This window comes from Clostridium sp. (assembly GCF_050717545.1).
In the GTDB taxonomy this organism is placed as follows: domain Bacteria; phylum Bacillota; class Clostridia; order Clostridiales; family Clostridiaceae; genus Clostridium_AD.
In genome coordinates this window covers 57,672-99,131 of sequence record NZ_JBOITN010000039.1, presented here as the reverse complement: position 1 = coordinate 99,131, position 41,460 = coordinate 57,672, and the positions used below count along the sequence as shown (strand labels likewise).

The following is a 41,460-nucleotide window of genomic DNA, read 5'->3' as shown; positions in this document are numbered from 1 at the left end:
CGGAATATGTTCTTATTTTATCAGGGGATCATATTTATAAAATGGATTATTCTAAAATGCTGGATTTTCATAAAGAAAAAGGTGCAGATGCCTCTATTGCAGTAATAGAAGTTCCTGATGATGAATGTAGTAGATTTGGAATAATGAATACTAATGAGGATGATAGCATATATGAATTTGAAGAAAAACCAAAGAATGCTAAAAGTAATTTAGCGTCAATGGGAGTTTATATTTTTAATTGGGCTACTCTTAAGCAACTTTTAAAAGAGGATAATCAGGATGAAATATCTAGTAATGATTTTGGGAAAAATATAATACCTAAGATGTTAAATAATAATCAGAAGTTGCAAGCTTACCGTTTTAGTGGATATTGGAGAGATGTTGGTACAATTGAAAGCTTTTGGGAAGCAAATATGGATTTATTGTCAGATGATAATGAACTTGATATACATGATGATAAATGGAAAATATATACGGTTAATTCTATGTTGCCACCACAATATATAGGACCTGAAGCAAGTATAAACAATGCAATGCTGAATGAAGGTTGTACGATTCTTGGTGAAATAAGTAATTGTGTTCTTTTCCAAGGAGTACATGTAGGAAAAGGATCGAAAATAACTAATTCAGTTATTCTGCCAAATACTAAAATAGGAACTAACGTAGTTATAGACAAAGCCATTATAGGAAGCGATGTTGTTATAAGACGTAACTCATATATTGGTAATGGTCGCGATATTATTGTTATTGAAAGAGGACGTGAAATTAAAGCTGATTTAATGGTAGTCAATAAATCATAAAATTAAGGAGGTGCTTAAAATGCTTAAAAATTATATAGGAATATTAATGCTAAATGAACAAGAAGATAATATTAAAAGTCTTACAAAATCAAGACCTATAGCGTCGATTCCTATAGGTGGAAGGTACAGGATTATTGATTTTGTACTTTCAAATATGGTTAATTCAGGTATTCATAATATAGGTATATTTACTAATACAAAAACTAGGTCTTTGGTAGATCATTTGGGTTCAGGGCAACCTTGGGATTTAGATAGGAAAATAAATGGACTATTTTTATTTAATCTTACTTCTGAAAGATCACAACTAAGGGATATAGATGTATTAAGTCAAAATATGGAATATATTTATAGAACTAAACAGGAATATGTGATAATTTCTTCATCATACATGTTATGCAATATAGATTACAATGAGGCGGCTAAGTATTATGAGGAGTCAGGTAGTGATATAACAATATTGTACAAAAAAACAAATACAGGAAAAAAACATTATGTAAATTGCAGTACTCTATATATTAATGAAGAAAATAAGATTTTAAGCATTGGGAAAAATATTGGAGCAGAGGACCAATTAAATATATCTATGGAAATGTTTATAATGAAAAAAACTACTCTTATAGATATTATAAACAAATGTGTTCAAACAGGAAGTCATAACTCAATTAAAGAAGCTATCTATGATAATGTTGCAGAGCTTAACGTAAATGCATATGAGTTTAAAGGATACCTTCAATGTGTAAATTCTATAAAAAATTATTATAAAACTAGTATGGATATGTTAAATGGTAAAGTAACTAAGGAATTATTCTTTAATGGCGGGTTAATTTATACAAAGAGTAAAGATGAAGCTCCAACTAAATACTTCAATGGAGCAAATGTTAATAATTCGCTGATTGCAAATGGATGTATATTAAAAGGCACAATAGATAAGAGCGTAATTTCACGAAGGGTAACTGTAGAGGAAAACGCAGAAGTTAAGAATTGTATTATATTTCAAAATTGTGTAATTAAAAAAGGTTGCAAATTAACTAATGTTATAATTGATAAAAATACAATTATAAAAGAGAATACAGTACTTGAGGGTGACGAAGAGTTCCCAGTTGTTATAGAAAAGAAACTTAGAACATAAAAATTTTAAATTTAAGTCGCATTAAATAAATAACATTACAAGATTGTTATTTGCTTAAATATGACTATAGGGGGGTTAGTATGAAAGTATTATTTGTGGCATCAGAAGCATATCCTTTTATAAAAACAGGAGGTCTCGGCGACGTTGCATACGCGTTACCGAAGGCTTTAAGAAAACTGGGAATAGACGCAAGAGTAATTATACCTAAATATAGTAGTATTCCATTGAATTTTAAAAATTGCATGGGGAGTATCGCTAGTTTTAATGTACCGGTTGGGTGGAAAAGTCAATATTGCGGTCTGGAACAACTAATTTATGATGGTGTGCCTTATTATTTTGTAGATAATGAATATTATTTTAAAAGGCCTCATACATATGGAGATTATGATGATGGAGAGAGGTTTTCATTTTTCTCAAAGGCAGTTCTTGAATCTGTAAAATATATGGGCGATTTTAAACCAGATATAATTCACTGTAATGATTGGCAAAGTGCCGTTGTACCGCTTTTACTTAAAGAAAACTATAGTGAAGATGTTTTGTATAATAAAATTAAAACTGTATTCACTATACATAATTTACAATATCAAGGGGTGTTTCCAAAAGAAGTATTAGGCGATCTGTTAAATTTGGATTGGAAGTATTTTAATGAAGATGAAATGAAATTTTATGATGCTGTCTCTTTTATGAAGGGTGGAATAGTTTTCGCAGATGAGGTTACTACTGTAAGTGATACTTATTCAAAAGAGATTCAAACTCCTTTTTATGGAGAAAGACTAGATGGATTATTAACAGAAAAAGCAGATAAGATAGTTGGAATAGTGAATGGTATAGACTATGAATTATATGATCCTAAGATAGATAAAAAAATATTTTATAATTATGATATGGAAAGTATAAATCAAAAGGTTAAAAACAAGTTGAAACTCCAAGAAAAATTAGGGTTTGCCGTAGATGAAGATATGCCAATGATAGGAATTGTTACAAGACTTGTAAAGCAAAAGGGTTTAGACTTAATTGCAGAAAAACTCCAAGAACTTCTTAGTCTTCCTGTTCAAATAGTATTACTTGGAAATGGTGATGGATATTATGAGGACATATTTCAGTATTATGCGTCTATATATCCAAGTAGAATATGTGCAAAAATTATGTATGATGATACTCTAGCACAACAAATATATGCTGCTTCAGATATGTTCTTGATGCCATCTTTATTTGAACCTTGTGGCATTGGCCAACTTATAGCATTAAAATATGGAAGTATTCCAATTATAAGGGAAACTGGTGGACTTAAAGATACAATAATACCTTATGATAAATATACTGGTAAGGGTAATGGTTTTTCTTTTAATAATTATAGTGGTAAAGAGTTATTAGAGGCTATAAATCGTGCTCTTGAATTATACAAAGACAAAACTTCATGGGATAATTTGGTTCAGAATGCTATGAGTTCAAATAATAGTTGGGAAAACTCAGCTAAAAATTATATGAAATTATATAGTAATTTAAAAGAATAATTTATAGTAAAAAAATAAATAACACTTAGGATGTTATTTATTTTTTATATGATAAAGATAAAAGTGAATTCTAAAATTTCTAGGCGGTGAATGTTGTGGTAATTGATAAAGAAATGTTTAAAATAGATTATGTGGAAAAACTACAAACGATGTTTGCAGAAGATGTTATTGATGCGTCACATTTACATCAATATTATGCTTTGGGTGCACTCATAAAGGATTATTGCACTAAACCTTGGATAGAAAGTAATAAAGAGTATGGGAAAAACAGAGGTAAACAAATATATTATTTTTCAATGGAATTTCTGCTTGGTAGGTTACTCAATAGTAATCTAGTTAATTTAGGTATAAAGGATATCTGTAATGATGCCCTTAGCGATTTAGGGATTAGTTTAATTGAGGTAGAGGATATAGAAGCAGATGCGGGACTTGGGAATGGTGGACTTGGAAGACTAGCAGCATGTTTTCTAGACTCTATGGCGTCGACACAGGTACCAGGACATGGGTGTGGTATAAGATATAAATATGGATTATTTAAGCAGAAAATAGAAAATGGCTATCAAGTGGAGGTCCCTGATAACTGGCTAAAAAACGGTAATTCATGGGAAATAAGAAAAGAAAGTAAATCTGTAGAAGTAAGATTTGCAGGAAATGTGTATTTAGAAGAGGTGGATGGGGCTACAAAAGTTGTTCATGAAAACTATGAAGTAGTAAGGGCAGTGCCATATGATACTCCAATAAAAGGATATGAGAATAATACTGTAAATACTTTAAGGCTTTGGAGCGCTGAGACTATGGAGGAAGATTTTGACTTTTCTTCATTTAGTCAAGGCAATTATGCAAAAGCGGGTGAAAATAAATATTCAGCTGAGGCTATTTCACAAATTTTATATCCAGATGATAGCTATGAAAAAGGTAAACTACTAAGGCTTAAGCAAGAGTATTTTTTTGTAAGTGCAGGACTTCAAAGTATTTTAAGAAATTATAAAAAGAAAACACTCCCGCTTATGGAATTTCATAAACACGTTGCAGTGCAAATAAATGATACTCATCCAGCTGTTGCTGTTGCAGAACTTATGAGACTTTTAATTGATGAGGAAAATTTGTCTTGGGATGATGCATGGTATATTACAACTAAGACCATGGCTTATACTAACCATACAATTATGGCAGAAGCGCTAGAAAAATGGCCTGTAGAATTATTTAAGAGATTACTTCCGCGTATTTATATGATCGTAGCAGAAATAAATAGACGTTTTTGCAATGAGGTGTATCACAGGTATAATGGCGATTGGAACAAAGTTAATAAAATGTCAATTATATATGATGGGTATGTTCGAATGGCATATCTTGCCATAGTAGGAGGTCATTCTGTTAATGGAGTTGCAAAACTTCATACTGAATTATTAAAACATCAAGAGCTTTCGGACTTTTATGAATTTTTTCCGGAAAAGTTTAATAATCAAACTAATGGCATAACTCATAGAAGATGGCTACTAAATTCTAATGAAAAACTTGCAAACTTGATAACGGAAACTATAGGTAATCAGTGGATAAAGTCTCCCAATGAGCTTGATAGATTAATGAAGTTTTCAAAGGATGCCGCATTTCAAGAGAGATCGCGAAATATAAAAACAAATAATAAAATAGATTTTTCCAATTATGTATCCCAAAATTATGGGACTTCAATTGATCCGAGTTCTATATTTGATGTACATGCAAAAAGAATGCATTCATATAAAAGGCAAACTTTAAATGTACTTCATATAATGCACTTATACAATCAACTTCTTGAAAATCCAAATTTTGATATGGTTCCAAGAACATTTATATTTGGAGCTAAAGCTTCTCCAAGCTATCATATAGCAAAACAAACTATTAAACTTATTAATACTTTGGCAAGTAAAATAAATAATGACCCAATAGTTAGAGGGAAAATAAAAATATTGTTCCTCGAAAATTATGGAGTGTCCCTAGCTGAAAAAATTATCCCTTGTGCTGATGTTAGTGAGCAGATATCTACTGCATCTAAGGAGGCTTCCGGAACAGGCAACATGAAGTTTATGATGAATGGTGCAATAACAATAGCCACTTTGGATGGGGCAAACGTAGAAATATTTGATGCTGTTGGAAAGAAAAATATTATATTATTCGGTCTAACCGCCCAAGAGGTAATAGAGTATTATAGAAATAAGAGTTACAATTCTTATGATATATATAATAATGATGTTAGAGTAAATAAAGTATTAAATCAAATGGTTAATGGATTTTTTGAAACTCATAAAAATGAATTTATGAGTTTGTATGATAGTTTGCTTTCTCACAATGATGAATATTTTGTACTTAAAGATTTTGATGCTTATGTAACTGCTCATAGTAAAATTGACAAGTTATATAGACAAAAATCTGTGTGGCAGGAAATGGCCATTGTAAATATTGCAAAATCCGGTATATTTTCAAGTGATAATACTATTAGGAAATATGCAAAAGAAATTTGGGGAACGCCACCCGTTAGTATTAAGTTATAAAATATTAAGTTATAATAATATAAAAATGTCGTACTAGATAATTATTTAGTATGACATTTTTTTAAATACATGTTGATTTAACAAAAAAAATGATGTAATATTATAGAATACAAACACGAATGATTAATTGAAAATAAAATCTAATATTCGCAAACTCATATAAGCTTAGGAATATGGACTAAGCGTTTCTACCAAGTAACCGTAAACTACTTGACTATGGGTGTTTTAATAAATACAATAAAATAATTGTAGTTTCAATTAATTTTATTAAAAGTTTTTATTATAAACTCCTTAGCTAACGTATTAACTCGTTATCAAGGGAGTTTTTATTTTAAAAATCTTGGTATGCTGAAAACTTTATTTACAAAGGAGAAGATGTATGGAAATACTAAAGAAAAAGATACTTTCACAAGGCACAGTAATAGATAATGAAATTTTAAAGGTTGATAGTTTTCTCAATCATCAAATTGACGTAAAACTTTTAAATGAAATTGGGTTAGAGTTTAAAAAAAGATTTGAAAATCAAGACATAACAAAAATATTAACAATTGAAGCATCTGGTATAGGAATAGCATGTATTGTGGCACAATACTTTAATAGCGTGCCTGTAGTTTTTGCAAAAAAACATGAAGCTACCACTTTGGATACTAGCGTATATGAAGCAGAAGTATTTTCCTTTACGAAAAACAAAAATTATAGAATCAAAACCAGTAAGAAATATATTAATAAAGAAGATAAAATTTTAATAATTGATGATTTTTTAGCAAATGGAAATGCAGCATTAGGACTTATAAGCATATCACGTAAGGCAGGTGCTGATGTTGTTGGAGTAGGAATTGTTATCGAGAAGGCATTTCAAAAAGGAAGAATATGTATAGAAAAGGAGGGTGTTAAAGTAGAATCATTAGCAATAGTAAAATCGTTAAAAGATAATAAGGTAGTATTTGAATAATAATTATTTGTTATAAAGTAAATTTATGTATTAAAGAACTATTTACAGAAGTAAAATTGGAGGGGGATTAATAATGAAGAAGAAATTAGGAAGTTTAGTACTAGCAGTTACATTAATTATGTCTTTGGCACTTGTAGGGTGTAGTGATAAAAAATCAGTAACAGATACTGAGATTAAAACTGAGGACAAGAAAGTAAAAGTAGGGTTTATATATGTAGGACCTGTAGGGGATGAAGGTTGGACTTATTCTCATGATATGGGAAGAAAAGGACTTGAAAAAGAGCTAGGTGTAGAGACATTATATAAAGAGTCAGTGAAAGAGGATTTAGCGGAAGTAGAAAAAACATGCGAAGATATGATTAATCAAGGAGCTAATGTAATTGTAGGAACAAGTTACGGATTTATGGACGGAATGGCAGCGTCCGCAGCTAAACATCCAGAAATTAAATATCTTCATGCATCTGGGAGTAAAACTTCAGAAAATATGTCCAGTTATTTTGGCCGTATATATCAAGCAAGATATCTTTCAGGTATAGTTGCTGGAATGAAAACTAAAACAAATAAAATTGGCTATGTAGCAGCATTTGCAATGCCAGAAGTAACAAGAGGAATAAATGCATTTACCTTAGGAGTACAATCTGTTAAGCCAGATGCTATAGTAAAGGTGAAATGGACTAATACTTGGTATGACCCAGCTACAGAAAAAGAAGCAGGAAAAGCACTAATTGCAGAGGATGTAGACGTAATTACTCAACATCAAGACACTGCAGGACCATTACAGGCAGCAGAAGAGGCAGGAATATCAGCTATTGGATATAACACAGATATGAAAGCTAAAGCACCAAAAGCGTATATGACTTCACCAGTTTGGAATTGGACACCATATTATGTTGAGCAAGTTAAAGCAATTCAAGCTGGTACATGGAAATCAGGAAGTTATTGGGGAGGCCTTGAGTCTGGAATAGTTGCACTTGCACCTCTTACAGAAGTTTCGCCAACTGGGGCTAAAGAGGCTGTAGAAAAAGCAAAAGCTGCTATACTCTCGGGGGAAAACAAAATATTTGTAGGACCAATAATGGATCAAAGTGGAGCAGTTAAAGTTGAAAAAGATAAAGTGATGACAGATAAAGAATTACTAGAATTTAATTGGTTTGTTAAAGGCGTAGAAGGAAAATTAGAGTAATGATATAGTATAAAAATGTAAGGTTAATAATGGAACTCAAATATAGTAAGTATGAATTTCATACTTACTATATTTATTGGATTTTAAGTTTATATTATATGCTTTAGAAATAAGTCCTAAAAATATTAAAGAGAGGAGAAATTAAATATGGATAAAATACCTTATGTGTCTATAGAAAATATTAGCAAGACTTTTGGAAAAGTAATAGCTAATAATAATATGAATTTAACTATATTTGGTGGAGAAATCCATGCACTTTTAGGTGAAAATGGGGCAGGTAAAAGTACTCTCATGAATATGTTATCAGGAGTATATACTCCAGACGGCGGGGCTCATAATGGTCACATTAAAATTCATGGGGAAAATATGAATTTTAATTCTCCTAAAGATGCTATTAAGGCTGGTATTGGGATGATATATCAACATTTCAAATTAGTCGAGGAAATGACTGCTAAGCAGAATATACTCCTAGGACAAAATAGGGGGATATTTTTTAATAATAAGTTAGAAATAAAAAAGATTAATGATATATGTGAAAAATTTCAGTTAGAGGTGGATATAAATAAATATGTTTCTGATATGGCAGTAGGTGAAAGGCAAAATCTTGAAATACTTAAGGTGCTTTATAGAGGCGCTGATATTTTAGTGTTAGATGAACCTACTACAGTATTTTCGCTTAGTGAAACAGAAAAGTTATTTAAGATAATGAGAAAAATGAAAGAGCAAGGAAAAGCAATTATATTTATAAGCCATAAAATGGATGAAGTAATGGAGATTTGTGATAAAATTACTGTTTTAAGAAAAGGTGAAGCTGTAAAAACAGTAGAAAAAGTAAATACTAATCCAAAGCAATTAACAGAATTAATGATGGGACGCAAAGCGAACTTAAGTATAAAAAGGGTAGATAAAGATCGAGGAGAGATACTTCTTGAGGTATCTAATTTAAGAGTTTTAAATAATGAAAAAGCAGAAATAATTAAAGAAATGAGTTTCACATTAAGACGTGGCGAAGTTTTGGGTGTTGCAGGTATTGCTGGTAGTGGTCAAAAAGAATTATGTGAAGCTATTGCAGGTATTCAAAAAGTATCTGGTGGTAAAATAATATTTGAGGGGGAAGATTTAGTAGGTAAATCTCCTAGGGATATTATTAATAAAGGCATAAGTATGAGTTTTATACCAGAAGACAGATTAGGAATGGGATTAGTTGCATCATTTGGCATGGTGGATAATCTTTTGCTAAAGGATTACCATAAACAAAAAGGGATGTTTATAGATAGAAAACCTGTAATTGTAAAAGCTAAAAAAATGGTAGACAAGTTTGAAATCAAAACGCCAGACATAAATCATCCTATAAAATATTTATCCGGTGGAAATATTCAAAAGATTTTAGTTGCAAGAGAATTAAGTATGTATCCTAAAATACTCATTATGGCATATGCCGTAAGAGGGCTGGACATTAATACATGTTATACAATATATGATTTGATAAGCCAGGAAAAAGAAAAAGGAACTGGGGTATTATTTATTGGAGAAGATTTGGATGTGTTGATTAAGTTATGTGATAGGATTATGGTGTTTTGTGACGGAGCGGTTACTGGTATTATTGATGCTAAGGATGCTTCAAGAGAAAAAATAGGTATGATGATGGTGGGAAAAACAGTAGAGGGGGAGGGTAAATAGATGATGCAGATTATTAAAAGAGCAGAAACTTCAAAAACTGATAATTTTAAAATTAGAAGCATTGCAATACTCCTATCTTTATTAATGTTAGGTATTTTTTTGATAATAATTAAACTTAATCCTATAGAGGTATATGCAGCACTTATTAAGGGAAGTTTTGGGACAATTTATAGTTTAAGGCAAACGCTTATTAGGGCAATACCACTAATTATAACTTCGCTTGGAATAGCTGTAGCCTTCAAAATGCAGTTTTGGAATATTGGTGGAGAAGGACAAATAGTAATGGGAGCTTTTGCTGCAAGTTTTTTTGCGCTTAGATTTCCGGATATGGACAAATTGCCTTTGCTTTTAATAATGTTTTGTGCAGGTGTTATAGGTGGGGGGTTATGGGCACTAATTGCAGCTGTGCTTAAAGGCAGATGGAAAACCAATGAAACAATTGTAACCTTAATGCTGAACTACATAGCATTAAAATTTATAACATATTTGAAATATGGACCTTGGAAAGATAAGAATTCAATGGGTTTCCCAAAAATACCTAGCTTTTCTCCAAATGCTACACTTCCAGATGTTTTAGGTATAAATATAGGATGGATAATCTCAATTATACTTGTTATAATAGTGTATATTTTCATGAAATATACTAAAAAGGGATATGAAATTTCAGTGCTTGGAGAAAGTGAAAAAACAGCTACATATGCAGGTATTAATATTCGAAAAACAATGTACATAGCTATATTTATAAGTGGAGCATTATGTGGAATTGCAGGTGTAATTCAAGCATCAGCAGTTAGCAGAACACTATCTGTAGAAGTTGCAGGTGGAGCTGGATTTACAGCTATAATTATAGCATGGTTATCTGCACTGTCTGCACCAATCATAGTAATAGTATCTATACTTTTTGCTGCACTTTTGGAAGGTGCGTCATATATTCAAACAGCCCTAGGAATACCTCAAGCAGCAGCTCAGTTAATACAAGCAATTGTTTTGTTTTTCGTATTGGGCAGTGAATTCTTTACTAAATATAAAATAAAATTTAAGTCCCTAGACATGCGAAAGGAGGCAAAATAAATGGATAGTATTACATCATTTTTAGCAGCTGCTGTGGTAGCTGGAACTCCTCTGCTTTTTGCTACATTAGGTGAAATATTAACTGAGAAAGTAGGAAACCTTAATTTAGGCGTAGAAGGTATGATGCTTATGGGTTCTGTAATTGGGTTTATGGCAGGATTAAATACGGGAAGCCCTGTTATAGCAATGCTTGCTGCAGCAATTGCAGGAGGGCTTGGAGCTTTAATTTATGCATTTTTAACTATATCGCTTAGGGCGAATCAAGTAGTATGTGGCCTTACACTTACTATATTTGGGACAGGGTTTTCAAGTATGGTAGGTAAAAAATTGATTGGCCAAGTTACTCCAGATAAGATAAAAGTATTTTTTGTACCTAAAAGAATTCCAATAATCGGTGATATACCTTTTATAGGAGACATATTTTTTAATCATGATGTGTTTGTATATCTTGGATATATTGTAACGGTGCTTTTATTTATATATTTATACAAAACTGCTAAAGGCTTAAACACAATGGCGGTTGGTGAAAACCCAGCAGCAGCAGATGCGGCAAGTATTAATGTTAGTTTATATAAATATGTTAATACTCTAATCGGTGGAGCTCTTTGCGGTCTTGGAGGAGCATATCTATCTCTTGTTTATGTACCAGCTTGGCAGGAGAATGTAACAGCAGGAAGGGGCTGGATAGCAGTAGCCTTAGTAATTTTCGCAACTTGGAGACCTCAAAGGGCACTTATTGGAGCATATCTATTTGGAGGTCTTGACATAATAGGATTTAGACTACAAGGATTACCTGGGTTTGAAGTATCTCAATATTTAATTGATCTTTTGCCTTATGTAGTTACAATAGTTATCCTAGTAATAGTTTCAATGAAAAAATCCAGCAAGAACTCACCGCCGGCAGGGCTTTCTAATCCTTATTTTAGAGAAGAAAGATAAGCTAATGGTTGGATTGTTTTTAGGGGCGGTTAACAATTTTATAAATAAATGTTGGATTAATATTGTTGTTAACTGTCCCTATTATTTATTATTTATGAAAAAGGAATAATTCAAACACTTACTGGATATATTAGAAATTTAAAGAATAATTTGGGAGTACTATATATTTTTAATAATAAAATGCTTTTAGAATATAATATAGATATTAGAGTTCGTGCTGTTTGTGAACCTTACATAGAACTTAGTGGGGCAAAAATTATAAAAAATAAAATGAAATTGAATGGTATGACCTTATGAATGGGTGAAGTATGATATAATAGAGAAGATGGGTTAAAGAAAAGATCTAAAAAAGGCGAAATTTAAAAATAAGAAGGATTTCAATGAATATTTATAGAATATATAATAGTAGACTGTAAATAATCTAAAAATAGATTTAGCAAAAGTATTTAATAAGAGGAGTGTATATATATGACAACAGATAATAAAGAAGAAGTTACAATGAATGATATAATGGATAATAACGAGGAAACTATTGTAAGTATTAACAGTGGAGACGTTGTACGTGGAACTGTACTTTCTGTAAATGAAGAGGAAGTTCTTGTGAACATAGGATATATGACTGATGGAGTTATACCAAAAGAAGAAGTATCAAATGAAAAAGAAGTAATCCTATCAGAGGTTATTAAGATTGGCGATGAAATTTCTGTATATATAATGAAAGTAAACAATGGAGAAGGTAATGTGCTTTTATCTAAAAAAAGAGCAGATGGCCTTAAAATATGGGATGAATTCCAAGAAATTTTAGATGGAGATAAAACTTTAGAAGTAACAGTTAGTGATATTGTTAAAGGTGGAGTTACTGCTTATATTGAAGGAGTTAGAGCGTTTATACCAGCATCACAAATATCAGACGCATACGTTGAGAAATTAGAAGACTATAAGGGTAAAACATTAGTAGTTAAAATAATAGAACTTGATAAAGAAAACAAAAACATAGTTTTATCTAGAAGAGTAATAGAAAAAGCAGAAAATCAAGTTAAAAGAGATTTAATTTGGGATGAACTTAAAAAAGGTGAAAAGAGAAAAGGTGTTGTAACTAGACTAGCTAAATTTGGTGCTTTTGTAGATTTAGGTGGCATTGATGGTCTTATTCACATTTCACAATTATCATGGAAAAGGGTTCAAGAACCATCAGAGGTAGTGTCAGTTGGAGATGAAGTTGAAGTTGATATTTTAGATTTCGATAAAGAAAAAGGAAGAATATCTCTAGGACTTAAAGGAGCAGAAGGTAACCCATGGAATAATATAACAAGCACTTATAAAGCTGGTCAAATAGTTGAAGGAACTATTGTAAAATTAATGGATTTCGGTGCTTTTGTACAACTTGAATCAGGAGTAGAAGGATTAGTTCATTTATCAGAAATATCAGAAGAACATATTGCAAAGGTTTCTGACGTATTAAAAGTTGGAGAAGTTGTAAAAGTTAAAATTGGTGAAATAAATGAAAAAGATAGAAGAGTAAGCCTAAGCATTAAAGAAGCAGCAAGAGGAAATGAAGATTTCTCACAATATAAGCAAGAAGAACAAGGTGGAGTAACACTAGGAGATATATTAGGAGACAAATTCAAAAATTTTAAATTCTAGTAAAAATTATGAGGCAAAACAATTAATAGTTGTTTTGCCTCATTTTGAGTAAAGGGGGCAGAATATTGTTTATGTGTGAAGTCTGTGGAAAGCCAGCGGATAAACATCATATAGTTTATAAAAGCTATAGGAGACAGAAAAGATGTCCCCTATAGCTTTTATTTTAGTGATTATTAATACTGCAGCTCCGCAGGTGATGATTTAACCTAAATTAATAATTCCTGTAGAGTATAATAATATTATACCTATAGAAACAGGGGCAACAAATTTAATTATGAAGCTATAAAGTTTTTCAACTTTAAATGAATATAATCCATTGCTTGTAATTTCTTTAACTGCATTTTTACTACCCCAAACCCAACCAACAAAAATACATATCAATATTCCAGCCGTGGGTAAGAAGATATTAGAGGCAACAAAGTCAAAGAGATCGAAAAAGTTTTTACCAAATATTTTGATATCACTCCAAACTCCAAAAGATAAAGTACTTGGTATTGATACAGCAAAAACTGATAAGGCGGTTAAAATAGTGACTTTCTTTCTTGAAGCATTATATTTTTCTGTAAAGAAAGATACAATAACCTCTAAAAGAGAAATTGTTGAAGTTATAGCGGCAATACCAACTAAAAGAAAAAATAAAGTTTCAAAAACTGCTCCGAAAGGCATAGCCTTAAATACTGCGGGAAGAGTTATGAATATTAAGGATGGACCTGAGGTTGGTTCTAGTCCATACGCGAATACTGCTGGGAAAATTACTAGGCCTGCCATTAAAGCAATTAGAGTATCGGCAATAGTTACTTGAATTGCCAAGGAAACAATGTTTACCTTTTTATCAATATAACTTCCGTATGTAAGTATTATGCCCATGCCAAGGCTTAGAGAATAGAAAGCATGACCTAAAGCTTCTAATACTCCTTTAGTAGTTAGTAATGAAAAATCTGGTTTAAACAGAAATTCAACACCTTTTGAAGCGCCATCTAATGTCAAAGATCTAAACATTAATATAACGATTATAAAAAACAATAGTGGCATTAATATTTTGCTGTATTTTTCAACTCCACTTTTAACTCCTAAAATTACAACTAAAGATGTTAGTGCTAAAACTAAAAAACTTCCGAGTAATGGCTCAATTGGATTACTTGCAATATTTCCAAAGTAATCAGTTAATTTATCAGGAGGTACAGTTATTAAAGTTCCCATAGCTGACCTGCCAATATATGAAAAAACCCATCCTGCAATTATAGAATAAAAAGATAATATTATAAATGCAGTGGAAACCGATAAAACACCTGTTAAGTACCAAGGCTTTTTAGGCTCAATTTGTTTAAATGCAGCGATGGCATTAACTTGCGTTTTCCTACCTAAAACAAATTCGGAAATCATTACAGGAAGACCTATTAATAGTATACATGCTAGGTATACTAAAATGAAAGCGGCACCTCCGTTTTTGCCGGTTATATAAGGAAATTTCCATATGTTGCCTAAACCTACAGCTGAACCAGCGGCGGCTGCTAAAACACCAAATCTTGAACCAAAATTATCTCTTTTCATTATTAGTCTACCTACCTTTTTTTAACATATTTTTGTAAATTTTAAGTTTTGAAATCATCGTAAAGTCTTTAAAAACATTATAATAAAAAAATCTTTCGTCCCTATGAATATATTTATATATTCATAGGGACGAAAGATTATATTTTACGTGATACCACCCTAATTTGTAATTTATTAAATTACCTCATTATTCAAGTCAAAGTAAATTTTGTATAGTACACTAATAGTTTACTTAACTTTAGTCATATAACGGTGACAACCGGCCTCATCTACAGAATAAATCTTTGAAATTGGCGCTCAAGAGGGATCATTATACCTAACTAACACTAACTTTCACCAAATGTTAGTTCTCTGTGGATAGAAACTCGGTATTTTTATTTCTTTCATCACTTTTAGAAATATTATAATTTTTTAAAACTTATTAATATTATATATTTATCACTACGTAATGTCAATATATTATACATTAAACTTTAGATAATAATTTTTTGATTCCAATTACAAAAACTAAGACAAATACGGAAGTTAGAGCTATAGTTCCTCCAGGGGCACAGTTTATGTAGTAAGATAGAATAAGTCCTAAAATTATGTCGATAAATCCAAACATTATTGAGCAAATTAGAGTATGTTTAAAGCCCTTATTTAGCTGCAGTGATGTAGCCACAGGTAAAGCTATCATTGAGGACATAACAAGTATTCCAAGTATTCTTAGTGAGACTGAAATAGTAGCCCCTACAAGTAGAGCAAAAACATAATTTATTACCTTAACTTTTACACCAGAAACCTTAGCACCCTCTTCATCAAAAGTAATATATAACAATTGGTTATATAAAGAAAATAAAGTTATTATAGAAATAATACTAAGAACAAGCATTATGTATAAATCTGTTTTTGTAACAGTCAGAATGCTTCCAAATAGATAAGAATTAACGTTAGCACCTGCTTTACCTGTACTTACTAGAGTTATTCCAATACCCACACTAAAGGTAAGTATAATAGCCAAAATCAATTCTGCGTATTTTTTATAATAATCTCTTAAAAATTCAATGGATAAGCCACATAGAGCTGTAAAAATAAAAGCACAAATTATAGGATTATATCCAAGAATTAAGCCGATAGCAACTCCTGCGAAGGAGGCATGTGACATAGTATCACCCATCATGGAATATCTTTTTAGTACAAGAAAAACACCTACGATTGGGAATAAAATAGAAATTAAAACTGATGCAATTAAAGCATTTTGCATAAAACCATATTCAAACATAAAATGATTTTACCCCCTTTCTTTAGCTGATTTATTTAAATAATCATTTATAGTGTAAAGTATTCCATTACCGTTAGTCATTTCAAAAATATCAGTTGAATTCTCAAGGGCCGCTTTTATGTTATGTTCAACAGAAATAACTGTAATACCTAGGTTAACATTTAATCCTTTAATAATACCATATATATCTTCCATGCTTTGTACGTCTATACCGGTGGAGGGTTCATCTAGAATAAGTAGCTCGGGGTCACCTATTAAACTTCTAGCAATGAATATTTTTTGCTGCTGACCTCCAGAAAGATTCCCAATAAGAGTATGGCAATATGCCTCCATGCCTACAGCTTGTAAACTTTTTATAATAAGATTTTTATCTTTAAGTTTTAGTACCCGTCTATGGCAATTTAGCATCTCATAAACCGTTATAGGAAATTGTGCATTAAAATTTTCAACTTTTTGTGCTACATATGCTATTCTCGATGTAAGTATGACAATTTCGCCACTATTAGGTTTTAATAAATTCAATATTAGTTTAACTAAAGTACTTTTAGCACTACCATTTTCACCTAAAATTGATACATAGCTACCTTTTTTGATTTTAAGGTTAACATTATCTAGTATGTAGGCCTTTGAATTTGTATATGTAAAACATAAGTTCTTTATGTCAATCATTTAAATCCTCCTTATAATTTCCTGATTAAGAACTACTGTTTATTTTAGAATTAATTATGAAATATCGTATAATCATTATTCTAACTAATAATAGTAGCAACAAATAGTATACACCTAAATGCGAATAACTTGCAATAACTCTCTCCATATTATTGACAAATATTCATATAATATATCTCATAAAATTTATAAAATTGGTAAAACTAAATATGATGATACTTTATTTTATAGCATACTTAATAATGCTTAAGTATATTTCAATAAAAATGCTTAGTCTATGCATTTAAATAAGAAAGGTAGTGTTATTATGAATAAAAACCAAAATTCAACACATGTTATTAGTAGAGTGGCTAAGGATAGTCAAGGAGAAATCACGGCATATGAACTTGAAAACGGAGAGATAGTTTCTAAAGAACAAGCTGTGTTGCTTTCGAAACAGGGGAATATAAGTGGAGTTTCTGTCTCAACATCAAAAAAAGGTGAAGAATTCTTAAGAAGTCTACCAGATCAAAATAAGGCTAATAACTTAGATAGTTTGCCAGTTATTGACGATAATGATATAAATTAATAAAAAACATTAATAACTGCACAATACTTAAAGGCAAGGACATTTAATTGTTCTTGTTTTTTTGTTTTAACTATTTATCTTTTAAGTTTAAGGGGAAGGGTTAATAATTAATGCTTTGTTTTAGATTAACTACTTAAAATAAATTTTTGCAATCCTTGAAAAAAAATTCTCTTTAGAATAGAATATTATGAAGGCGTGTTTAATTAAAATATTCTTATTATAGGAAAATAAAGAATAATAATATAGTTATAATCTTTCCTTTGCGCTACGTTAAAATTTTATGATGAGATTAGATAGATTGTTAGGAGGCTAAACAAATGGAACTTCTAGAAAGTACTTTACAGGCAATAGAGCCACTAAATAAGGAGGCTATAAAAAAGGCGTGGAATAGAATTGATAGTTTAACAAAGCCAATAGGAAGTCTTGGTGAAATAGAGAATATTATAGCCAAGATGGCTGGAATTACGGGATTGGTACATAATAAGATAAATAAAAAAAATGTAGTGATATTGTGCGCGGATAATGGGGTTGTGGAGGAGGGAGTATCTAATTGTCCTAAAAGTGTAACGGCTACAGTTACTAATAATTTCACAAAAGAAATTACGGGTGTTTATGTTTTATCAAAATTTGCTAGAAGTGATATTACCGTTGTAGATGTAGGTGTGGACGCTGATTTTAATAATCCTAAAATTATAAATAAAAAAATTGCATACGGTACCATGAATATGATGAAGGGGCCTGCTATGACAAGGGCGCAGACCATAAAAGCTATAGAAGTTGGTATTGAAACAATTGATGATTTAGTATGTAAGGGTTATGATTTATTTGGTACAGGAGAAATGGGTGTAGGAAATACCGCCACTAGTGCTGCTATATTAAGTGTTTTTTCTGGACTCGAAGTAGAAATGTCAGTGGGTAAGGGTTCTGGAATTACGCAGGAGCAATTCATTAATAAAAAATTAGTTATTAAAAAATCAATCCAATTGAACAAGCCAGATAAAAACGATGTTATTGACGTATTGTCAAAAGTTGGAGGATTTGATATTGCAGGACTATGTGGTTGCTTTCTAGCAGCAGCTAAGAACAGAGTTCCTATTGTTATTGATGGCTTTATAGCTTCTGCAGCGGCGCTGTGTGCTTACAAATTAAACCCTCTAGTAATAGGGTATATATTTGCATCTCACCTGTCAGCAGAGCCAGGAGCGACTTTTATAATGAATGAAATAGGATTAAAGCCAATGCTTAATTTGAATATGAGACTCGGGGAGGGGTCAGGGTGTCCTCTTGCGTTTAATATAATTGAGGCGGCGCTGTTTACAATGGATAATATGGGAACTTTTGAGGATGCAACACTTGATAGTAAAAAGTACATAGATATAAGGGAGAATCCCGTAGAAATACCGTAGGGTAGAATTTAGGTGGTAGAATTATGAATATTTATTTATTAAGGCATGGTCAGACTCAGGAAAATAAAAAAGGTTCTTATTATGGCAATTTAGATGTAGGCCTAAATGAAATTGGGGTAAGGCAAGGAAATAAAGCTAAAATATTCTTTAATGATGTAAAATTGGATGGTGTATATGTTAGTGATAAAGTAAGAACTTTGGAAATGGCTAGATTAGCGATAGGGAAAAAGGAAATAGGAATTATTCGAGACAATAGATTAAATGAAACTAACTTTGGAGATTTTGAAGGAAAAACTTATGAGGAGATTAAGTCCGCCTACCCTAAGGAATGTTTGTGCTGGAGAAACAATTGGAAAGAATTTGTGCCACCTAACGGCGAAAGTTACATAAAGTTATGTGAAAGGGTTAAGAGTTTTATGGACCATATTAAAAAGTTAGATGAAGAAAATATTTTAATATGTGCACACGCGGGGGTCATAAGGGCAATATATTGTTATGTCATGGATGAAAACATAGATTTGTTTTGGAAATTTGGATGTAAAAATGGAGATATAAGTATTATAAAATATGAATATGGTAATTTATATATTGATTCAATTATACATATTTAATTTATTGTGAATTATTTTAAAATTAATTTGAACATTTTTATTAGAAAAGAGGTGAGCTTTGCAGGGGAGACCTTCGCAAGCGAATATGATAAGAGAATATATAAATGATTTTTTATTATTTTTTCAGTTTTTTACACGGATACCTATAAATAAAAGTTTAAATTGTGATAAGGAAAACTTTAGGCGTGGATCTATATTTTTTCCTGTAGTTGGGTTATTTGTAGGTGTTGTACAGTGGCTAATCTATTATTTGTTGATAAAAGTGCTGCCTATAAATATTACAGCAGTATTTGTAGTTATTATACCAATAGTTATTACTGGAGGGTTGCATGTAGATGGGCTTGGAGATACCTGTGATGGTTTCTTTTCGTTTAAAGGTGATAAACATAAAATAATAGAAATCATGAAGGACAGCACAGTAGGAACGTATGCTACTATAGCCGTAGTTTTTGATATGTTGATGAGATATGTTGCAGTGAGCACTGTCATAGGAATAAATTTACCACTTATATTAATTGCTACACCAATAATTGCAAGATTTTCTGTTGTTTTTATATGTTTTATAGGAAAAAATGCTAAGGAAACAGGATCAGGGAACATATTTATTGGTAATATTGATGTGAAAAGACTAGTGATTGCAGCAATTATAACTATTGTATTTGGGACTTTATTAATAGGGTTAAATCAAAGTATTATACTGATAGTATCAGCACTAATTTTTAGTTTCCTTTTTAATAAGTTTTGTGAGAGCAAAATTACGGGACTTACTGGCGATACTTTAGGAGCTAATAATGAATTGGTTGAAATTTTAGTTATAGTTCTATTTATAGGAATGAACTGAGGTTTAAAACGGGAGAAATAATACCTAATTGAGGACGGTTAATAATTGCAAGCGATCTATAAAATCATAAAAATATTTATTAAGGCGGAAGAAAAAATGAAGAAGGCAATTTTAGTTGTAAGCTTTGGAACTACATATTGTGATACAAGAAAAGTAACTATTGATAAAATAGAAGAAAAAATAAAAAATACATTTGTGGGTTATGAGATAAGAAGAGCATTTACATCGCATGTTATTCTTAAAGTGCTTAAAAAGAGAGACAACATTTATATAGATACACCAGAAGAGGCTTTAGAAAAATTAAAAAATGAAGGGTATAACGATGTTATTGTTCAACCTTTGCATGTTATTCCTGGGTCTGAATTCGATTACATAAATGATGTAGTTAATACGTATAAAGAATCTGAATCATTCCAAAATATTGTGATAGGAAGACCACTTATAAATTTTAAAGGAGAAGAACCTGGTGTACCAGATGATTATGCTATAATGCTTACTGCTCTTTCAAAGCAATTACCACCAAGTGATACAGTGATTTTGATGGGACACGGCACAAGCCATATTGCGAATGCAGCATATTGCTACTTTGAAAGAGTTTTAAGGGATAAAGGCTTTGAAAATGTTCATTTAGCAACGGTAGAGGGGTATCCAACTTTGGATAGAATAATGCCGAATATTATAGCACAATCAAGCAGAGAGGTTATTTTAATGCCCCTGCTACTAGTAGCAGGGGAGCATGTAAGAAATGACATGGCGGGAGAGTCTAAAAATTCCTGGAAGAGTATTTTAGTAAAAGAAGGTTTCAAAGTTAAAATATATTTACATGGACTGGGAGAAAATAGCGATATTCAAGACATTTATATACAACATATTAATGATGTAATTAATAAAAGGTTTATGAATGCATGCAAAACTCATAAGGGTATTTAAATTTTCGCTATGATACTCGAAAGTAAAATTATAAAAGAAGTGGAAATTGTACAGGAGAAGGGAGCAATTCAATGATACATGGTGGAGATGTTTATACTAATGGACTACTTAAGGGCAAAAAATTAATAGATTATAGCTCTAATATAAACCCATTAGGGGTGCCTAAAAGTTTTACTGATAATGTTAATGAAGCAGTAAGTGCATTAACAAGGTACCCAGATATTCAATATAGGGACGTGTTAAAATCCCTAAATGAATATACCGGTTGCTCAGAGGAATATTTTGTTTTAGGGAATGGAGCCGCAGAAATAATTGACTTAGTTATATCTTGTCATAAAAGCTTATTAATTGTGGTGCCTTCATTTGTAGAGTATGAAATCGATGCTAAAAGGTGGAACTGTAGAATAGAATTTTCTTACTTAAAACAGAATAAGGATGAAAACGTATTATTAAAGCATGAATATGATCAGCTTTCTTATGATTATGAAGATATTCTAAATAAACTACAAAATGTAGAAGGTTTAATTTTAGGTAATCCTAATAATCCTAATGGGAACATTATTGATAAAAATGAGTTTCATAAAATTCTTAAATATTGTGATAGTAATAACAAAGTGATAATAATAGATGAGGCTTTTATTGAATTTACGGGGGATGCTGGGCATAGTTTTTTAAATGAAGTTAAAGATTACAAATGTTTATTTATAATAAGAGCTTTAACTAAGTTTTTTGCTATGCCGGGTATAAGATTTGGATATGGAATAAGTAGTAACAATGATTTAATAAAAAGAATGAAAGATAAACAAAATCCTTGGAATATAAATTGTTTTGCACAGGTTGCTGCATGCCATGTGTTAAAGGATGAATTATATATTGAAAAAAGCAAAGAATGGATAAGGGAGGAAAGGCCTAGATTCATGAAATTATTAAAGAATATTTCCTTTATTAATAAAGTGTTTTCAACCTTTGGAAATTATGTGTTATGTAAATTAGATGGACATACCTTTGAAAGGGGACTAAATTCAGAGGAGCTTTATAAACTATGTCTAGTACGAGGGTTTGTAATAAGAGAAGTAGACAATTTTAGAGGACTTAATAATCAATACATAAGGCTCGCAATTAAGGATAATGAAAGAAATGAAAAATTGATAACGGTGTTTAAAAATATTAGGCTAGGCAGTAAAGATATGGGCGTAGAGTAGGGACAAATAGTAATATTTTTGCTTAAATGAATATAATTCTAATTGTTTGGATAGATTAGTAGATACGATTGTTTATGTATCACTATTGATACACATAAATCATTATGATATAATAATGATATTATTTAATGTAGGAGGGGTTAATTTGGATAAAATAGCGCTTATAACAGACACTACAAGTGATTTAAGAAGTGAAGCAATAGAAAAATATAATATAAATGTATTGTCTTTTAGGATTATCTATTCTGATAGAGAATATTCGGATAATATAGATATTACCTCACAAGAAGTTTATGATAATATGAAAATAGAAGTGCCTACATCATCGTTGCCATCAATGAAGGATATGGAGGAATTATTTTTAAAATTAGAAGAAGAGGGATATACGCATGCTATAGCAATAACATTATCTACTGGGTTATCAGGTATATTTAATGCTATGAAGCTTACTAGTGAAAATCATCCAAGTATCATTACTCATGTATGTGACTCACAATCTATTGCTCTTGGTGAAGGATTAATAGTAACAGAATGCGGAAAATTAATACAAGAAGGAAAGAGTTTCGAGGAAGTTGTTTCCGCTATTCCATCTATTAAAAAGAGAATACATTTGTATTTTGTAGTAGGAACGCTGGAGTATTTAAAAAAAGGTGGAAGAATAGGAAAAGTTGCAGGAACAATAGCTGAACTTTTAAATATTAAACCTATAATATCATTTGATGCTGACGGTAAGTATTGCACCGCTTACAAAGTAAGGGGTAGAAAGCAATCTCTTAATAAACTTATAGAGCTTACAAATGATATTTTAGATAAAAAGAAGTGTAAAGTTTATATATTACATGGTGATGCATATGACGAGAGTAAAAAAGTAATGGAAAGAATAAGCACTCATTCAAACGCTATTTCAATAGAATTTGGAGGATGTATAAGTCCTGTATCAGGAGTTCATAGTGGACCAGGGTTAGTAGGAATGGTTTGTATAGAGGAACCTTAAATAAAAATGGATGATATGGGAACTAAAGAAAATGAGATAGACATTAGAGCGCAGGAGAAGAGATTGTACGTTGAATACAAGAAAAAGCTCTTAGAGCTTCGGAAAGTTCAGAAAGAAAAAGAAGCGGTTGGTCAAGTATTCACAAAAGGACTACTACCTTTGTACGTATTATATATTCTAAGTTTAGGCGAAACTAATGGAAATGATATATCTCATAAAATTGGAGATAGAACAAATGGTTTTTGGATTCCTAGTACAGGAGGAATATATCCCCTTTTAAAGAAATTAGAAAAAGAAAAATTGGTTGTTGGAGAGTGGAATGATTCAAAAAAAGCACAGAAAATATATAAGATAACCAATGAAGGTTTAAGCGAATTAGAAAATAAGAAATACCTAATGCGTGGTAAAATTGAAGAAGCTTTAGAGGTATTTAAAATAATATATAGTGATTTATATAATTAAATATTATAACAAAAGAATCTAGAGGCATTTTGCCTCTAGATTCTTTTGTTATAACATTAGCCTAAACATTCAGCTTTAAGTCTCCTTCTCTTATCCAACCTTTTTTTCTCATGATTTCTGAGAAAAGTAAGGTCAAAGCAGCAGGAGCTATAAAATGTAGCAATAATATTTTTAAAACTATCACAGAGGTTGGCGCGCTTGCCTGCATAGCTGCGAAGGTTCCAAATTGACCTACAAGACCACTTGTACCCATACCTGCTCCAAGTGAATTGTTTGTCATTGCGAAAATCGTGGTTGATAAAGGTCCTAGTATTGCACCTGCAAGGGTTGCTGGTATCCAAACTTGAGGACGTTTTACTATGTTTGGCACTTGTAACATGGACGTGCCTAGTCCTTGTGATAATAAACCACTTAATTTATTTTCTCTATAACTAGCAACAGCAAAACCTACCATTTGAGCACTACAGCCAACTGTAGCAGCGCCTGCTGCTAGGCCAGACATATTTAGTGAAATTGCAATAGCAGCGCTACTAATTGGAGCAGTAAGTGCTAGTCCCATTAAAGTAGACACCGCAATGCCCATAGGTATAGGCATAAGTGTTGTAGCTGAATTTATAAATGCGCCCAAATCAGTCATAAAGGTTGAAATATAAGGTCCAACAAATTTACCTGCAATGCTTCCAGTTATAATAGTAACAATAGGAACTATTACGATATCGAGTTTTGTCTTTCCAGAGACCAAGTTTCCAAGTTCTGCACCTATTATTGCAGCAATGAATGCTCCAACAGGACCGCCTCCCATATACATATATCCAAAGGCACCAGTAGCAGCAGACGAGAACATTGCAAGCGGAGTGACCTTTAAACCCCAAGCTACGGCAACTCCAATAGCGGCGCCAACTACAGGAGATTTAGCTGAAATGATTTCTGTGAACTCTTTAAGAAAATTAAGTCCAGGAATTTTTGAGAATTGACTCAATATTAGTCCGATGATTAATGAAGCAAAGAGGCCTAATGCCATTGCACTTAAAGCATCTAAGAAATATCGTTTTAAAGCTTTCTTTAAAATGATTTTGAACTTACCCATGAATTTTCCCCCTAATGAAATATACTTTTTTATGTTGTAGATATAAATACTTTTTAGAGCAAAGACATCAGCTGTTATTCAATACGATTACATATGTATATTCTAGTGTATATACAATCAGCTGACAATATTATAACATCTTATTATAAACACATCAATAAGCAAAATAAAACAAATAACTAGTAAAATATACTAGTTATTTGTCAAAGGCTAGAGAATGATAAAGCAAAAAGTTTTAAAGAAAGACGGAATTATTGATATAAGCTATAAAATATTAATAGCTATTCGTTACGTAAGTCTAAATAAGAACTACCGTCTAATGGAATTAAAGCTTGAAGACCTGGACGATCACCAGCGAGACCTATAGCATAAACAGTGTAAAAACGTTCCGGTTTAAGATTTATATTAGGTACGTATAAAGCAATGGTTTTAGTGCCAGTAGGTCTAACCTCTAACGTGTAGGTTCCAGCAGGCACCTGTATATAATCAGTAAGTTGTTTGTAACTAATATTTTCAAATAGAATTGTGCCGTCTGGTAATGCAATATCTACAGCACCAGCGTTAGGTGATAAATGAGCGAATTTAACATAGACCATATTACTAGGGTCTATAATTTTAGGCTCATTAACAAGTAATATATCGATATTTGGCAATAGTCCAATAGCTGCAACTGTGTATATTTTTCCAGATGGAACAAAGATGTTTTTATTAAGTACCGGCGAAATTTTAGTACCAGCAGCATATAATTTTACATTGTAATTACCAGTCATAACCTTTATATAATCTGTAAAAGAACCATAGGTAAGGTTTTTAAATTTTAACATGTCATTAATATATACATCAACAGCTGGGGATTTAGGTGAAGAATGAAGAACTCTTATATATGAAATCATAGGGCTTACCCTATCCATAGGGAGTTCTCTATATAAAGAATATACGTCATTGTAATTATTTGGGCAATAAAACATAAAAGGCTCCCTTCAAATATTTCTACTATACCAATATATGAAAAAGATCCTAAAATGTTCCGTAATTAGTTATAAACCTTAAGATTATTAAAACATATCTTTTTTATTGAGAAAATAAATAACAGTTACAACTATAAGGCCAATTAGTGCAACAATATACCAAAATCCTAGACCGATACCAGTAACGCCGAATGGAATTCCAGTTACATTCATACCAAATAGTCCGGAAATCATGTTGGGTATAGCCATAACTATAGTAATAGCTGCAAGAAATTTCATTACTACATTAAGTTTATTCGAAATAACTGAAGAGTAGGCATCCATAGTGCCATTTAAAATATTAGTATAAATGGTACACATCTCTATAGCCTGTCTGTTTTCAATAATAACATCGTCTAAGACGTCTTTATCATCTTCATACCTTTGAAGAATGTCTAGTTTAAGCATTTTTTCTAAGGTAATTTCATTTCCTCTTAGGGAAGTTGAAAAATATACAAGAGATTTTTCAAGAGCTAATAGCTGAATAAGTTCTTTATTTCTTAAAGTTTTATGTAGTTGTTTTTCTACTATATAGCTTTTTTTATCAATTTGTCTTAGGTATACTAAATAATAGTTTGCAATTCTATATAAAATTTGGAGCATAAATCTTGAACGTTTAAAAGTAAAGAAGGAGCTGATTTTTCCTTCGCCAAAATCGGATAATATCTTACTGTTTTTTAAACAAACTGTAATTATAACTTTGTCAGTATGTATCATGGCTATGGGGTAAGTGTCATAGGTTAAAGAATTATCATCCATATCTGTAAAAGGTATATCTAGAATAATTAATGTACAATCTTCTTCTATGTCAATACGTGAGGTTTCTTCTTCATCTAAAGCAGCCCTTAAAAAATCCATGGGAACACTAGCTTTTTTAGAAATAAATATTAATTCTTCATCTGATGGGTCTATCAGGTTAATCCAGCAACCTGGCTCTATATTTTCGTGCATTGTAAGTTGTTTGTTTTCTGCACTGCTGTATATTGAAAGCATTACAACACCTCCTAGTATAATATCCTTTATATTATAGTCTAGAAAACGTAATATATACAAGTGATAATCATTAAAATTAATTTTATCAATATCTATTATGTGGCTAAAACATGGTTGACAATGAAGATTGTATAATCAATAATAGTATATGGAAAGTTATACACATAAATTTTTATATATTGAATAATAATAAATAAATTAGATTAAATATATATAACTAATAATATTGGGAGGCCAAATAACACATGGATTTTTATCCGTTATTTATAATAGCATTAGCATTATCTTTAGATGCTTTTGGAGTGGCTTTATGTATAGGATTAAATAGCCAAACTAAGTTTTCAAACAAGATAGGATTTATAATTTCTTTTGCCTTTTTTCAATTTTCATTATCATATGTAGGGGCTTATGCAGGATTTCTTTTTAATACATATGTAGCTTCAATGCCAACCATAATTGGTGGTATAATTATATCGTTAGTTGGAGTGATTATGATTAAGGAAGGTATAGAAAATCAAGGAACATGCCCACTACTTAAACCTAAGATGTATTTTATTTTAGGAATATCTGTAAGTATAGATGCCATGGTAATAGGTTTTACGGTATTAGGTGATATAACAAATATTATATTATTAAAAGATACATTATTTATTGGATTAGTAACGCTAGTAATGGTAATAATAGCTTTTATAATATCTAAATATTTAAAAAAAATAGAAATTGTTGGGAAGTATGCTGACTATATCGGAGGAATAATCTTAATAATATTTGGACTTAAGATGATGTTCTTTTAATTTCAAGAATATTTCTACTTAAAATAATGGCTTTTAAAAGAAAGGATGATAAACATGTTAGAAAAATTAAAGGATTTAAATTCATTTAATGCGTTTAAATATTTTAAAGAGATTAATGAGATCCCAAGAGGTTCTGGAAATGAAAAAGCAATTAGTGATTGGCTTGTTAACTTTGGAAAGAAATATAATTTAAAATTCATTCAGGATAAAGCTTTAAATGTAATAATTAAAAAACCAGGTACTGTAGGATATGAAAATTCTCCAAATATAATTATTCAAGGTCACATGGATATGGTTTGTGAAAAAAATATAGAATCAAAACATGATTTTTTAAAAGATCCTATTGAATTTATTGTAGAGGGCGATTTTTTAAGGGCAAATAGAACTACACTTGGAGCGGATGATGGAATTGCTGTAGCAATGAGTCTTGCAGTGCTTGCGTCAAATGATATTTCCCATCCCCCAATTGAGCTGCTCGTAACTACTGGGGAAGAAGTAGGTATGATTGGTGCCCAGGCACTGGATCCTAATAATTTAGAGGGAAGAATACTTATAAATATAGATTCAGAAGAAGAAGGAAAACTTTTGGTAAGTTGCGCAGGTGGGGTTCGTGAAAAAATAAGACTTAAAATAACTTGGCAGCAGGCAGATAAAAACTTTATATCTTGTAACATTAAGTTAAGAGGATTAAAAGGCGGTCACTCTGGAATGGAAATTAACAAAGAAAGAGGAAATGCTAATAAACTTATGGGACGTTTCTTAATGGATTTACGATCAGTTATAGATTTTAAAATGAACTTTATAAGTGGCGGAGCTAAAAACAATGCAATTCCACGTGATGCTGATGCTACTATATTGTTTAGGGAAAATGATAAAGATATAGTATCTCAAAAATTGTCACAATGGAATGCTACTTTTCAAAATGAATTAAATACTATCGATCCAAGTATTAAGTTAGATATTGAAGTGCTAGAAAATAAAGTTTCTAGGATTTTTTCTGATGACACAACTACAAAAGCGCTTCAAATACTTTTTTTAATTCCAAATGGCATTAAAAGTATGAGTATGGCAATTCCAGGACTTGTTCAAAGTTCAACCAATATAGGTGTTATTACTACAAGTGATACGGATATTGAATTCGACTCAGCAATTAGAAGTTCCGTAAAAAGTCTAAAAAAAGCAATATGTGATGAAACAATAGTAATTGCTGAAATGGTAGGAGCTACAATTGAATTTGAATCTGACTATCCAGAATGGGAATATAATACTAGTTCTAAGATAAAACCAATATTTGAAAAAGTGTATAATAATTTATTTGGAGCAAGTCCTGAAATATCAGCTATACATGCAGGTCTTGAGTGTGGACTATTTAGTGAAAAGTTTAAGGGCGATATTGATCAAATATCTTTTGGACCTAATATTTATGATGTACACACACCAGGTGAACATCTAAGCATCTCGTCGACAGATAGAATGTGGGATTATTTAGTAGCAGTATTAAAGGAAATAAAATAAATATACTTATTAAACAGTAGAATAAGTGATAGTGGATTTTCAAAATGCTTCTACTTTTGTAGGGGCATCTTTTATAAGCATAACTTGTATTCATGACCAGATTGAGGTATATTATAATTGTTATAATAATGTAGTAAGGTGATGGATATGGATATAATTTTATATTTAAAAGAGAATAACATAAGAGTTACAAATGCTAGGAAAAGCATACTAGAAATCATATTTTCTAGTACTGAGGCTATAAATGCAAATCTTATATATGTACTGCTAAAAAAAGAGGACATAAAAACAGATTTGTCAACGGTATATCGAACCCTGGATTTATTAGAGAGTAAAAAGATTTTGAATAAGTTCGATTTGGGAAACAATATGTATAACTATACTATAAATAATAATGCTCATAAACATACAATTGAGTGTGAATTATGTCATAAAAAAATAGTTATAGATTGTCCAATACCTCAAATAGAAGAACAGATAAAGGCTAAGACGGGAATAACTCTTACAGAAAGTCATGTTTTTTTAAAGGGTATCTGTAAGGAGTGTAAAGAATTTAAAAAATGTAAAAAATAAGAGAGGGTGAGTTTTTATGCAATTTTCTTCACTAGTATTAATGGAAATAGATAAAGAAACTAATCAATTTGTTAAAGAACTTGGTAGTTATGAAACTTCTGAGGGTGCGGAATTTGTTACAAAATTAAATTACTTCGGGGAACTAATTAACTTGACATTTGATACTCATGACGATGTTGAGGAATGGCAATTCACGGCAATTTATGACTATTTTAATGAAGAAGCTTTTACAGCTAAAGGGTATATTGTTGAAGCTATAGATGATGAATATAACCCAACTTGGCTCGTTAAGTTCAAATATTCTGATGATCATATGGTTGTTCGTGAAGCTATAATTGAAATATGTGAATTAATAAAACAAGAACTTAAAAAAGTTTTTATAAAAATTAAAGATAAAGAAGAAGAATATAAATAAATATATTTAAACTAATGAGAAAATATTAGAGGTGGCCATGAGACTTGAATTTATTAATAAAATAAAGGTTGGCGAAGTTTTAGGAAGAAATATATTTACAAATAGCGGAAGCATATTATTAAGAACCGGAGTTATATTAAACGAGTTGTATATTAAAAAACTAAAAGAGTTAGGTGTTTTCTATGTTTATGTGGAGGATGCTAGGCTTTGTGATATATCAGTAGAAGATGAAAAACTAAGTGACTTAAAAGCGATAACTATGAAAAATATGGTTAAGATAATGAAAAATGTAACTGGTGCGAATAAAAAAGTAGCGGAAGAATCCTTATCAGTTGTTTCGAATTTAGTTAATCATATTATTGTGATGGGTGAAGTAAACAAAAGTTTGTATGACATTCAAACCTATGATAACTATTTCTACCTTCACTCCATAGATACTGGAATTATGGCGATTTTTTTAGGTATCTCAATGGATTTTTCAGAGAATGAATTAAAAGAACTGGGAATTTATGCAATTATTCATGATGTAGGCATAACTAAAATAGATAAAAATATCATAACTAAAACAGGGAAATTGACAGATGAAGAGATTAAAGAAATCAAAATGCATCCTATATATGGGAAAGAAATTCTGGAAAAGAATTTTTTTATGTCATGTGAAGTTTTAGAAGCCGTAGAATGTCACCATGAAAGAGTTGATGGGAGTGGGTATCCTTATGGACTTATTAATAATGAAATTTCAAAGTTTGCAAAAATAATTGGTGTTTGCGATGTTTATAATGATGCACTCAATAATAGATGTTATAGAGAACGATTTAACCCAAGGGATGCTTATGAGCTAATTTTAGCAGGATGTGGGAATGATTTTGATGAAGAAGTAGTGAATCACTTCAAAAAAACTTTTTCGGTTTTTCCATTAGGTAGTTGCTTAAAGTTATCCAATGGAGTTGAAGGATATGTAATTAAACAAAACAAAAATTTTCCTGATAGACCTATAATAAGAGTACTGTATGAAAATGAAACTAGAGAACCTATTAAATTTTATGAAATAGATTTGTTAAAGTGTCATAATATTAGAGTGCATTCGGTAATATAAAAAATGTAAACTAGATTAGGAGCAAGATATGGAAGAAAAAAATATAAAATCTATTATAAATATGTTAACAAGGCAACGTGGGTATTTATTAGAGAATATAAAAAGTAAAAATAGCAATTCTGAGATTTGGACAGTAAGCAAAGTTATAGGTGTTACAAATTATCGGTTAATATTTATGACGCTTAATAGTGTACAGCAATTGGAGTTATATAATATTCCAGATGACAAAACTAACATATATATACTACTTTCTCAGAATGAGGGTAAGGGGGAGCAAATTAAAGAAGCTATTGTAACAAATAATTTGTTAGATAAACCACTTATTAGAGTTAATATATCAGAGAAAAAAGTAAACTATTCAGAAAATGCAAATTTGCAAGTGGTTCAAGATATAGCTTCTGTGATGAGCAATAATAATTTAAAAGGTAGCAATGAAAAAATAGATATTAAGGATAGACCTTGGATTACAATTGGGATTATAGCAATAAATATTATGATGTATTTAGTTTCAGCTTATATGAGTTATAGTGTCGGGGGTAGTATATTTAATAGTAATACCAATGTTCTGATTTTGCTAGGGGCTAAGGTTAATACCCTAATTGCCGAGGGACAGTATTATAGGCTCGTGACTTGTATGTTTTTACATGGAGGGATTGTGCATATAGGTGTCAATATGTATTCACTTTATGCTATAGGACCAATGGTTGAGAAGGTTTATGGTAAGGCTAAGTTTATTGCTATTTATTTTGTTGCTGGGATATGCGCATCTATATTTAGTTATGTCTTCTCAACAAGTGTTTCTATCGGAGCTTCTGGTGCAATTTTTGGACTACTTGGAGCAGTACTTATTTACGCAATTAAATCTAAAGGTAAAACTGGGAATTCGTTTATAAGAAGTATATTATCTGTTATATTTATTAATATATTTATCGGAGCAACGTTACCTAATATAGACAATTTTGCACATGTAGGTGGACTTCTTGGGGGAATGATCATAGCATATTTGGCAAGTTTTAGAGCAGAAGGTTAATAAAGCACATTGAAATAAATAATAAGCTTATATACTAGCTTAATTATTTATTTCAATGTGCTGAAAGTTTATGCAATGATGCTTTTTTTATCATTAAAAACTTTAATTAAATCTTCATGATAAATAGTTTCTTTTTCAATTAATAAAGCTGTCATTGCCTCTAAGGTATCTTTTTTGCCTTGTAAGGTTATTTTAACTTCCTCATATAATTCTGAAATTAGCTTTTTACATTCGCAGAAGACTGCTTCTTGATTTGTAAATCCTGATTCTCTTAGTTTACCCATAGTAAGTAGACCTAAAGAGTCACCCATTCCGTATTCAGTAACCATGTTTGCTACAAGCTGAGTGCTTTTTTGCAAATCATTATATGCACCTGTGGTTACATTGCCTGCTCCGAAAATAATTTCTTCAGCAGCTCTACCACCTAAAAGTACCATTATTTTCTTTTTTATATATTCTTTGTTCTGATATAGAGTATCCTCAGGAATACTTAATGTATAACCGCCTGCACCTTTTGTAGTTGGAATTATAGTCACTTTAGATACTTTATCATTTGGCAACATCTTAAGTGAAATCAAAGCATGTCCTGCTTCGTGGAAGGCAGTTATTTTTCTATCTTCATCTTTAATATAATCTCTATCAACTTTTTCGTAACCAGCTAGCATTATAGAATACGCTTTATCTAAATGACTATTTTCGATAAATACAGCATTGTCTTTGCATGCAATAATAGCTGCTTCATTTGTTAAATTTTCAAGTTTTGCACCGGAAAAAGATGTAGTTTTGTGAGCCCATTCAGAATAATCTATATCTTTAATAGGCTTATTTTTTAAATGAAGTTTTAAAATTTTTTCTCTAGCAGATACATCAGGTAATGTAACTTCAATATGCCTATCAAAACGACCGGGTCTTAGTAGAGCCTCATCTAGCATATCAAGTCTGTTAGTTGCTGCAATTATAATTATGCCTTCTGTTTCATTAAAACCAGACATTTCAGTTAAAAGAGCGTTAAGTGTCTGATCTTTTTCATCAGAACCGCCACCACTTCCGTTGTCTCTTTTTTTACCAATAGCATCGATTTCATCAATAAATATAACTGCTCTACCATGACTTCTTGCTTTCTTAAATAAATTTCTAATTCTTCCAGCTCCAACCCCTACATATATCTGAACAAAATCAGAACCGGATACTGCATAAAAAGGTACATTTGCTTCGCCAGCTACAGCTTTTGCAAGTAAGGTTTTACCTGTACCTGGATCTCCATATAAAATAACTCCTTTTGGCATTCTAGCACCATAAGCTGAATATTTTTCAGGGTTTTTTAGAAAATCTACAACATCTTGTACACTATCTTTAGCTTCTTCATTACCAGCAACATTACCAAAGTTAAAACCTATATCTTCTACTGCATCAACATCAAGGTTTGAAGCTGAGAACATGCTTTTAGACTTTATTTTTGTAGATTTAAAAGCCATAATTACAAGTATTATTAGTGAAATAACAAATCCGGCTATTGATGCTATTTGAGTAGGATTTGTTAGAGTTTGCTCAGAAACATTTATTCCGTTTTTGAGTAGACTTTCTTTGAAATTATTGGTTCTTGGATTATCAGTTTCATAAATAGAACCATCTTTAAGTTTTACTTGAATTTTAGGAGAGGTTGTTACGTACACAGTTGAGATAGTTTGTGACGATGAATCTTTAAGAAAATCAGTGTATGGTACATTTTTAGATGGTTTAAAGGTATTGCTCACAAAAATCAGGCATACTAATGAAAAGATTGCAGTGATTACAGGAATCAAAATATACTTATTTTTAATTTTATTCATATGATCGAAGCGATAAAACAACAATACTTTTAGAAAAGTTGTGGAATCGCATCTTCACCATCCTTTCATGGGGTAAATATATTTTTTCGTATTTTTGAAAATTAATTTATTTAGTAGTATATATTAATATAGTTATATATTTAGTAAAATAGTTTACAAATTTTACATGACGTGTGAAGTACATTGCTGTAATAGCAACTTATATGGGTAATTATAATATCTTTCTGAGGTCTTGTCCACCGAACCTAATAGAATTTGGTAATGTAAATAATGTAAAAAGAATGTAATTGCTATATTTATCATTTGTTGTATAATTTATATAGGATAGTTATAAGGGGATACAATGTAATCTTTATTATGAAACTTGTAGGGTAGCTTTAAAAAAGGAGAATGTCTAAAATGGGTAAGAAAGTTTATGCTATAAAAGAAGGATTTGATTCTACTAATAGTAAAAAAATAGAAAATAAAATTGTTGGCACTTGGGCAGAGTGCTTAAAATATGTAAAAGGTGTAAAAGGTGCTAAATACAAGTCATTTGGGGATGTAAAAGAAGCTGAAAAGTTTTTAGCAGGTGATGAGAATGTTTTTAAAAAAACTGATGATAATTATCCAAAAGAATGTCTTCATGTTTATGTAGATGGAAGTTATAATTCTACGACTGAGGAATATTCATATGGAATGGTAGCTGTAAAAAATGATATAGTTCTACATATAGAAAGTGGTGCAGGGAAAAGTGATTCGGCTAAGAATATAAGGCAAATAGCAGGAGAACTGGAGGGCGCTGTAAAGGGGTGTCAATATGCAGCGCGCACAGGGCAACAAAAAGTAGTGATATTTCATGATTATGTAGGGATTTGTTACCATGCTACAGGTTTCTGGGAGAGGAAAGAGGAATCATCAAAGGAGTACTACAAGAAAATGCAACAATTAATGAATAGTGGAATAGACGTTATGTTTGTTAAGGTGGATAGTCATACGGGCGATCTATTTAATGAACTTGTTGATGAAAAATGCAAAGAAAAACTAGGAATAAAATCAGATAAAGTTGTAGAAAAATGGCTGAGGGAAAATATTATAAATGTAGCAAGTGTTGATGTAAAAGAGGAGATTTTGAAAATAGCTTCTTCATGTGGTAAAAACATTATTGTTGTAAATTCTAATATTGAAGTTAAAGCTAACATTAATGTTAGCTCTAATATAGATATTAAACTAAAGAGTGATGTAGATTTTAATGATATTCTTAATCAATATTCACAAAGTCCAGAAGAAATTTGTGGCAAAATAGATGATCTTAGTAGCACAGATAAAACAGATTTTATAATTTATTTATTAAAACAAAATATATAAATAAATTGAAGAAAATGGAGGGAGTATATTGAGGAAGATTTTTAGTAATATAACAAATTTGAATAAAAGAAATACTTTAATAAAAAGAACTAATTTGAATACAAAAAAATCTTTAAATAAAATAACTGCTTTAAATAAAGAGCTAATGAAAGAAAATGAGAAGTTACGTGAGCGGAATGCTGCAATAGAAAAGGAGAATAACCGTATAGAGCAACATAACTTTCAGTTAGTTAATATAATTGAAAATTTATCTGAGGGAGTAATGTTTGCGGATAATAAAGGTCAATTTATAATGGTCAATTCAGAGGCAAAGAGGTTAATTTATCAATCAGGGATAGGAATTAATTTAAAGGATGCTCTTAAAAATACCCAAGTATTTGATATGGCAGGAAGTGAGCTGCCATATCAAAATTTTCCTTCAGTTAGGGCTTTAAGAGGTGAAATATCTAATAATGTTAAAATATTTGTGCGCCATCCAAGTAAAGAGTATTTTGCAGAAATTAGTTCAACGCCAATTTATGATGCAAATGGTGATATAACCATGGTAGTATCATGTTTTCATGATATTACACAAACAATAAAACAATCTAGAAAAATTGAAGAACAAAAAAAAGAATTGGAAGCTGTTTTAGAAAATATATCTGATTCTATTGCCATTTTTGATAGTAAAGAAAAGTATACATTAATTAACAAAACATCAAGGGAAATGTTTTTTTCATCTTATAATAGTATGGACAATATAAATGAGGGGTATAGAGAATCTGATTTCTATGATATAAATGGAGATAAGATTGACCCGTCAAATATACCCTCAAGCAGAGTTTTGAGGGGTGAAGTATTTAAAAATATGAGAATTTTAGTAAAGTCCCCTCATAAAACATTACAGTTAGATGTTAGTGGAACACCAATTTATGATGAGAATGGAAAATTCTCTTTAGGTGTGCTTTGTAGCAAAGATATGACAGAATATTTTAAGCATGAAGAAATTATAAAAAATCGGTATGAATTTTTAAACAGAATGGTAAATACTTTTGATTTACCGGTTGTTAGATTATCATGCCCAGATTTATTGGTTGTGGATATTAATAAAAAGGCGTTCAATATTATTAAATTGTTTAGACCTAATGTTAAATCGATTAAAGAAATAGAAAAGAATAAAATAGAAGATTTATTTGAAACTTCTCAAATTAGTGATTATTACAAGTTTATTAGTGAAGCAATAAATGAAAAGAAAACTAAGTATTTAAATAAAATAAAATATTTTGTAAATGGAAACGAGGTATACTGGAATATTATATTTGAGCCTATGCTTTGCCCAAATGGAGAAGTCGAGGAAATATTAATTTTAATTATTGATGTTACTTCAGAAATAAAGTCAAATATTGTTATGGAAAATGCTCTGAAATTGCAAGGAGAATTCCTTGTTAACGTGTCTCATGAACTTAAAACTCCATTAAATGTTATATTTGCAACAGCTCAGTTATTTAATATGTATTGTAGTAGTGGGTCTTTAGATGAGAAGAAAGATTCTATTCTCAAACATATAGAATCAATAAAACAAAATTCATATAGATTATCAAAAATTATTAATAACATAGTAGACTTATCGAAAATCGAAGCTGGATTCTTTAAATTAAATTTATCGAATAATAACATAGTTGAAGTTGTAGAGGAAATAGTCATGTCTGTAACTAACTTAACTGATAGTAAAGGATTAGATATTATTTTTGATACTGATGTAGAAGAAAAAAATATTGCTTGTGATACAGAAAAGATAGAGAGAATAGTATTGAATCTTATTTCAAATGCCATAAAATTCTCGGACGTTGGTGATAAAATAGTTGTAGATGTAAAAGACAAAAATGAATTTGTTGAGATATCGGTATCTGATAATGGTATTGGCATTGAAGAAAAAAATTTAGATATGATATTTGATAGATTTAAGCAAGTAGACAAATCTCTATCAAGAAATACAGAAGGTACAGGCATTGGATTAAGTTTAGTTAAGTCAATTGTAGAATTGCATGGAGGTACTATTAGTGTTAAAAGTGAATTTGGAAAAGGAAGCAAATTTACAGTTAGACTTAGCGCAAAAAGGGTACTTCATGAAAATATGATTTATAATAGTAATGTAAGAAGTAAGGATGAAAATATACAAGTAGAACTTTCTGATGTTTATTCTTGATTTTCTTAACTTAAGAATAGTTCATAAAGTTCATAAAAACTTTATGATATTAAGTAGAAAAAAGGGATTAGAAATTTATTTTAAAGAATATATTACTAAATTTAAAAAAAACAGGTTAATTAATTTAAAAATGAACATCCTATTAGAGAACAGATTAATAAATAAAAAAGGATGTGAGACTTATGCATAATAAATTTATATCGACAATTGCAGCAGGGGCTGTAATTGGAGTAGTTGCAAGTTTAATGTTGATTCCTAACATGGACAAAAGCATAAAAGAAAGAGCTAAAAAAACTGGTGAAATGGCAGAAGGCATGTATGAGAGTATGAAAGATCATATTTTATAATAAACAAATTAAAGACTCCAGACTATATTAATAAATATATAGTCTGGAGTCTTTAATTTAATTGCTTATAATTCAAAATTTGTTCACAAATTTTGAATTATAAAGGTAAACTATGTTATAATTAAATTAAAATTGTCTAAGATTGACTAAATTAATAGTATTTCAGCTTCGAAGAAGATGAGCAGCTGCGCAGGTGATGATTAAAAGATTACCATATTGTAAAGGAAGAGTGATTATGGAGATATTGTCTTTAGGAGAAAAGATAAAGCGGAAAAGAAAAGAGCTTAATATGACATTAAAAGACCTTGCAGGGAACAGAATAACCCCAGGACAAATTAGTCTTGTTGAATCAGGGAAATCTAATCCTAGCATGGATTTATTAGAATATTTGGCAAATACGCTAAATACAGCTGTTGAGTATTTAATGGAGTCAGAGGAAGCTCAAGCAGAAAAAATTTGTTTGTTTTATCAAAATATTGCTGAAGCACATATATTAAATAGAGAGCTGTTACAGGCTGAACAAAATATAGAGAAGTCTATATTTTATTCTGAAAAATACAAATTGGAATATAGAAGAGCCAGAAATTTATCTTTAAGAGGAGATATCTACATGGCTAGGGAAGAAATTGCTGCGGCTCAAGAGGTTTTTCTTTCATCAAATGCTATTTTTATTAAAGGTAACTTTTATGAAGAGATTATTAAAACTTTTTTAAAACTTGGTGTGATAACTCTTGAACTTAGGGGGTATCAGTCAGCTTCAAGTTATTTTAAGCAATCCGAAAAAGTTTTTATGGATAACCAAATGGGAAATGATTTTTTATTAGGTAAAATATATTATTATATAGGGTACACTTATTTTAAACTTGAAAATATAGAAAATGCGATAAAATATTCATATTTAGCTCAAGAAAAATTTAAGCAAATAGATAATAAAAAAGAATATGCCAATTCACTTTTATTATTAGCTTATGAGTATAATAAAAAAGGTGATATTAAGAATGCTATAAAATATTCAAACATTACTTTAGAAGTGTTTAATGGAATTAATAATTTGAATTATGTTTCCGAGATTGAAAATAATTTGGGAAAATTATTTTATGAATTTGAGAACATTGAAGAATCATTTATACATTTAAATAAAGCCAAGGAAATAAGGCAAAAGACTAATGATATAAAGCTAATAGAGACATTATCAAACATTTGTGAAAATCATATTAAGCTCAAAGCAGTAAATAAAGCAAAAGAAGTTTTAGGAAATATATTGGAATACATAGAAGATGGGAATTATAAAGCATTAAGTCATTATTATTTATTAAAATATAGAGTCGATCTATTAGAAGACAACAAAAATGAAGCAGAAAAGACCTTGCTTGATGCTCTGAATTTTGAAAAAGAGCAAAATCATATAAAAAGAGCAGCCGAGATATCTATAATGATTGGGAAATTCTATATCGAAGGTAGCAGAAGCACAGATGCAGCTAGATATCTAAACGAAGGTGTAGAATTATTTAAGAATGTTGGAATAATAAAGTGATTTAAGTGAAACTATTTTGTGGATAGGTGATGAGAATGAGAATATTATCAACAGGAGAAAAGATAAAAAGGAGTAGGATATATAAGGGATACACATTGAGAGCTATTTGTGATGATAAAATCTCAGTATCCAAAATGAGTTGTATAGAAAATAACAAAGTTATGGCAGAATCTTGGATACTAGAATTTATTAGTAAAAAGTTAGATATAGATATTGAATATCTAAATGAAAATATATTTGAGCAAGTTGAGGCCAATATCAAAGAATTAAAAGAGTATGCCATCATTGATGGCAAGTATGCCATCATTGAAGGCAAGTATGACGTTAACGGCAAGTATGCTGTTGACAGCAAGGTTGCAGTTGATGATAAGGAAGAATCTTATGAATCCGATATAATCTATAATTTGCATTTTGCCCAAAAATATAGTTACGATGATTTAGCTATTGAACTAATGCATATGTTGTTTAACTTTTACTTGGATAAAAAAGATTTCGAAAAAACACAAGCAATTACTTCGAAGTATTATGATTTGCATTTAAAAACAGCTATAGAAGATAATAAGTTAAATTACTACATTGATATGGCAAGACATTTATACATAAAAGAAGATTATCTTCAGGCATCTAGTTATTATTCTAATGTGAGAAAAGGGTTAGGAGAATACATTACACCTAATTATAAAAAATTAATAATAGCCACTTATAATGAGGCTGCTTGCAATATTATGCTTAAAAATTATGAAAAAGCATATGATGTGGGAATAAAATTGTTGGATTTGGTTGAGTATGTGGACACTGAGCTTAAAGCTGCTGAAATATATCATATGCTGGCCATCTTATCTATACGAATGAACAATGGGAAATTTATGGAATATGAAAAAAAATCCTATGAACTATATGAAGACAATACTGCTAGTAAAGCAATGGCTATTTTCAATTATGGATCTACAATGCTTGACTGTAATATGAAAGATATAGCAGTTAAATACATAAAAAACAGTTTAAGTGTGTATCCTAGAGTGGATAAGGTAGGCCTAGTTGCATTTATGTTAGATTGCGTTAAGGAACTTATTAAAAATGATGTAATAGAATTTGCGCAGTCTATTTCAGATGAAGTACTGAATTATGCTATTAATTTAGATGATATAAAATTCATTGAAAAATGCTACTATTATAAAGCTATTATTCTTGAGAAACAAGGAAGTTCATCTAGTGCAGAGATGTATATGAATTTATCTTTAGATTCATTACTTAAATTTGGAGAAAAACAAGAGATATATAAACGTTACATTGAAATGGGAAGCATGTACCACAAATTAAATAATGTACCCGATTCTTTAAAGTACTTTAGTTTAGCAATTCAACTTGAAAAGAAGATGTAGGTTGGGTTACATCTTCTTTTATACTCAAAAAAAGTATATATTACTCGTATTGCAATACGCGTAATATATACTTTTTTTCTTTTTTATTTTGAAGTTTCTCTGTTTATTATAAACTGCTTAGCTTTAATTTCGAGACTATCATCTAATGAAGTCAAAGCTACTTCATCATATTTATTATTTAATGCAAGTGTTAGTATTCTGTCTGCAAGCTCAGGATTTTTAGACAAAAGTGAACCATGAAAGTAAGTACAAAAAGTGTTTTTATAAATACAACCTTCATAACCATCTTCTCCATTGTTTCCAAATCCAACTTTAACGGTGCCAAGTGGAGTTAGGTCGTTAATGTAAGTTCTTCCAGAATGGTTTTCAAAGCCGACATAGGTTTCAT

Annotated in this window: 37 protein-coding genes, 1 riboswitch and 1 other annotated feature (1 of these 39 cut by a window edge); of the genes, 29 read left to right on the top strand and 8 right to left on the bottom strand. The window is 30.5% G+C overall.

What is annotated here, in order from left to right; translation table 11 throughout:
* The 10 genes from ACREVX_RS14210 to rpsA all read left to right on the top strand — a co-directional run.
* Window positions 1-800 (top strand): sugar phosphate nucleotidyltransferase (locus tag ACREVX_RS14210; RefSeq protein WP_431544857.1); only part of this gene is annotated, 800 nt, incomplete at its 5' end.
* 19 nt (window positions 801-819) lie between these two features.
* Window positions 820-1,929, top strand: coding sequence for a glucose-1-phosphate adenylyltransferase subunit GlgD (gene glgD, locus ACREVX_RS14205; RefSeq protein ID WP_431544856.1), 1,110 nt, complete (start codon window positions 820-822; stop codon window positions 1,927-1,929).
* 80 nt (window positions 1,930-2,009) lie between these two features.
* A complete protein-coding gene (gene glgA, locus ACREVX_RS14200) occupies window positions 2,010-3,443 on the top strand; it encodes a glycogen synthase GlgA (RefSeq protein ID WP_431544855.1) in 1,434 nt (477 codons plus the stop codon).
* Between the two features lie 95 nt (window positions 3,444-3,538).
* On the top strand, window positions 3,539-5,971 hold the full coding sequence (locus ACREVX_RS14195) for a glycogen/starch/alpha-glucan phosphorylase (protein ID WP_431544854.1): 2,433 nt from the start codon (window positions 3,539-3,541) through the stop codon (window positions 5,969-5,971).
* 135 nt (window positions 5,972-6,106) lie between these two features.
* Window positions 6,107-6,208: riboswitch (purine riboswitch) on the top strand.
* A 142-nt stretch (window positions 6,209-6,350) separates the two neighbouring features.
* Window positions 6,351-6,923 carry a xanthine phosphoribosyltransferase gene (locus ACREVX_RS14190; RefSeq protein WP_431544852.1) on the top strand — a complete coding sequence of 191 codons (573 nt, stop codon included), beginning with the start codon at window positions 6,351-6,353 and terminating at the stop codon, window positions 6,921-6,923.
* Window positions 6,924-6,996: 73 nt separating this feature from the next.
* The gene (locus tag ACREVX_RS14185; RefSeq protein ID WP_431544851.1) at window positions 6,997-8,106 is read left to right on the top strand and encodes a BMP family ABC transporter substrate-binding protein; all 1,110 of its coding nucleotides are present in this window, start codon (window positions 6,997-6,999) and stop codon (window positions 8,104-8,106) included.
* A gap of 147 nt (window positions 8,107-8,253) precedes the next feature.
* Window positions 8,254-9,786 carry an ABC transporter ATP-binding protein gene (locus ACREVX_RS14180; protein WP_431544850.1) on the top strand — a complete coding sequence of 511 codons (1,533 nt, stop codon included), beginning with the start codon at window positions 8,254-8,256 and terminating at the stop codon, window positions 9,784-9,786.
* Window positions 9,787-10,857 (top strand): ABC transporter permease, encoded by a 1,071-nt coding sequence (locus ACREVX_RS14175; protein WP_431544849.1) that lies wholly within the window; start codon window positions 9,787-9,789, stop codon window positions 10,855-10,857.
* Window positions 10,858-11,796: an ABC transporter permease gene (locus tag ACREVX_RS14170; protein WP_431544848.1), complete on the top strand. Its 939-nt coding sequence runs from the start codon at window positions 10,858-10,860 to the stop codon at window positions 11,794-11,796.
* A gap of 468 nt (window positions 11,797-12,264) precedes the next feature.
* The gene (gene rpsA, locus ACREVX_RS14165) at window positions 12,265-13,440 is read left to right on the top strand and encodes a 30S ribosomal protein S1 (RefSeq protein ID WP_431544846.1); all 1,176 of its coding nucleotides are present in this window, start codon (window positions 12,265-12,267) and stop codon (window positions 13,438-13,440) included.
* A gap of 201 nt (window positions 13,441-13,641) precedes the next feature.
* On the opposite strand, the gene ACREVX_RS14160 is transcribed toward rpsA, so the two are convergent.
* From ACREVX_RS14160 to ACREVX_RS14150, 3 genes are all read right to left on the bottom strand, one after another.
* Window positions 13,642-14,991 carry a sodium-dependent transporter gene (locus ACREVX_RS14160; RefSeq protein WP_431544845.1) on the bottom strand — a complete coding sequence of 450 codons (1,350 nt, stop codon included), beginning with the start codon at window positions 14,989-14,991 and terminating at the stop codon, window positions 13,642-13,644.
* A 122-nt stretch (window positions 14,992-15,113) separates the two neighbouring features.
* Window positions 15,114-15,387, bottom strand: a binding site (T-box leader).
* Window positions 15,388-15,457: 70 nt separating this feature from the next.
* Complete coding sequence (locus tag ACREVX_RS14155) at window positions 15,458-16,255, bottom strand: metal ABC transporter permease (protein ID WP_431544844.1); 798 nt, start codon at window positions 16,253-16,255, stop codon at window positions 15,458-15,460.
* Window positions 16,256-16,264: 9 nt separating this feature from the next.
* A complete protein-coding gene (locus ACREVX_RS14150) occupies window positions 16,265-16,924 on the bottom strand; it encodes a metal ABC transporter ATP-binding protein (protein ID WP_431544843.1) in 660 nt (219 codons plus the stop codon).
* Between the two features lie 307 nt (window positions 16,925-17,231).
* Between ACREVX_RS14150 and ACREVX_RS14145 the strand changes: the two genes are divergently transcribed.
* The 8 genes from ACREVX_RS14145 to ACREVX_RS14110 all read left to right on the top strand — a co-directional run bounded on the left by ACREVX_RS14145 (window position 17,232) and on the right by ACREVX_RS14110 (window position 23,938).
* Window positions 17,232-17,492, top strand: a complete 261-nt coding sequence (locus ACREVX_RS14145; protein ID WP_431544842.1) for a DUF3892 domain-containing protein — start codon at window positions 17,232-17,234, stop codon at window positions 17,490-17,492.
* A gap of 317 nt (window positions 17,493-17,809) precedes the next feature.
* Window positions 17,810-18,898 (top strand): nicotinate-nucleotide--dimethylbenzimidazole phosphoribosyltransferase, encoded by a 1,089-nt coding sequence (cobT, locus tag ACREVX_RS14140; RefSeq protein WP_431544841.1) that lies wholly within the window; start codon window positions 17,810-17,812, stop codon window positions 18,896-18,898.
* 23 nt (window positions 18,899-18,921) lie between these two features.
* A complete protein-coding gene (cobC, locus tag ACREVX_RS14135; RefSeq protein ID WP_431544840.1) occupies window positions 18,922-19,509 on the top strand; it encodes an alpha-ribazole phosphatase in 588 nt (195 codons plus the stop codon).
* An 88-nt stretch (window positions 19,510-19,597) separates the two neighbouring features.
* Window positions 19,598-20,350 (top strand): adenosylcobinamide-GDP ribazoletransferase, encoded by a 753-nt coding sequence (gene cobS, locus ACREVX_RS14130; protein WP_431544870.1) that lies wholly within the window; start codon window positions 19,598-19,600, stop codon window positions 20,348-20,350.
* A gap of 96 nt (window positions 20,351-20,446) precedes the next feature.
* On the top strand, window positions 20,447-21,280 hold the full coding sequence (locus ACREVX_RS14125; RefSeq protein WP_431544839.1) for a sirohydrochlorin cobaltochelatase: 834 nt from the start codon (window positions 20,447-20,449) through the stop codon (window positions 21,278-21,280).
* A gap of 71 nt (window positions 21,281-21,351) precedes the next feature.
* Complete coding sequence (locus ACREVX_RS14120; protein ID WP_431544838.1) at window positions 21,352-22,482, top strand: pyridoxal phosphate-dependent aminotransferase; 1,131 nt, start codon at window positions 21,352-21,354, stop codon at window positions 22,480-22,482.
* A 145-nt stretch (window positions 22,483-22,627) separates the two neighbouring features.
* Entirely contained in the window at window positions 22,628-23,476 is an 849-nt protein-coding gene (locus ACREVX_RS14115) for a DegV family protein (protein WP_431544837.1), read from the top strand.
* A gap of 15 nt (window positions 23,477-23,491) precedes the next feature.
* A complete protein-coding gene (locus ACREVX_RS14110; protein ID WP_431544868.1) occupies window positions 23,492-23,938 on the top strand; it encodes a PadR family transcriptional regulator in 447 nt (148 codons plus the stop codon).
* 61 nt (window positions 23,939-23,999) lie between these two features.
* Here the strand turns inward: ACREVX_RS14110 and ACREVX_RS14105 are convergent, their stop codons facing one another.
* The 3 genes from ACREVX_RS14105 to ACREVX_RS14095 form a co-directional block, all read right to left on the bottom strand.
* Window positions 24,000-25,025 carry a PTS sugar transporter subunit IIC gene (locus ACREVX_RS14105; RefSeq protein WP_431544836.1) on the bottom strand — a complete coding sequence of 342 codons (1,026 nt, stop codon included), beginning with the start codon at window positions 25,023-25,025 and terminating at the stop codon, window positions 24,000-24,002.
* Between the two features lie 281 nt (window positions 25,026-25,306).
* Complete coding sequence (locus ACREVX_RS14100; RefSeq protein ID WP_431544835.1) at window positions 25,307-25,993, bottom strand: DUF4397 domain-containing protein; 687 nt, start codon at window positions 25,991-25,993, stop codon at window positions 25,307-25,309.
* An 87-nt stretch (window positions 25,994-26,080) separates the two neighbouring features.
* Window positions 26,081-27,025 (bottom strand): magnesium transporter CorA family protein, encoded by a 945-nt coding sequence (locus ACREVX_RS14095; protein WP_431544834.1) that lies wholly within the window; start codon window positions 27,023-27,025, stop codon window positions 26,081-26,083.
* Window positions 27,026-27,270: 245 nt separating this feature from the next.
* On the opposite strand from ACREVX_RS14095, the gene ACREVX_RS14090 reads away from it, so the two are divergent.
* The 6 genes from ACREVX_RS14090 to ACREVX_RS14065 all read left to right on the top strand — a co-directional run bounded on the left by ACREVX_RS14090 (window position 27,271) and on the right by ACREVX_RS14065 (window position 32,448).
* Window positions 27,271-27,819 carry a manganese efflux pump MntP gene (locus ACREVX_RS14090; protein WP_431544832.1) on the top strand — a complete coding sequence of 183 codons (549 nt, stop codon included), beginning with the start codon at window positions 27,271-27,273 and terminating at the stop codon, window positions 27,817-27,819.
* Between the two features lie 54 nt (window positions 27,820-27,873).
* Window positions 27,874-29,334 (top strand): aminoacyl-histidine dipeptidase, encoded by a 1,461-nt coding sequence (locus ACREVX_RS14085; protein ID WP_431544830.1) that lies wholly within the window; start codon window positions 27,874-27,876, stop codon window positions 29,332-29,334.
* Window positions 29,335-29,481: 147 nt separating this feature from the next.
* Window positions 29,482-29,907: a Fur family transcriptional regulator gene (locus ACREVX_RS14080; protein ID WP_431544828.1), complete on the top strand. Its 426-nt coding sequence runs from the start codon at window positions 29,482-29,484 to the stop codon at window positions 29,905-29,907.
* Window positions 29,908-29,923: 16 nt separating this feature from the next.
* Window positions 29,924-30,322, top strand: a complete 399-nt coding sequence (locus ACREVX_RS14075; protein ID WP_431544826.1) for a DUF6762 family protein — start codon at window positions 29,924-29,926, stop codon at window positions 30,320-30,322.
* A gap of 37 nt (window positions 30,323-30,359) precedes the next feature.
* On the top strand, window positions 30,360-31,418 hold the full coding sequence (locus ACREVX_RS14070; protein WP_431544825.1) for an HD-GYP domain-containing protein: 1,059 nt from the start codon (window positions 30,360-30,362) through the stop codon (window positions 31,416-31,418).
* Window positions 31,419-31,446: 28 nt separating this feature from the next.
* Window positions 31,447-32,448, top strand: coding sequence for a rhomboid family intramembrane serine protease (locus tag ACREVX_RS14065; protein ID WP_431544823.1), 1,002 nt, complete (start codon window positions 31,447-31,449; stop codon window positions 32,446-32,448).
* Between the two features lie 68 nt (window positions 32,449-32,516).
* On the opposite strand, the gene ACREVX_RS14060 is transcribed toward ACREVX_RS14065, so the two are convergent.
* Complete coding sequence (locus ACREVX_RS14060) at window positions 32,517-34,277, bottom strand: ATP-dependent metallopeptidase FtsH/Yme1/Tma family protein (protein WP_431544821.1); 1,761 nt, start codon at window positions 34,275-34,277, stop codon at window positions 32,517-32,519.
* Between the two features lie 399 nt (window positions 34,278-34,676).
* Between ACREVX_RS14060 and ACREVX_RS14055 the strand changes: the two genes are divergently transcribed.
* The 5 genes from ACREVX_RS14055 (at window position 34,677) to ACREVX_RS14035 (ending at window position 41,072) form a co-directional block, all read left to right on the top strand.
* Window positions 34,677-35,624, top strand: coding sequence for a ribonuclease H1 domain-containing protein (locus tag ACREVX_RS14055; RefSeq protein ID WP_431544820.1), 948 nt, complete (start codon window positions 34,677-34,679; stop codon window positions 35,622-35,624).
* A 28-nt stretch (window positions 35,625-35,652) separates the two neighbouring features.
* Complete coding sequence (locus tag ACREVX_RS14050; RefSeq protein WP_431544819.1) at window positions 35,653-37,809, top strand: PAS domain-containing sensor histidine kinase; 2,157 nt, start codon at window positions 35,653-35,655, stop codon at window positions 37,807-37,809.
* Window positions 37,810-37,991: 182 nt separating this feature from the next.
* On the top strand, window positions 37,992-38,156 hold the full coding sequence (locus tag ACREVX_RS14045) for a hypothetical protein (protein ID WP_431544818.1): 165 nt from the start codon (window positions 37,992-37,994) through the stop codon (window positions 38,154-38,156).
* A 235-nt stretch (window positions 38,157-38,391) separates the two neighbouring features.
* A complete protein-coding gene (locus tag ACREVX_RS14040) occupies window positions 38,392-39,690 on the top strand; it encodes a helix-turn-helix domain-containing protein (protein ID WP_431544866.1) in 1,299 nt (432 codons plus the stop codon).
* Window positions 39,691-39,725: 35 nt separating this feature from the next.
* Window positions 39,726-41,072 carry a helix-turn-helix domain-containing protein gene (locus tag ACREVX_RS14035; RefSeq protein ID WP_431544817.1) on the top strand — a complete coding sequence of 449 codons (1,347 nt, stop codon included), beginning with the start codon at window positions 39,726-39,728 and terminating at the stop codon, window positions 41,070-41,072.
* A gap of 83 nt (window positions 41,073-41,155) precedes the next feature.
* Here ACREVX_RS14035 and ACREVX_RS14030 read toward each other — a convergent pair whose 3' ends face one another.
* A protein-coding gene (locus ACREVX_RS14030) for a type 1 glutamine amidotransferase (protein ID WP_431544816.1) crosses the window boundary here: on the bottom strand, window positions 41,156-41,460 show its final stretch. Its footprint extends 421 nt past the window's final position; only the last 305 of its 726 coding nucleotides appear in the window; the start codon falls outside the window, past its right edge; its stop codon occupies window positions 41,156-41,158.

Coding starts and splice junctions, on each gene's coding strand:
- ACREVX_RS14040 (WP_431544866.1), top strand. CDS start 38,392: ATGGAGATATTGTCTTTAGGAGAAAAGATAAAGCGGAAAAGAAAAGAG.
- ACREVX_RS14175 (WP_431544849.1), top strand. CDS start 9,787: ATGATGCAGATTATTAAAAGAGCAGAAACTTCAAAAACTGATAATTTT.
- ACREVX_RS14145 (WP_431544842.1), top strand. CDS start 17,232: ATGAATAAAAACCAAAATTCAACACATGTTATTAGTAGAGTGGCTAAG.
- ACREVX_RS14035 (WP_431544817.1), top strand. CDS start 39,726: ATGAGAATATTATCAACAGGAGAAAAGATAAAAAGGAGTAGGATATAT.
- ACREVX_RS14070 (WP_431544825.1), top strand. CDS start 30,360: ATGAGACTTGAATTTATTAATAAAATAAAGGTTGGCGAAGTTTTAGGA.
- ACREVX_RS14085 (WP_431544830.1), top strand. CDS start 27,874: ATGTTAGAAAAATTAAAGGATTTAAATTCATTTAATGCGTTTAAATAT.
- rpsA (WP_431544846.1), top strand. CDS start 12,265: ATGACAACAGATAATAAAGAAGAAGTTACAATGAATGATATAATGGAT.
- ACREVX_RS14150 (WP_431544843.1), bottom strand. CDS start 16,924: ATGATTGACATAAAGAACTTATGTTTTACATATACAAATTCAAAGGCC.
- ACREVX_RS14105 (WP_431544836.1), bottom strand. CDS start 25,025: ATGGGTAAGTTCAAAATCATTTTAAAGAAAGCTTTAAAACGATATTTC.
- ACREVX_RS14110 (WP_431544868.1), top strand. CDS start 23,492: ATGGGAACTAAAGAAAATGAGATAGACATTAGAGCGCAGGAGAAGAGA.
- cobC (WP_431544840.1), top strand. CDS start 18,922: ATGAATATTTATTTATTAAGGCATGGTCAGACTCAGGAAAATAAAAAA.
- ACREVX_RS14100 (WP_431544835.1), bottom strand. CDS start 25,993: ATGTTTTATTGCCCAAATAATTACAATGACGTATATTCTTTATATAGA.
- ACREVX_RS14065 (WP_431544823.1), top strand. CDS start 31,447: ATGGAAGAAAAAAATATAAAATCTATTATAAATATGTTAACAAGGCAA.
- ACREVX_RS14060 (WP_431544821.1), bottom strand. CDS start 34,277: ATGAATAAAATTAAAAATAAGTATATTTTGATTCCTGTAATCACTGCA.
- ACREVX_RS14080 (WP_431544828.1), top strand. CDS start 29,482: ATGGATATAATTTTATATTTAAAAGAGAATAACATAAGAGTTACAAAT.
- ACREVX_RS14095 (WP_431544834.1), bottom strand. CDS start 27,025: ATGCTTTCAATATACAGCAGTGCAGAAAACAAACAACTTACAATGCAC.
- glgA (WP_431544855.1), top strand. CDS start 2,010: ATGAAAGTATTATTTGTGGCATCAGAAGCATATCCTTTTATAAAAACA.
- ACREVX_RS14185 (WP_431544851.1), top strand. CDS start 6,997: ATGAAGAAGAAATTAGGAAGTTTAGTACTAGCAGTTACATTAATTATG.
- ACREVX_RS14075 (WP_431544826.1), top strand. CDS start 29,924: ATGCAATTTTCTTCACTAGTATTAATGGAAATAGATAAAGAAACTAAT.
- ACREVX_RS14190 (WP_431544852.1), top strand. CDS start 6,351: ATGGAAATACTAAAGAAAAAGATACTTTCACAAGGCACAGTAATAGAT.
- ACREVX_RS14170 (WP_431544848.1), top strand. CDS start 10,858: ATGGATAGTATTACATCATTTTTAGCAGCTGCTGTGGTAGCTGGAACT.
- ACREVX_RS14120 (WP_431544838.1), top strand. CDS start 21,352: ATGATACATGGTGGAGATGTTTATACTAATGGACTACTTAAGGGCAAA.
- ACREVX_RS14045 (WP_431544818.1), top strand. CDS start 37,992: ATGCATAATAAATTTATATCGACAATTGCAGCAGGGGCTGTAATTGGA.
- glgD (WP_431544856.1), top strand. CDS start 820: ATGCTTAAAAATTATATAGGAATATTAATGCTAAATGAACAAGAAGAT.
- ACREVX_RS14160 (WP_431544845.1), bottom strand. CDS start 14,991: ATGAAAAGAGATAATTTTGGTTCAAGATTTGGTGTTTTAGCAGCCGCC.
- ACREVX_RS14180 (WP_431544850.1), top strand. CDS start 8,254: ATGGATAAAATACCTTATGTGTCTATAGAAAATATTAGCAAGACTTTT.
- ACREVX_RS14090 (WP_431544832.1), top strand. CDS start 27,271: ATGGATTTTTATCCGTTATTTATAATAGCATTAGCATTATCTTTAGAT.
- ACREVX_RS14055 (WP_431544820.1), top strand. CDS start 34,677: ATGGGTAAGAAAGTTTATGCTATAAAAGAAGGATTTGATTCTACTAAT.
- cobT (WP_431544841.1), top strand. CDS start 17,810: ATGGAACTTCTAGAAAGTACTTTACAGGCAATAGAGCCACTAAATAAG.
- ACREVX_RS14125 (WP_431544839.1), top strand. CDS start 20,447: ATGAAGAAGGCAATTTTAGTTGTAAGCTTTGGAACTACATATTGTGAT.
- ACREVX_RS14155 (WP_431544844.1), bottom strand. CDS start 16,255: ATGTTTGAATATGGTTTTATGCAAAATGCTTTAATTGCATCAGTTTTA.